The organism is Pseudomonas japonica, from assembly GCF_013522925.1.
GTDB classification, from domain to species: Bacteria; Pseudomonadota; Gammaproteobacteria; order Pseudomonadales; family Pseudomonadaceae; genus Aquipseudomonas; species Aquipseudomonas japonica_A.
Map to the genome: position 1 here is coordinate 1 of NZ_JAAMQU010000009.1, position 57,671 is coordinate 57,671.

The 57,671-nt window shown below is 62.7% G+C and carries 40 protein-coding genes (1 of these 40 running past the window's edge); 23 read left to right on the forward strand and 17 right to left on the reverse strand.

What is annotated here, in order from left to right; all coding sequences use genetic code 11:
• The first annotated feature begins 254 nt into the window (after nucleotides 1–254).
• The gene (rhtA, locus tag G7016_RS15260; protein WP_181115776.1) at nucleotides 255–1,139 is read left to right on the forward strand and encodes a threonine/homoserine exporter RhtA; all 885 of its coding nucleotides are present in this window, start codon (nucleotides 255–257) and stop codon (nucleotides 1,137–1,139) included.
• Between the two features lie 9 nt (nucleotides 1,140–1,148).
• On the opposite strand, the gene G7016_RS15265 is transcribed toward rhtA, so the two are convergent.
• Entirely contained in the window at nucleotides 1,149–2,957 is a 1,809-nt protein-coding gene (locus G7016_RS15265) for an aminopeptidase P family protein (RefSeq protein ID WP_181115778.1), read from the reverse strand.
• Between the two features lie 175 nt (nucleotides 2,958–3,132).
• On the opposite strand from G7016_RS15265, the gene G7016_RS15270 reads away from it, so the two are divergent.
• Genes G7016_RS15270 through G7016_RS15280 form a run of 3 tightly spaced genes read left to right on the forward strand, consistent with a single transcriptional unit; the run spans nucleotide 3,133 to nucleotide 5,388 of the window.
• Nucleotides 3,133–3,510, forward strand: coding sequence for a termination factor Rho (locus tag G7016_RS15270; protein ID WP_181115780.1), 378 nt, complete (start codon nucleotides 3,133–3,135; stop codon nucleotides 3,508–3,510).
• Nucleotides 3,511–3,524: 14 nt separating this feature from the next.
• The gene (locus G7016_RS15275) at nucleotides 3,525–4,634 is read left to right on the forward strand and encodes a DUF3182 family protein (RefSeq protein WP_181115782.1); all 1,110 of its coding nucleotides are present in this window, start codon (nucleotides 3,525–3,527) and stop codon (nucleotides 4,632–4,634) included.
• A complete protein-coding gene (locus tag G7016_RS15280) occupies nucleotides 4,618–5,388 on the forward strand; it encodes an alpha/beta hydrolase family protein (RefSeq protein WP_181115784.1) in 771 nt (256 codons plus the stop codon). Before G7016_RS15275 ends, G7016_RS15280 begins: the two co-directional genes overlap by 17 nt.
• Before the next feature lie 13 nt (nucleotides 5,389–5,401).
• On the opposite strand, the gene G7016_RS15285 is transcribed toward G7016_RS15280, so the two are convergent.
• From G7016_RS15285 to G7016_RS15295, 3 genes are all read right to left on the reverse strand, one after another.
• Nucleotides 5,402–5,656 carry a hypothetical protein gene (locus tag G7016_RS15285; RefSeq protein ID WP_181115785.1) on the reverse strand — a complete coding sequence of 85 codons (255 nt, stop codon included), beginning with the start codon at nucleotides 5,654–5,656 and terminating at the stop codon, nucleotides 5,402–5,404.
• Nucleotides 5,657–5,822: 166 nt separating this feature from the next.
• Entirely contained in the window at nucleotides 5,823–6,836 is a 1,014-nt protein-coding gene (locus G7016_RS15290; protein ID WP_181115787.1) for an ABC transporter substrate-binding protein, read from the reverse strand.
• Between the two features lie 66 nt (nucleotides 6,837–6,902).
• Nucleotides 6,903–7,373, reverse strand: coding sequence for a hypothetical protein (locus tag G7016_RS15295; RefSeq protein ID WP_181115789.1), 471 nt, complete (start codon nucleotides 7,371–7,373; stop codon nucleotides 6,903–6,905).
• A gap of 308 nt (nucleotides 7,374–7,681) precedes the next feature.
• On the opposite strand from G7016_RS15295, the gene G7016_RS15300 reads away from it, so the two are divergent.
• On the forward strand, nucleotides 7,682–7,945 hold the full coding sequence (locus G7016_RS15300; RefSeq protein ID WP_181115791.1) for a DUF2789 family protein: 264 nt from the start codon (nucleotides 7,682–7,684) through the stop codon (nucleotides 7,943–7,945).
• 6 nt (nucleotides 7,946–7,951) lie between these two features.
• On the opposite strand, the gene G7016_RS15305 is transcribed toward G7016_RS15300, so the two are convergent.
• Nucleotides 7,952–9,562, reverse strand: a complete 1,611-nt coding sequence (locus G7016_RS15305) for a methyl-accepting chemotaxis protein (RefSeq protein WP_181115793.1) — start codon at nucleotides 9,560–9,562, stop codon at nucleotides 7,952–7,954.
• Nucleotides 9,563–9,674: 112 nt separating this feature from the next.
• Nucleotides 9,675–10,079 carry a TraR/DksA family transcriptional regulator gene (locus tag G7016_RS15310; RefSeq protein WP_181115795.1) on the reverse strand — a complete coding sequence of 135 codons (405 nt, stop codon included), beginning with the start codon at nucleotides 10,077–10,079 and terminating at the stop codon, nucleotides 9,675–9,677.
• Nucleotides 10,080–10,346: 267 nt separating this feature from the next.
• Here G7016_RS15310 and efeU point away from each other — a divergent pair, with 267 nt between their 5' ends.
• The 7 genes from efeU (at nucleotide 10,347) to G7016_RS15345 (ending at nucleotide 17,459) form a co-directional block, all read left to right on the forward strand.
• Nucleotides 10,347–11,186 carry an iron uptake transporter permease EfeU gene (efeU, locus tag G7016_RS15315; RefSeq protein ID WP_181115797.1) on the forward strand — a complete coding sequence of 280 codons (840 nt, stop codon included), beginning with the start codon at nucleotides 10,347–10,349 and terminating at the stop codon, nucleotides 11,184–11,186.
• Nucleotides 11,187–11,194: 8 nt separating this feature from the next.
• The gene (gene efeO / locus G7016_RS15320) at nucleotides 11,195–12,391 is read left to right on the forward strand and encodes an iron uptake system protein EfeO (RefSeq protein ID WP_181115799.1); all 1,197 of its coding nucleotides are present in this window, start codon (nucleotides 11,195–11,197) and stop codon (nucleotides 12,389–12,391) included.
• Between the two features lie 13 nt (nucleotides 12,392–12,404).
• Nucleotides 12,405–13,709, forward strand: a complete 1,305-nt coding sequence (efeB, locus tag G7016_RS15325) for an iron uptake transporter deferrochelatase/peroxidase subunit (protein WP_181115801.1) — start codon at nucleotides 12,405–12,407, stop codon at nucleotides 13,707–13,709.
• Between the two features lie 16 nt (nucleotides 13,710–13,725).
• On the forward strand, nucleotides 13,726–14,547 hold the full coding sequence (gene efeO / locus G7016_RS15330; protein ID WP_181122548.1) for an iron uptake system protein EfeO: 822 nt from the start codon (nucleotides 13,726–13,728) through the stop codon (nucleotides 14,545–14,547).
• Nucleotides 14,548–14,700: 153 nt separating this feature from the next.
• Nucleotides 14,701–15,768, forward strand: coding sequence for a phosphotransferase family protein (locus G7016_RS15335; RefSeq protein WP_181115806.1), 1,068 nt, complete (start codon nucleotides 14,701–14,703; stop codon nucleotides 15,766–15,768).
• An 11-nt stretch (nucleotides 15,769–15,779) separates the two neighbouring features.
• Nucleotides 15,780–16,544: an SDR family oxidoreductase gene (locus tag G7016_RS15340; protein WP_181115809.1), complete on the forward strand. Its 765-nt coding sequence runs from the start codon at nucleotides 15,780–15,782 to the stop codon at nucleotides 16,542–16,544.
• A 135-nt stretch (nucleotides 16,545–16,679) separates the two neighbouring features.
• Nucleotides 16,680–17,459, forward strand: a complete 780-nt coding sequence (locus G7016_RS15345) for a TSUP family transporter (protein ID WP_181115818.1) — start codon at nucleotides 16,680–16,682, stop codon at nucleotides 17,457–17,459.
• Here the strand turns inward: G7016_RS15345 and nudC are convergent.
• The 5 genes from nudC to gnd all read right to left on the reverse strand — a co-directional run bounded on the left by nudC (nucleotide 17,427) and on the right by gnd (nucleotide 22,557).
• The gene (gene nudC / locus G7016_RS15350; RefSeq protein ID WP_181115821.1) at nucleotides 17,427–18,257 is read right to left on the reverse strand and encodes an NAD(+) diphosphatase; all 831 of its coding nucleotides are present in this window, start codon (nucleotides 18,255–18,257) and stop codon (nucleotides 17,427–17,429) included. The genes G7016_RS15345 and nudC overlap by 33 nt on opposite strands.
• A 28-nt stretch (nucleotides 18,258–18,285) precedes the next feature.
• Nucleotides 18,286–19,098 carry a crotonase/enoyl-CoA hydratase family protein gene (locus tag G7016_RS15355; protein WP_181115823.1) on the reverse strand — a complete coding sequence of 271 codons (813 nt, stop codon included), beginning with the start codon at nucleotides 19,096–19,098 and terminating at the stop codon, nucleotides 18,286–18,288.
• A 54-nt stretch (nucleotides 19,099–19,152) separates the two neighbouring features.
• Nucleotides 19,153–19,968: a Cof-type HAD-IIB family hydrolase gene (locus G7016_RS15360; protein WP_181115825.1), complete on the reverse strand. Its 816-nt coding sequence runs from the start codon at nucleotides 19,966–19,968 to the stop codon at nucleotides 19,153–19,155.
• Complete coding sequence (gene zwf / locus G7016_RS15365; protein ID WP_181115828.1) at nucleotides 19,965–21,476, reverse strand: glucose-6-phosphate dehydrogenase; 1,512 nt, start codon at nucleotides 21,474–21,476, stop codon at nucleotides 19,965–19,967. The genes G7016_RS15360 and zwf overlap by 4 nt, the downstream gene beginning before the upstream one ends.
• A 103-nt stretch (nucleotides 21,477–21,579) precedes the next feature.
• Nucleotides 21,580–22,557, reverse strand: a complete 978-nt coding sequence (gnd, locus tag G7016_RS15370; RefSeq protein WP_181115837.1) for a phosphogluconate dehydrogenase (NAD(+)-dependent, decarboxylating) — start codon at nucleotides 22,555–22,557, stop codon at nucleotides 21,580–21,582.
• A 313-nt stretch (nucleotides 22,558–22,870) separates the two neighbouring features.
• Here gnd and G7016_RS15375 point away from each other — a divergent pair, with 313 nt between their 5' ends.
• Nucleotides 22,871–23,053 (forward strand): DUF6026 family protein, encoded by a 183-nt coding sequence (locus tag G7016_RS15375; RefSeq protein ID WP_181115840.1) that lies wholly within the window; start codon nucleotides 22,871–22,873, stop codon nucleotides 23,051–23,053.
• A 109-nt stretch (nucleotides 23,054–23,162) separates the two neighbouring features.
• Here G7016_RS15375 and G7016_RS15380 read toward each other — a convergent pair whose 3' ends face one another.
• Together G7016_RS15380 and G7016_RS15385 are read right to left on the reverse strand one after the other, a co-directional pair.
• A complete protein-coding gene (locus G7016_RS15380; protein WP_181115843.1) occupies nucleotides 23,163–27,656 on the reverse strand; it encodes a dermonecrotic toxin domain-containing protein in 4,494 nt (1,497 codons plus the stop codon).
• Between the two features lie 91 nt (nucleotides 27,657–27,747).
• Entirely contained in the window at nucleotides 27,748–32,487 is a 4,740-nt protein-coding gene (locus G7016_RS15385; RefSeq protein ID WP_181115846.1) for a dermonecrotic toxin domain-containing protein, read from the reverse strand.
• A 346-nt stretch (nucleotides 32,488–32,833) separates the two neighbouring features.
• Here G7016_RS15385 and glgA point away from each other — a divergent pair, with 346 nt between their 5' ends.
• The 7 genes from glgA (at nucleotide 32,834) to G7016_RS15420 (ending at nucleotide 44,746) form a co-directional block, all read left to right on the forward strand.
• Nucleotides 32,834–34,405, forward strand: a complete 1,572-nt coding sequence (glgA, locus tag G7016_RS15390) for a glycogen synthase GlgA (RefSeq protein WP_181115854.1) — start codon at nucleotides 32,834–32,836, stop codon at nucleotides 34,403–34,405.
• 15 nt (nucleotides 34,406–34,420) lie between these two features.
• Nucleotides 34,421–36,214 (forward strand): malto-oligosyltrehalose trehalohydrolase, encoded by a 1,794-nt coding sequence (treZ, locus tag G7016_RS15395; protein ID WP_181115863.1) that lies wholly within the window; start codon nucleotides 34,421–34,423, stop codon nucleotides 36,212–36,214.
• Complete coding sequence (gene malQ, locus G7016_RS15400) at nucleotides 36,211–38,301, forward strand: 4-alpha-glucanotransferase (protein WP_181115865.1); 2,091 nt, start codon at nucleotides 36,211–36,213, stop codon at nucleotides 38,299–38,301. Before treZ ends, malQ begins: the two co-directional genes overlap by 4 nt.
• Nucleotides 38,298–41,084 (forward strand): malto-oligosyltrehalose synthase, encoded by a 2,787-nt coding sequence (locus tag G7016_RS15405; protein ID WP_181115867.1) that lies wholly within the window; start codon nucleotides 38,298–38,300, stop codon nucleotides 41,082–41,084. Before malQ ends, G7016_RS15405 begins: the two co-directional genes overlap by 4 nt.
• A 14-nt stretch (nucleotides 41,085–41,098) precedes the next feature.
• Nucleotides 41,099–41,440, forward strand: a complete 342-nt coding sequence (locus tag G7016_RS15410; protein WP_181115869.1) for a DUF2934 domain-containing protein — start codon at nucleotides 41,099–41,101, stop codon at nucleotides 41,438–41,440.
• A 155-nt stretch (nucleotides 41,441–41,595) separates the two neighbouring features.
• Entirely contained in the window at nucleotides 41,596–43,785 is a 2,190-nt protein-coding gene (gene glgX / locus G7016_RS15415; RefSeq protein WP_181115871.1) for a glycogen debranching protein GlgX, read from the forward strand.
• Between the two features lie 226 nt (nucleotides 43,786–44,011).
• The gene (locus G7016_RS15420; RefSeq protein ID WP_181116376.1) at nucleotides 44,012–44,746 is read left to right on the forward strand and encodes an endonuclease/exonuclease/phosphatase family protein; all 735 of its coding nucleotides are present in this window, start codon (nucleotides 44,012–44,014) and stop codon (nucleotides 44,744–44,746) included.
• Nucleotides 44,747–44,825: 79 nt separating this feature from the next.
• Here the strand turns inward: G7016_RS15420 and glgB are convergent, their stop codons facing one another.
• Genes glgB through G7016_RS15435 form a run of 3 tightly spaced genes read right to left on the reverse strand, consistent with a single transcriptional unit; the run spans nucleotide 44,826 to nucleotide 52,451 of the window.
• A complete protein-coding gene (gene glgB, locus G7016_RS15425) occupies nucleotides 44,826–47,096 on the reverse strand; it encodes a 1,4-alpha-glucan branching protein GlgB (RefSeq protein WP_181115873.1) in 2,271 nt (756 codons plus the stop codon).
• Nucleotides 47,093–50,413 carry a maltose alpha-D-glucosyltransferase gene (treS, locus tag G7016_RS15430; protein ID WP_181115874.1) on the reverse strand — a complete coding sequence of 1,107 codons (3,321 nt, stop codon included), beginning with the start codon at nucleotides 50,411–50,413 and terminating at the stop codon, nucleotides 47,093–47,095. Before treS ends, glgB begins: the two co-directional genes overlap by 4 nt.
• A gap of 13 nt (nucleotides 50,414–50,426) precedes the next feature.
• Nucleotides 50,427–52,451 carry an alpha-1,4-glucan--maltose-1-phosphate maltosyltransferase gene (locus G7016_RS15435; RefSeq protein WP_181115876.1) on the reverse strand — a complete coding sequence of 675 codons (2,025 nt, stop codon included), beginning with the start codon at nucleotides 52,449–52,451 and terminating at the stop codon, nucleotides 50,427–50,429.
• Between the two features lie 214 nt (nucleotides 52,452–52,665).
• Between G7016_RS15435 and G7016_RS15440 the strand changes: the two genes are divergently transcribed.
• From G7016_RS15440 to G7016_RS15450, 3 genes are all read left to right on the forward strand, one after another.
• Nucleotides 52,666–52,827, forward strand: a complete 162-nt coding sequence (locus tag G7016_RS15440) for a hypothetical protein (RefSeq protein ID WP_181115878.1) — start codon at nucleotides 52,666–52,668, stop codon at nucleotides 52,825–52,827.
• 213 nt (nucleotides 52,828–53,040) lie between these two features.
• Nucleotides 53,041–54,120, forward strand: coding sequence for an enoyl-CoA hydratase/isomerase family protein (locus tag G7016_RS15445; RefSeq protein WP_181115880.1), 1,080 nt, complete (start codon nucleotides 53,041–53,043; stop codon nucleotides 54,118–54,120).
• A 58-nt stretch (nucleotides 54,121–54,178) separates the two neighbouring features.
• On the forward strand, nucleotides 54,179–55,330 hold the full coding sequence (locus G7016_RS15450; protein WP_181115882.1) for an acyl-CoA dehydrogenase family protein: 1,152 nt from the start codon (nucleotides 54,179–54,181) through the stop codon (nucleotides 55,328–55,330).
• 161 nt (nucleotides 55,331–55,491) lie between these two features.
• Here the strand turns inward: G7016_RS15450 and G7016_RS15455 are convergent, their stop codons facing one another.
• Nucleotides 55,492–57,671 carry the 3' portion of an autotransporter outer membrane beta-barrel domain-containing protein gene (locus tag G7016_RS15455; RefSeq protein ID WP_181115883.1) on the reverse strand. The gene runs 787 nt beyond the window's last position, so only the last 2,180 of its 2,967 coding nucleotides appear in the window; the start codon falls outside the window, past its right edge; the stop codon is at nucleotides 55,492–55,494.

Genomic DNA, 57,671 nt, shown 5'->3' on the forward strand with positions numbered 1-57,671 from the left:
GCGTTACCACCTGCTGTCAACCCCCTTTTTCACCGCATCCGATCCGGAGATCGAAGCCACTTCCCGCTTACCCGAACTGCTAACTCGTTGATTCTCAAGAAGTTTGCCGTTCCGTTGTCGCTGGAAGCGGGGCGCATTATAAGGGCTTTCGAGAGGGCGTCAACACTTATTTAACACCTACCGGCAATAAAGCCCGTTGCCGAGGTCGAGGCCTTGCAGGATCATGCACAGCTGCCCTCTGTTTCAGGATTGTCATGCCCTCCCCCGCCTCTCTCCGTACGCTTGCGTTCCCCATTGGCCTTCTCTTGATAGCCATGGCTTCCATACAGTCTGGCGCCTCACTGGCAAAATCGCTGTTCCCGCTGATAGGCGCGCCGGGTACGACCGCCGTTCGCCTGGTATTCGCCGCCGTCATCCTGCTGATCGCCTTGCGCCCTTGGCAAACGAAGATGTCCTTTCACGGGCTTCGCCACGTCTTCGTCTATGGCCTTGCGCTGGGGGGGATGAATCTCCTCTTCTATATGTCGTTGCGCACGGTTCCACTGGGTATTGCCGTTGCGCTGGAGTTCACCGGCCCATTGGCGGTAGCGGTACTGTCGTCCCGGCGCAAAGTGGACTTCTGCTGGGTAGGGTTGGCGCTGGCCGGCCTGCTACTGCTGGTACCAGGTGCTGCCAGCGCCGGGGCGGTAGACCCCACCGGCGCGCTGTTCGCATTGGCCGCCGGTGCATGTTGGGCGCTTTATATAGTGTTCGGGCAGAAAGCCGGGGCCGCCCATGGCATTCAGACCGCCGCGCTTGGGGTTACCCTGGCTGCCATTTGTATCGCGCCGTTCGGTGTTATCTCCGCCGGGGCTGCGCTGCTGAATCCGTCGATCCTCCCCGCCGCCATCGGCGTGGCCATTTTATCGACGGCACTTCCTTATAGCTTGGAGATGGTTGCGCTCACCCGCATGCCTGCGCGTACGTTCGGTATCCTGATGAGCATGGAGCCCGCGATCGGCGCGCTGTCGGGGCTGCTGTTCCTGGGCGAGGCGCTTACCTTGAACCAATGGCTGGCGATTGCTGCCATTATCGCCGCCTCGGCGGGTGCAACGCTCACTCTGCCGCGCCAGCCAACCGCGGTAGCGGCGGCTGACTAGGGCAAGGCCTCACACTGCGGCTGTGCGGCTATTCAACCAAGCCAAGGCATCGCCGTTCACCCTCGGGGCAAGGCGCTCGCGCACCTGGGCGTGATACCGGTTAAGCCACTCGCGCTCATGCGGTGCCAGGCGCTCCGGTAGCAGGCAACGGGTGTCGATGGGGCATAAGGTCAGGGTTTCGAACTGCAGAAACTCACCGAACTCACTCCGCCCAGCCGCCCGGGTCGCTACCAGGTTCTCGATGCGAACACCCCAGCGACCTGGCCGATACGTGCCAGGCTCGATGGAGGTAATCATGCCCTCTCGCATTGCGGTATGAGGCGCGGGCGCGGCCTGATAGGCGATGACTTGAGGGCCTTCATGCACATTGAGGAAGTAGCCCACCCCATGGCCGGTGCCGTGGCCGTAGTTGACGTTGTCTGCCCAAAGCGGCGCCCTCGCGATCGCGTCCAGCAGCGGCGTGAGTATGCCTTCAGGGAAGCGCGCGGCGGACAGTGCCATCATGCCTTGCAGCACGCGAGTACAGTCTGCCTTCTGCTCCTCGGTGGGCGTGCCAACCGGAACCATGCGCGTGATATCGGTGGTACCGCCCAAGTACTGGCCACCTGAATCAATCAGCAGCAGGCCATCACCTTCAATGACTGAATGTGACGATGGCGTGGCGCGATAGTGCGGCAACGCGCCGTTCGGGCCATAGGCCGCGATCGTCGCGAAACTGGGGCATACGTAGCCGGCTTGACGCGCACGTGCGGCAATCAGCTGCTCATCGATGGCCACCTCAGTCACTACTTCGTTACCCAGTGCGCTCTCTAGCCAGGCGAAGAACTCGCAAAGCGCAGCGCCGTCCCGTTCCATCGCCTCCCGTACATGGGACAGCTCCGCTTCGCTCTTGCACGCCTTGAACAAGGTGCTGGGGTTGATCTGCTCAATCAGTCGGACCGAGGTGGGCAGCTTGGCGACCAGACCCGCAGTGACCCTTGCCGGGTCGATCAACAACGACGTCTCAGGGTCCAACCCCGCCAGGTCCGTCATCACCTGCTCGTAATCCCGTACTTCCACTCCATCAGCGGACAGCATGGCCTGCAAAGGGGGAGCGACTGTGCCCTCTCCCACCCACAGCACCGCCTTGTCTTCGCGCACCATCGCGAAGGCAAGGAACACCGGGTTGTAACTGACGTCACTGCCGCGCAGATTGAACAGCCAGGCGATGTCGTCAACAGTGGCGATAAAGTGAGCATTCGCCCCGGCCTCGGCCATCGCCTGGCGTACCCGACGAAGTTTGCTGGCCAAGGCTTCGGTGGCCTCAGGCACCGCATGGGCAACCACGGGCTTGCCGGGCAACGCTGGCCGGTCGGTCCACACCTCGGCGATCCAGTCGCGCCCACCCAGCAATTGAATGCCATTGGGCTCAAGCTTCTGCCTCAGGCTGCGCTCGGCCTGCAACGCCAGCACACGAGCATCCACCGCAACGCTGCCGCCATTGGGTACATGCTCGGCAAGCCAATCCAGTGGGCCGGGGGCACCCGGTTGCAGCTTCATCAGGCTGATGCCGCTACCGTTCAATTCCCGCTCAGCCTGCTCCCAATACCGGCTGTCTGCCCATAGCCCGGCAAACGCACCACTGACCACCAAGGTACCCACGGAGCCTTCGAAGCCGGAGAGCCAGCGGCGCGCCTGCCAATGGCCCGGGAGGTATTCGGACAGGTGAGGGTCGGCCGACGGTACCAGCAAGGCATCCACACGCTCGCGTTCCAGCAGTGCGCGAACGGCGGCAATGCGATCAGGAACCGAGCCGTGAGGGCAAGAAGAGGAAGTCATTGAAGCTCCAGCACCATGAATAAAGAAGCAATCATGCGGCACGCCCGGCCTCAGCAGCAAGTCAGGGCCCAAGCGTTGGCGCTGAACTTCCGGCGGTTGCGCTCTTCATAACTTGAGAGGATGGCCGTTCAAGGCCAGCGTTAGTGTTCCGACTTCGTCAAGCTGGAGGTGCATCATGCCCCGTGGAAGCAAAGACAAATACACCGACAAACAAAAAGACAAGGCTGCAGCCATCGAGAAGCAGTATGAGGCCAAGGGAGTACCCGCCAAGGCAGCCGAAGGGCGTGCCTGGGCCACGGTCAACAAGCAGTCCGGCGGCGGGGAAAAGTCTGGCGGCGGGAAAAGTACCAGCCCCAAGGCTAAATCCCGTGCCCGACACGACAGCGCGGAGCGCGCTGCAGCGAGCCGCAAGGGTGAATCGCGCTCATCCAACGCCTCGCTCGCCACGCAAACCAAAGCGTCGCTGATGACCGAAGCGCGTACCCGGAATATTCCCGGCCGCTCCTCCATGGACAAACAGGCGTTGATCGACGCATTGCACAAAGCCTCCTGACGCGGAAGCCGACCATGAATGCAGTTTCGGCCTATGATGCGGTGAAGCTTCTGGCGGGCGATACGGCCACCCCGCAACACGAACGTGACGTTCACCAGAAGCTCGCCGCAATGTTATGCGACCTGCTGGGCATCCGGCCTGCTCGGGTGCTCCCGACAGATGACGCGCCCGCGCCACACACTTACTACCTGCCTGCGCGCACGCTCACAGGGCAGGCCGCGATGCAGTTGAATGTGCACTCGCAGGCAGATTTCTTCGGCGGGTGGGTAAGTGACCCTTTCATCGCCACTAAGGCAATTTCCCATCCTTTATATCCCGACAGCCAGGCGCCTTCGACTTGGCAGCCCGAATTTGCACGGCTGGCAGGCGATGCGCTGCTGCCGGGCTGGACTGTTTTCAGCAAGGCTGACGCGATACGTGCGGGCCGCTCCATGCTTGAACAGGCGGCATTCCGGCTCAAGCCGGTACGGGCGACGGCGGGCCGAGGACAACAAGTGATCGACTCTCTTGCGGCGCTCGAAAGGGCCTTGGCACCCATGGATGAAAAGGAGCTGAACAACTGGGGCCTGGTGCTTGAAGAAAACCTTACAGACGTCGAAACCTTCAGCGTTGGGCAAGTACGCGTGGGGGGTCAGACAGCCAGCTATTACGGCACCCAACGGCTGACCGAAGACAACCAGGGTGAATGGGTCTACGGCGGCTCCGACCTCAACGTTTACCAGGGCGACTATGACGCCCTGCTGCAAGACAACCTGGCGCCCGCGCTGAAAACAGCGATACGTCAGGCCCGGGCCTATGAACAGGCCGTGGAAAAGAGCTACCCCGGCTTCTTTGCCTCCAGGCGCAACTACGACATTGCGGTGGGTACTACCCATGACGGCCGTCGGCTGAGCGGCGTGCTGGAGCAGTCGTGGCGGGTGGGCGGCGCCAGCAGCGCGGAAATCCTGGCCCTGCTGGCATTCAAGCAGGACCCGACCTTGCACAAGGTGATCGCCTCCACCCACGAAGTGTTCGGCCCTTTCAGTGTGCCCGAAGGCGCCGAGCTGTTTTTCCAGGGCGATGACGCCGCAGTAGGCTTCATCACCAAATACGCACGGATCCGACCTTATGGCCATAGTGAGTGAACCCATCGAACTTCCCGTCGACGATCAAAGCATCGCCGGCACCCTGTTGAGCCCCAGCCCAAAGCTACCTGGCATTCTGTTTGTGCACGGATGGGGCGGCAGCCAGCAGCGCGACCTCGGCCGCGCCAAAGGCATAACGGGCCTGGGCTGTGTATGTCTGACTTTCGACCTGCGTGGCCATGCGCGAACCGAAAGCCAGCGTCAGACCGTGAATCGGGAACAAAACCTTAAGGATGTATTGACCGCGTATGACAGGCTGGTCAGCCACCCGGATGTAGACCCCGATTCCATTGCCGTTGTCGGCAGCAGTTACGGCGGTTACCTGGCCGCCCTGCTCACCGCGCAACGCAAGGTCCGCTGGCTCGCCCTTCGGGTGCCTGCCTTGTATTGGGACAAGGAGTGGGACGTGCCCAAGTCTGCATTGAACCGGGAAGGCCTGGCCCATTACCGTCGTACCGTGCTCACTCCGGCCGACAATCGCGCCTTGGCGGCGTGCGCCGAGTTTGCCGGCGATGTATTGCTGGTGGAGTCAGAGCATGACGACTACGTGCCGCACACCACCCTCATGAGTTATCGCTCTGCCTTCGTCGGCGCTCACTCGCTGACCCATCGTATTGTCGATGGCAGCGATCATGCCCTTACCAGCGAAGCTTGCCAGAAGGCTTACAGCAGCATCCTTACCAACTGGATCAGCGAAATGGTCATAGGCTCTCGGCTGGAAAACTACCCCCACCATTCGGCGGTGTATTCCTGACAAGGCCTGTACCTCAGCTTTCGCGGCCTGCCTGGGTGGCGGGTACGGCATCCTGAGCCAGGCCAGTGGCATTGGCGTTCTGCCCACGGACCAGCTTGGCCCGGGCCTGAACGTATTGATCGAAAGGCAACCCTTGCCTGTTCAGAGCTTCCATGGACAGCTCGAAGCGCTCTTCAGCGGAATACGGGCGGGTTTCAGGGCCAGCGGTGGTGCAACCGGCCAGAACGGCAACGGACATCAGCGGAATCAGCAGCAGCGAGCGTTTCATGGGAACCTCCAGCCCCATCGGGCGGTTACGTTTCGGGAATGAGTTCAGGCTAAGCCCACGCTCGTTCACAGAAAAATCACCGGGTTTGATAGTGGCTATTGCCCAAGCAACGGTATGGCCATGGAACCCCCGCGCCAAGGCGCGCGAGGGCTGCTGAAACAGGGGATCAGAGGGTGCCCTGGACCTTGCTGGCGATGTCTGCGGGTAGCCAGGCTTGAAGCCATTCGGGATGAGCCTTGAGCAGCTCGGCCGCCACCTTGCGCGGCTCGAGGTGTTTTTCGCTCATGGTCGCCAGCGCCTGGTTCAGTGGGGCAATGGGCAGGTCTACCTTGGCAAGGAAGGCGCCGATTTCAGGATGCGCCTGCTCGAACGCAGTGGAAACGCCCACCGACAGCTTCGAGGCCAAAGACCGCGTGGGCCGCGGGTTGGGGTTGCTGGCATCGGTGAGGGTCTTCCAGGCTTCGGCATCGAACGGCGGCTCTTCCAGCTGAATGAAGTCATAACGGCCGAGCAGTGGCGTGGGGCTCCAGTAATAGAACAGCACCGGCTTGCCCCGCTTAACCGAAGAGCTGATTTCGGCGTCGAGGGCCGCGCCCGAGCCTGCCCGGAAGTTGGTGAAGCTGTCGGTCAGGCCATAGGCCTTGAGCTTCTGCCCGTTTACCACTTCGGATGTCCAGCCGGTGGGGCTGTTGAGAAAACGCCCCTTCCCGGGGCTCTCCGGATCCTTGAACACGTCCTTGTACCGGGCAAGGTCCGTTACGCTACGCAGGTCCGGCGCGAGCGGCTTGATACCCCGGGCGGGGTCGCCCTTGATCACGTAGGCCGGCACCCACCAGCCTTCGGTGGCGCCTTTCACGATATCGCCCAGGCCTTTGACCTGGCCCTTGGCTTCGGCGTCGTTCCACACCGGGCTGCGGCCAGCCCACTCCTCGGCGATCACCTGGATGTCGTTCCTGGCAAGGGCCGCTTCCAGGGTAACCGTGGTACCGGGCAGTGTTTCGGTGGGCAGGCCGTAGCCCTTCTCCACTACATAGCGGAGCATTTCAGTAATGAGGCTACCGCTTTCCCAGTTCAGATCAGCGAACCGGACGGTGTCGTTGGCGCTGGCGCTGGCGCTCGACAGATAACCGAACGCAAGCGCGGCGCAGAACCCCGTCAGGGTTCTATGGAGTCGTTTCATGGGTACCTCCTGGGCTGTAGGCAGATGACAGCCACAGCCTAGCCGAGGTTGCACCAAACGCTGCGCTTACTGCTCGCTTGCCTTGAACGTGAGCTCACCGGCTCGCCATTTGGCTGCCTTGGCCACTGCAGCCTTGAGAGGCTTGGTCAGCCCTCCCACAAGTTGCTCGTTGGCCGCGAACACCAGCATTACGCTCTGGCCCTGGCGGAACACCACGCCGTTGCCCATGGGCGTTTGCACGAAGGCGTATTCGCCAAGGCCATAGATGGTGAACTTGAGGTCGCGGAACTTGATCTCGAACTTGCCGCCTTCGCGGCTTGGCAGCACGGCGGCCCGAAAATGATCGCCTACTTTCAACTGCAAGCCCGGCTTGTCATCGACTACAAGAGCGGTTTCGGTATCCACTTCAGCCATGTAGAGGCTGTCCGCGGACTGTTCGGTGATGTACACAAAACGAGATTGAAATAACTTGACCAACTTAGCGCGCAAATCGCCCAGTACAAAAAGAGCGTGCATATCCAGATTGCTGACTGCCAACGAAAGATCCTCAACCCGATGGTAGAACCGGTCGCTCCCGGTTTGTGGCCGGCATGCGCCAACCATGAAAATACGGGGCAAAGCCCTGACATGAACAAATGGCCCGGCAGATGGGCAACGATCGCGAATGGATCATCCCTCTGAAGCGGTTGCCGGTAATCCGGGATTCTCTGCCAAAACCCCCGGTAAAGAAAAGCCCTTTCCGATCATTGTCGAAAACAGTCACGAAAAGGGCGAACTCCGCGCAAGATACGGGGTTCAAATCCAGCGACGTAACCGTGTTTACAGAACCTGAATCGGAGCCCCCAATGGAAGACGTCCATCACGACCTGGAAAGCCTGTTCGCCCAACTCGGCCTGGGTACCAGCGGGCCGGAAATAGACAAGTTCATCGACGAACACCAACTTCCAGCCGACGTAAAGGTGTCAGAGGCCGAATTCTGGAACAACTCCCAGGCCGCCCTGCTGAAGGAGTCGATCATGGCGGATGGAGAAGAAGCCATGTGGGTCGACGAGCTTAATACCCGCCTGCATCACGACGCCAACCAGCAGGCCACTCCCCCGGCTGTTTGACCGCGTTTACCCCCTTGCCGCCTGGGGTTTGTACCCCAGGCGCAACCCTCCCCAATGACGGCCCCGCACTGTGATCGGGACGGAAAGGTCGTGCATCAATTCGCCCGTATCCCGTGTATAGGTCTGCAGCAACAGCGGCTTTTGATGGCTGCCACAGCGGATACCGGTGCGGTCGTCGAACTTGCGCTTGCTGCGTGAATACACCATGTCCTGTTGCGGGTCACCCATTGGCGGCCGGCTGAAGGCCTGATTATGAGTAGGCACATAGCCCTCTGGCGTACAGGCAATGGCGAACACCATCCCCTCGTGACGCTTGAGCAATGGTTCCTGGATCGCAGGCAGGGTGTCATCGGTATAACGATCGAAGCGGGTCTGATACTTGGGCGGCATGGTACCCGGAATCAGCCGGTACTGGCGATCGAACAGGTCATCGAGGCTGATACGGCCGGCGGCAAGGTCCTGCTCGAAGCGCTGCTCGATGGCACGCGCACCTTCCAGCGCCAGGCTGTACACTCGCTGGTGATAGTCATCCAGCCCCACTTCCGCCAGGCGCTCGCTGATCACCTCCGCCTGCCGCTCCATATTTTCCGCAGCCTGCGCCAGCGCTCGGGTTTGTTCGTCGCTGATGGCCAAATCTTCGCGCATGCCGGCGATTGCTTCGAACAAGGCTTCCAGCTGCTGTTGATTCCCGCGCGCACCTTCGGCGATGGTCTGCACCTGCCGCTCCACGCCCTCTGATAGCTCGGCAATCCGTGACAGCTCGCTACCCGTGTGCTCTACCTGTTCCACGCCCTGGCGCAGGTCGTCACTGAGCAAGGCAATCTGCTCCATCACGTCAGCGGTACGCTGCTGAATCTCGCCAACCATCTTGCCCACCTCTTCCGTAGCCGTGGCGGTGCGCCCGGCCAGGCTTCGCACCTCGTCGGCCACCACCGCGAAACCGCGCCCGTGCTCCCCGGCGCGGGCGGCTTCGATGGCGGCATTGAGGGCAAGCAGGTTGGTCTGGCTGGCGATCGACTGAATAACCAGCGCCACGCGCTGGATATCCTCACTGCGCTGGCTGAGCATTTCGATGGATGCGCGGCTGGCCGTCGCCCGTTCGCTGAGCTGGTGCATCCGCTGGATGGATTGTGCCAGCACGCCGCGGCCGCTGGCACTGCTCTGTCGGGCCTGGGAGGACGCCGCCAGGGCTTGCTCGCTAAAGGTACTGGCCAGGTGCTCGGTGCGGATCATGGCCTCGGCGCTGCCAACGATGCGGGCAGCGCCAGCCAGTTGTGATTGCACCCGGCCGGCCAGCAGGCGAACCGACCAGGCGACCCCGGCCGCGGAAAGGGCGTTATGGCTTGTGGCGCGGGAAAGATCGCGCGTAAGGGTGGCCATGGGTGCGGCCGCGACAGGCGTAGCCGGGGCGGACCTGCCGGCTGGCAGCACTGGCAGCCACAGTGCAACCAGCGCCAGCAGCCCGGTGATGGCCGGAGCAAAGCCCGCAAGCTCACTGGCAACGACGGCCATTAGCACCAACAGGCTTTGCAACAGGGCCCGGCGCCATGGCCGGGCCGGGACCGAGGGGCTATCCGGGGTAGACGACAAACCCTGCACTGCTCCGGGAAGGTTCATGCCTGCGACTCCTGCTGGGGCTTATTATTGGCTTTCCCCATCTTGGTCTATCGTCGCGTTGCCAGCCATGCTGCCTTCGTCTCACTCGATGACTGGCACCCAGGCGGCGGGATCAGGCCTGGCGCTGATGCCGGTCGATCTGCTCGTGGCGCTCCTGCGCTTCGATGCAGTATTTAGTGGTAGGGCTGATCAGCAGGCGCTTGAGGCCGATAGGCTCGCCGCTGTCTTCGCACCAGCCGAAGGTATCCTCGGCGATACGCCCCAGGGCCTGCTCCAGTTGCGGCAACAGGCGCTGGTCGCGCTCGATGGCATTTACCAGCCAGTGGCGTTCTTCTTCCACGGAGGCAGCGTCCGCCGGGTCGGCCGGGGAGTCCAGGCTTTCGATCGCAATACGGCTCTCGTCGATACGTGCCTGGGTTTCGACCTTCATGGCTTGCAGCAGCTTGGTGAAATAAGCCTGCTGTTCGGCGTTCATGTAGTCATCGGCCGGCATGGCCAGCAACTTTTCCTTCGTCATTGATATCTCGATAAACCTGCGTGAGACGGATCGTTGGCCGGTCGCGCCAGCGGTGCCGGGCGACGGGTAAAATCAAATAAGGGGCGGGAGTCTACGGGCGTGAGCAGCATGCAGCAATAGCACGGGCCCAATTGCCGGAATACCGAGCGCAGGGCGCCGACCGTCGGTGAACATGACAGCTTCATGAAACATGCTGGAACGCACGTTCAATAATGAGTCTCATTATGTTACAAAACGCAATCTCATTCTTTATTGACGCGGTGCTTAATGCTCGTTCCGTTCCTGATCATGCTGCGCGAAGGCATCGAAGCCGCGCTGATCGTAGGCATCATCGCCAGCTACCTCAAGCAAACGGGCCGGGGCGAATGGATGCCTGCCGTATGGGTGGGTGTATTCCTCGCCGTGGCCGTGGCGTTGCTGGCCGGTGGTGGCCTGGAACTGGCTAGCGCTGAATTTCCGCAAAAGCAGCAAGAGCTGTTCGAAGGCGTGATCGGGCTGCTGGCGGTGGGAATTCTCAGCTCCATGGTGTTCTGGATGCGCAAAGTGGCGCGCTCGATCAAGCACACGCTTCATGCATCGCTCGACACGGCGCTGGCCGGCTCGCGCAATCAGGTTTTTGCGTTGATCGCCATGGTGTTCTTCGCCGTAGCCCGCGAGGGATTGGAAACCGTGTTCTTCCTGTTGGCCGTGTTTCAGCAGAGCGAGGGCACTGGCGCCCCGCTAGGCGCGCTGCTGGGGCTGATGGGTGCGGTGGCCGTGGGGGTCGCCCTGTACCGCGGCAGCCTGAAACTGAACCTGTCGCGGTTCTTCCGCTGGACCGGGCTGTTCATTCTGGTGGTGGCAGCGGGCATCCTGGCGAATTCCGTGCAGGCCTTGCATGAGGCCGGCGTATGGAATGGCTTGCAGCACGTGGTGTTCGACTGGAGCGCGCAACTGCCTGTCGACAGCCCTGCCGGCGCGGTGCTGGCGGGCATGTTCGGCTACCAGGACACGCCCACCGTCAGCACGCTGGGCGCCTGGGCCGGTTACCTGGTGATCGCGCTGGCGCTGTTTTTCGCACCGGTGCGCCCTGCCCGCAACACCGCACCCACTGTAAGCCATTCTTAAGGTTCTTCATGCCCACATCTGCTCCTCGGCCGCCACGCCTCATGCGCGTGGCCGTAGCCGGTTCGGTGATCCTGATGATCGCCGCTGGCGGCCTGTTTTATTACGCCTCGCAAGTAGCCAGCGAAAAACGCAAGGCCCATGCCGGCCAGGAAACCGTTGTCACTATCCACGACCACAGCTGTGAGCCCGCCGCGCTGAGCGTGCCGGCGGGCAAGGCCGCCTTCCGTATCGTGAATGCCTCCGACCGTGCCGTGGAATGGGAAATCCTCGATGGCGTGCTGGTACTCGAGGAGCGGGAAAACATCGCGCCTGGCATGAGCCAACTCATCAATGCCAACCTTGAACCCGGCCACTACGCGATCACCTGCGGCCTGCTCAGCAACCCCCGTGGCACATTGACTGTTACGGCTACCGCAGAGTCCGACGCCCGCGCCAAGGCGCGCCCTTCGCTCACTACCTTTATTGGCCCGCTGTCCGAGTACCGGGTGTACCTCAGCCAGCAGGGCACAGCCTTGGTGGCGGCAGTCACTGCCTTGTCCGCCGCTATCGATGCCGGAGACCTCAGCAAGGCGCGCGAACTGTATGCGCCAGCCAGGGCGGCTTATCAACGCATCGCTGGCGCAGCACAACGCTTCTCCGAATTGAACAATGCCATTGATGCCCGGGCTGACTACTACGAACACCGCGAGCAGGACCCAGCCTTCGCAGGCTTCCATCGGCTGGAGTATGAACTGTTCGATGCCAGCGCCAAGGCTGCCCAGCCGCTGGCACCCATCGCTCGCAAGTTGTTGGCTGATGTAACCCTGCTGAAAACCCAGCTGCTCGCCCAGCCGATTCCGCCCGAGCAACTGGTGGCCATGGTGTCGCGCAACCTGCGCAGCGTGGCCGACCACCGCTTCAACGGCGAGGAAGAGCGCTACAGCCACACCGACCTCAATGGCTTCGCCGCCAACCTGCAGGGGGCGAACAAGGTTGTTTCGCTGATGCGCCCTCTGGTGGAAAAAACCGCTGCTGACGTGCAGCAACGCATTGATAGCGCCAGCGCAGCCCTGAATGACACGTTGCAGGCGGTGCGCAGCGAGGGCCAGTGGCCTGCCTATACCCAACTTACCCAGACGCAGCGCCAGGCAATCGCCGATCGCGCCCGTGATCTGGCCGACGCCCTGGATGGCATCGATCCGGCCCTTGGCCTGTCCGATCTCTGAAGGCATACATGCAATGACCGATACACGCCACCTCCCCTCCCTTGAACGCCGCCGGGTGCTGTTTGGCCTGGGCGCTGCGGGCGCCGCGCTCGCTGGCAGCGGCCTGGGCTGCCCGATGATGGCGCAAGCCAACGAAGGCAAGGTGACCGAGGCGCCGAAAAGCGAACGCACCGAAGACCGCCACCCCTATGAAGGCGTGCACCAGGCCGGGATCGTTACGCCACGCCCTGCCGCGGGCATGGTTGTGGCATTCGACGTGCTTGCCAACGACCGCGCAGACCTTGAGCGCCTGTTCCGTACGCTGGACGAGCGCATTCGGTTCCTCACCCGTGGCGGCCCCGTGGACAATCTGGACCCGAAACTGCCGCCGGCCGATTCCGGGATTCTTGGCCCAGTGGTAAGCCCGGACAACCTCACCATCACGGTGTCCGTGGGCGCTTCGCTGTTCGATGACCGCTACGGGCTAGAGGCGCTCAAACCAAAACGGTTGAGCCGAATGGTGGGCTTTCCCAACGACGCGCTGGAGGAGGATCGCTGCCACGGCGACCTCAGCCTGCAGTTCTGCTCCAACACGCCCGATACCAACATTCATGCCTTGCGGGACGTTATCAAAGCATTGCCAGACCTGCTGTTCGTGCGCTGGAAGCAGGAGGGTTCGGTACCACCCCAGGCGCCGACCAAGCCGGGGGAGCCTGCACAGAACGCGCGTAACTTCCTGGGCTTTCGCGATGGCAGCGCCAACCCGGACTCCACCGATACCCAAGCCATGGATCGCCTGGTGTGGGTACAGCCGGGCGATGACGAGCCTGCCTGGGCTGCCCAAGGCAGCTACCAGGTGGTGCGCGTCATCCGCAACTTCGTGGAGCGCTGGGACCGCACCCCGTTGCAGGAGCAAGAGAGTATCTTCGGCCGCCGCAAGGCCAGCGGCGCGCCCATGCAAGGCGGCGATGAGTTTGCCCTCCCCGACTACAGCACGGACCCGGAAGGCAAGCTCACTCGCCTTGACGCGCATATACGCCTGGCCAACCCACGCACGCCCGGCAGCGAGGCGAACCTGATTCTGCGCCGGCCGTTCAACTATTCCAATGGCGTGAACAAGAACGGCCAGCTCGACATGGGCCTGCTGTTCATCTGCTATCAGGCCGACCTGGAGCAAGGCTTCATCACGGTTCAACGCCGGCTCAACGGCGAGCCGCTGGAGGAATACCTCAAACCCACCGGTGGGGGGTATTTCTTCACCTTGCCGGGGGTGCGCAACGCCGAGGACTTCATCGGCCGCGCGCTGCTCGCTTCGCCTCACAACAACACCACTACTTGACCCTGGGATGCACCACATGAAACGAACCTTGCTCGCGTCCATGATTGCCATGACCGCCCTCGCCGCCCCGGCTTTTGCCGCCACGCCGGCAGGCCTGGACCTGGTGCAGCCGATTTCCGACTACAAGATCTACGTCACCGAAGAAGTGGGCAAGCTGGTCAGTGAAACCCAGACGTTCACCGATGCGGTCAAGGCGGGCGACCTGGCGACGGCGAAAAAGCTCTACGCACCTACGCGCGTGCACTATGAAGCGATCGAACCCATCGCCGAACTGTTCAGCGACCTGGATGCCTCCATCGACTCACGCGTGGACGACCACGAGCAAGGCGTGACGGCGGATGATTTCACCGGCTTCCACCGTATCGAATACGGCCTGTTCGACCAAAACACCACCAAAGGCTACGAAGGCTTCGCCGATCAGCTGGTCAAGGATGTAAAAGACCTTCAGGCCCGCATCGACGGCTTGACCTTCCCGCCGGAAAAAGTAGTGGGTGGCGCCGCGGCGCTGCTTGAAGAAGTGGCCGCCACCAAGGTGACCGGCGAAGAAGATCGCTACAGCCATACCGACCTGTATGACTTCCAGGGCAACGTGGACGGCGCCAAGAAGATCGTTGACCTGTTCCGCCCGCAAATCGAGAAGCAGGACAAGGCGTTCGTTGCCAAGGTGGACAAGAACTTCGCCACAGTGGAAACCATCCTGGCCAAGTACAAGACCAAGGACGGTGGCTTTGAAACCTACGACAAGGTAAAGGAACGTGACCGCAAGGCCATGATCGGCCCGGTAAACACCTTGGCTGAAGACCTTTCCACCCTGCGCGGCAAGCTCGGCCTGAATTAAACCGACACCGCCCGGGGGTGATCGTACCCCCGGGCATCATCTGTGCTGTATGCCCCGCCAACAGCTTCACTGATAACACGCCTGCTAGTCTTGTCCCGGCTACCCTGCGCAATTAGATTGCCCAGCCAAGAGCCATTTATTCAAGGGACCCGCATGGCGCTCACTGATCAGACCATCAGCTTGCGTGAAGGCGAAGCACTCGACGGCGCCACTGTCGATGCCCTTCTCAAGGCGCACCTGCCCAGCCTCAACGGCGCACCCACGATCCGCCAGTTTCCTGGTGGGGCGTCCAACCTTACTTACCTGCTTGCCTACCCGGACCGGGAGCTGGTGCTAAGGCGCCCGCCGTTCGGTCACAAAGCCCGCAGCGCCCACGACATGGCGCGCGAATACCGCATCCTGGATAAGCTCAGCCGTAGTTTCAGCTATTGCCCCAGGCCAGTACTGCTATGCACCGACGAAAGCGTGATCGGCGCGCAGTTTTACGTGATGGAGCGGTTGCGCGGGGTCATCCTGCGTAAAGACCTGCCACCGGAATTGGGCCTGGATGCCGACACTACCACTGCCCTGTGCAAGAGCTTCGTCGACCGCCTGGTAGAGTTGCATCAGGTGGACTACAAAGCCTGTGGCCTGGAAGACCTCGGCCGCCCCGAAGGCTATGTGCAGCGGCAGGTCGAAGGCTGGTGCGAGCGTTACACCAATGCGCTAACACCGGATGCCCCGGTGTGGACGCCAGTGATGGACTGGCTACGTGACAAGCGCCCCGCCGACAGTGGCCGGGCCAGCCTGATCCACAACGACTACCGCTTCGACAACGTGATTCTCGACCCTGCCAACCCCATGCGCATCACGGGCGTACTGGACTGGGAGCTCGCCACCCTGGGCGACCCGCTGATGGACCTGGGCAATTGCCTGGCGTACTGGGTGCAAGCCGACGATCCACACGCGGTGCAACTCACTCGTCGCCAGCCCAGCAACGCCCCCGGCATGCTTACCCGCTCGGAAATGGTCGCGTACTACGCGCAGCGCTCGGGCCTCACCGTGGGCAACTTCGACTTCTACTACGTCCAGGGGCTGTTCCGCCTGGCGGGGATCGTCCAGCAAATCTATTACCGTTATTTCCATGGGCAGACCCGCGATCCGCGGTTCGCTCAATTCGTCGCCATGAACGCCTTGCTTGAGCAGATGAGCCTGCAGGTGATCGGCCGTTCTACCCTTTGAGAGGAGGTTGCATGCCCACCGATCTATTTGATCTTGGCGGCAAAGTCGCTTTTGTTTCTGGTGCCAGCCGCGGCATTGGGGAAGCCATTGCACGGCTGCTGGCGGCCCAAGGCGCCCACGTGATCGTTTCCAGCCGCAAGCTCGAGGGCTGCCAGGCGGTGGCCGACGCGATCGTCGCGCAGGGTGGCCAGGCCACGGCGTTGGCGTGCCATATCGGCGAGCCTGAGCAGATTCAGCAGGCTTTCGAGACCATCCGCTCGCGCTTCGGCCGGCTGGACGTGCTGGTCAACAATGCCGCCACCAACCCACAGTTCTGCCATGTGCTGGACACCGACATCGCGGCGTTCCAGAAAACCGTGGACGTGAACATTCGCGGCTACTTCTTCATGTCGGTGGAAGCGGGCAAGCTGATGCGTACCCATGGCGGCGGCAGCATCATCAACGTAGCGTCGATCAATGGGGTATCGCCTGGTGCGTTCCAGGGGGTGTACTCGATCACCAAGGCCGCAGTGATCAACATGACCAAGGTGTTCGCCAAGGAATGCGCAGCGCTGGGCATTCGTTGCAACGCGCTGCTGCCAGGGCTCACTGACACCAAATTCGCCTCCGCGCTGGTGAGCAACGAGAAGATTCTGGCCCAGGCGCTTACCCACATTCCGCTGGGGCGCGTGGCAGCACCCACGGAAATGGCCGGGGCGGTGCTGTACCTGGCAAGCGCCGCCTCCAGCTACACCACGGGCACAGCGCTCAATGTGGATGGCGGGTATCTGGCCTGAGCAGCCGCGGGTGCTACTCACGGCTGCGGCATAGCTGGCAGCTGTGAAACTTTCTTAGACATTCCCGGGCTCCGCGCCCGGTCCCACGACGATTCAAGCTAGAATGCGCACCCCGTTCCGACGCAGTAGCGCGCCATGCCTTTCGATCTCAGCGTTGCCCCCACCACCCTGGCCATCCTCGCCGGGGTGGCGTTCCTTGCCGGTTTCATCGATGCCATCGCTGGCGGTGGTGGCTTGCTCACCACGCCTGCCCTGCTTACTGCCGGCCTGCCCCCGCACCTGGTGCTCGGCACCAACAAGCTCAGCTCCACGTTCGGTTCAGGCATCGCCAGCTTCACCTATTACCGCCGTAAGTTGTTCCAGCCCCGGCAATGGGTGCACGCGCTGGTATGCACCGGGATAGGCTCACTGCTTGGCGCTGGCGTGGCTCACTACCTGCCGGCCGAGTGGCTGAATAAAATGCTGCCGGTGATCGTGTTCGCCTGTGGCCTCTATCTCTTGTTCGGCGGCACGCCCAAGGCGCCGCTGGACAGCAACGCACCGGTGCGCAAGAAATGGCAAGCGCCGCAGGGGCTCGGGCTCGGGTTCTACGATGGCGTGGCGGGGCCCGGCACCGGTGCGTTCTGGACGGTGAGCAGCCTGTTGCTCTATCCGATCGACCTGGTGAAAGCCAGCGGTGTGGCGCGCAGCATGAACTTCGTCAGCAATGCCGCCGCGCTGGCGGTGTTCATCGCTTCGGGGCAGGTGGACTGGATCATCGGCCTTACCATGGGCACCAGCCTGATGGTGGGTGCGTTCCTGGGCGCCCGCACCGCCATCAACGGCGGCGCGGCCTTCATTCGCCCGGTGTTCATTACCGTGGTGCTGGCGCTGACCGTACGGCTAGCCTGGCAGCACTGGTTCGGGCAAGCCTGACCGGCGCGCAACGTACAGGTCGATCAGATAGCGCGCGATGGAGCGCGACGCCGGCAATGGTGGCAGCGCGTCGATGCGGAACCAGCGGGCGTCCTCGATCTCATCCAGCTGAGGAATGATCTCCCCGCTGGCGTACTCGGCATGGAAGCCCAGCATCATCGAGTGGGGGAATGGCCAACACTGGCTGCCCATGTACTGGATGTTACGCACCTCCAGGCTTACCTCTTCCCGCACTTCGCGGATCACGCATTCCTCGGCGCTTTCGCCCGGCTCGGCGAAACCGGCCAGGGTGCTGTACACGCCGGTGACGAACCGCGGCGACCTTGCCAACAGTATCTCGTCGCCTCGGGTGATCAGCACGATCATGCTGGGCGAAATGCGCGGGTAGGCGCGCAGCTCGCAGCGGTCGCAGTACATGGCCCGCTCGCCGGCCACCTGCACCATGGGCTTGCCACAGCTGCCGCAGAAGCGGTGCTCGCGTGCCCAGGTGCCGATCTGCGCGGCATAGGCCAGCATGCGGTAATGCTCGAAGTCGGTTTGCAGCATGAACTGCCGCAGCCCCTGCCATTGGCAATTGCTCACCGCTACAGGGCCTTCGAACTCCAGCAAGTACACCGGCTGATCGTCCAGGTAACCTATGCCGTGCTCGAACAGTATCGGCAGGCCCAGGCCTTTGAGCCAGTCACGGGCGAACAACACACCCTTGCTGTCGAACATGAAGCCCTCGGGGCTTCGGGCCACGGCCCAGCCCCCGGTGGGTTCGGTATCCAGTACTGCGGTAGTCCAGCGATGCGCCATGGTCAAAAATCCTGGTAATGCCGTGCGGTCAATCCTCGAAGCGCGCGGCCTGTTTGCTCAGGCTCGCAGCCAATGCCACCCTGAGGTCGCTTCCCTGTAGCATGGCCGCGTTCCAGGTGGCCACGTATTCAAGCCCATCCTCCACCGAATGGTCGCGCATGTAGCTCAGCATGCGCTTGGTGCCTGTCACCGCCAGCGGGGACTTCTCCGCGATCTGCTGCGCAACAGCGAACACGCCCTCTTCCAACGCCTGCGCCGTGGCAAATACCTGATTCACCAGGCCCAGCCGCAACGCTTCTTCAGCGCGGACCTCGCGCCCGGTGTACGCCAGCTCGCGCAGCATGCCGTCGCCGATGATGCGCGGCAGGCGTTGCAAGGTGCCCACATCCGCCGCCATCCCCATGTCCACTTCCTTGATCGAGAAGCGGACATCCTCACTGCAGTAACGCATGTCGCACGTGGCGATCAGGTCTACCGCCCCGCCAATGCAGTAGCCCTGGATGGCGGCAAGTACCGGCTTGCTGCAGCGCTCTACTGCGGTCAAGGCGGCCTGTAGCGCGAGGATCTTGCGCCGTAGCAAGCGTGCGTTGCGGCCCACATCCGGGCCCAGCTCGGCAGCGACCTGGGCCAGCATCGCCAGGTCGATACCAGCGCTGAAATGTTCGCCGGCGCCGCTGAGTACCACCGCGCGCACGTCATCGGAGGCATCGAGGGTATCGAATATCTGTTCGATCTCCACCCAGAACGCAGCGTTCATCGCGTTACGCTTTTCCGCCCGGTTGATCACCACATGGGCAACCGCCCCTCGTCGCTCTACACGAAACGCGCTGTACTCGGTCATCGCCAGGTCCTTGTTGTTATGGAGCGCGGACTATAGCAATCGCTACCGGCCGGGTCACCGGAGCACGCGCGGCAGAATGAACCGTTCGATCGCGCTGGCCACCCCGTCCTGCTCGTTACTATCAGTGACTACATCCGCCGCCTCGCGTACGTCGGCACTGGCCTGACCCATCGCAATCGCCAGGCCCGCTACCTCGAACATCGCCACGTCGTTATGCCCATCGCCCAACACCGCGGTTTCCTCCAACGGCACGCCCAGGTGCCGCGCAAGGCGGGCCAACGCTTTGCCTTTGTCTGCTTCCAGTGCGGTGATGTCCAGGTAGTAAAGCTGGGAGCGGGCGGCATGCGCCTGGCCACCGAGCACTGGCTGAATTGCCGCTTCGAGCTGTTCCAGCAGCGCGTGGTTCGCGGTGGTGGCGACGATCTTGTCCACCCGGTCCAGGTAGGGCTCAAAATCGGCCACTTGAACAGCGTCATAGCCCAAGGCATGCCGTTCCGTTTCCAGATGCGCCGCGTCCCGGTTTTTCAGCAGCCAGTCGCCGTCTGCGAACAGCCATACATCCACTGAGTACTCTGCAAAGAAGGCCAACGCCGCCCGCACCGCCTGGGGCGCGATGGTGTGCGCTTCCAGCAAGCGGCCGTCCGGGTAGACCAGGTTGCCCCCGTTGAAGCCGGCGATCGGTGCGGTCACACCCAGCAAGCGGGCCTGTTCGAGCATCGCCCGCGGTGGGCGGCTGCTGGCCAGGGTAAAAGTCGCGCCGGCCGCCTGGAGTTTGCGTACGGCTTCCACCACTGCTGGCGTGAGGCTGTGATCGCGGCGCAGCAAGGTGCCGTCCATGTCGCTGAGGACCAGCCTGATCGGCGCGCTCATCCGAGGGAATGCCAGGTACGGCCTTCACGGGCCAGCAATTGATCCGCGGCCGCCGGGCCATCGCTGCCGGCAGGGTACTCGCTCAAACCGCCCTGCTCGCGCCAGGCGTCCAGAAACGGCTGCACGGCCCGCCACCCGTTCTCGATGTTGTCCGCACGCTGGAACAACGTCTGGTCGCCAATGAAGCAGTCGTATAGCAACGTTTCGTAGCCGGTCGAGGGTTGCATCTGGAAGAAGTCCTTGTAGGCGAAGCCCAGCTTCACGTTGTCGATTATCAGGGCCGGGCCTGGGCGCTTGGCCTGCAGGTCGAACCACATGCCTTCGTCAGGCTGGATCTGCATATGCAGGAAGTTGGGCTTGATGTAGTCCACGTTGGTATCGCGGAACTGCGCATAAGGCGCCGGCTTGAAGCAGATGGCGATCTCGGTGTCCCGCACGCTCAGCCGCTTGCCGGTACGCAGGTAGAAGGGCACACCCATCCAGCGCCAGTTATCGATCATCACCTTGAGGGCCACGTAGGTTTCGGTGCGGCTGTCGGGCGCTACCCGGTCCTCTTCACGGTAACCCTTCATGCCCTTGTCCCCGGCCGCATACTGCGCACGCACGGAATTGGCTAGCGCTTCCTCGGTCGTCCAGGGCCGGATGGCACCGATCACCTTGGCCTTTTCGCCGCGCACGGCGTCCGCCCCGAACGCAGCCGGGGGTTCCATCGCAACCATGGCGAGCAACTGGAACAGGTGGTTGGGGACCATGTCCCGTAGCGCACCAATGCTGTCATAGAACCCACCGCGGGTTTCCACCCCCACGGCTTCGGCCGCAGTGATCTGTACGTGATCGATGTAATGGTTGTTCCAGAAGGCCTCGAAGATACCGTTGGAGAAGCGGTTGACCATGATGTTCTGCACGGTCTCCTTCCCCAGGTAATGGTCGATTCGGTAGATCTGGGACTCGCTCATCACGTCCAGCAGCTGGGTATTGAGCGCCTGGGCGGTTTCAAGGTCGGAGCCGAACGGTTTCTCCACCACCACACGCCGGTAGGCATTGGGCTGTTCATAGAGCAGGCCGGCACGCGCCAGGCGCTGTGAAACTTCGGTGAAAAACCGCGGCGACGTCGCCAGGTAAAACACCGCATTGCCCGTGGCGGTGGCCTGAAGGGTGCGACCCAGGGTCTGGTAGGTTTCGTCGTTGGTGAAGTCCCCGGTCACGTAACTGATGCGCTTGGCCAAGGGCTCCCACACAGCAGGATCGATGATGGTGTCTTCGGCTTGCTCAGGGTGGCGGGCACGGGCCTGATCGATGATGAAAGACTTGAGACGTTCGGCGAACTCGGTATCGCTGACTTCGTTGTGGTCAACGCCCACGATATGCAGGTGGGGGTCCAGCAGCCCATCACGGGCCAGGTTGTACACCGCCGGCATCAGCAGGCGTTTTACCAGGTCGCCATGGGCGCCAAAGAGAAACAGGGTAGCCGAGGGTGCCGGCTCGGCCGTGGTTTTGCCTCGCTTCATACAGCTGTCTCCAGCGCTGATGGGCATACGCTGCACGGCCAGTGGCGCGAGCAACGGCAAGTCACCCGGGCTGTGGCGCGCCGCCAGAGCCCGGGTGTTGGAACTACTTCTTCACTTCGATGTGACCACCGAAGCCAAAACGCATGGCCGACAGCATCTTGTCGCCATAGGTGGCTTCCTGGCGGGAGCGGAAGCGCGCGAACAACGAACTGGCCAGCACCGGGACCGGAACGGCCTGTTCCACGGCTGCGTCGATGGTCCAACGGCCTTCGCCGCTGTCGGACACCGAGCCCGAGTAACCGGCAAGTTCAGGGTCCGACACCAACGCGTCAGCGGTGAGGTCCAGCAACCAGGAGGACACCACACTGCCCCGGCGCCATACCTCGGCGATGTCGGCCAGGTTCAGGTCGTAGCGCTGGTCTTCCGGCAGCTGGGTCGAATTCTTGGTCTTGAGAATGTCGAAGCCTTCGGCGAAGGCCTGCATCATGCCGTACTCGATGCCGTTGTGAATCATCTTCACAAAGTGGCCAGCGCCAGCAGGGCCTGCGTGGATGTACCCCTTCTCGGCACGAATGTGGTCGGCCTCGCGGCCCTTGGTACGCGGGATTTCACCCACGCCCGGCGCGAGCGTTTCGAACAGCGGTTCGAGGCGTTCGAAAACAGCCGTCTCGGCGCCGATCATCATGCAGTAGCCGCGGTCCAGCCCCCACACGCCACCCGAGGTGCCGACGTCCACGTAGTGCAGTTGTTTCTCCAGCAAGGCCTTGGCGCGGCGGGCGTCGTCCTTGTAGAAGGTGTTGCCACCGTCGATGATCACGTCGTCCGGCTCGAGCAGGCCGGCCAGTTCATTGATGGTGTCTTCGGTCGGCGCGCCGGCGGGCAGCATTACCCATACCGCGCGAGGCCGCTCGAGGTTGGCGACGAGGTCTTCCAGGCTGTGCGCCCCCTTGGCGCCTTCCGGCTCGAGCGCTTGCACGGCTTGCGCGTTGCGGTCGTATACCACCGTGTGATGGCCGTTACGCATGAGGCGTCGTGAAATATTCCCACCCATGCGACCCAGTCCCACGATTCCCAATTGCATGCCGGTAACTCCAGAAAATGTAAGAAAAGCCGTAACAGCTTATAGCAGCCCGCCGCTGAAGGTTAGTCCGAAGCGCCTGCGGAAGGTTTCAGCCCTCTGCGTAAAAGTTCCCGACAAGCGGTAAACCGTCTCAAACCCGCGCGCGACGTGGCTTTGGCGTCATTTACCTGCCGGAAGCCGCGACAACGTTGAAATAAAAAGTTCCCAAGCGGCCCTAAAGAAATCAGAATCGGAGCCGATCAAGGACATAACCCGGCGGGGAACACCCCACGAGGTCAGCCCTTAACGTAGTGATCCGCCATCGAGGTGTGCAATGGGTAACGTAGTCGTAGCCAAACAACCCCAAACGCTGTACGTCACAATCCGTCGTGACGAGTTGCACGACCTCAAGGCCGAGCGCGACCAGCTCAAGCGTAAAGTCGCCCAGTTGAGCGCCATGCTCTCCCAGGCTACCCACGGCGCTCTCGACTTCGTGCCCACCGCGCGTATCGCCTGATGCCGCGAAGCCGGCACGGCATCTACTGCCGTGCCGGACGCTCGCCAGTCAGGGGCGGTTCAGAAACAACTCCCTTGCCGCTACAGGATCGATTCGGCTTCGATAGATCTTAAGCACGTCTGCATCCGAGGCCGCTTGCGCCAGCTGGGCTTGTAGCCCGGTAAAACGCTGGCTCACCGTTTTCAAATGCGCCCGCCACATATTGGCTATCCGCTGCATCAAGGCTGGCATAGTGGAAATGCGCATACCACAGCACAGTGCCGTTCGGCTCCCGTATGGCGTATTCCTGCACAAGGTCTTTCCGCTTGCCCTGCCCCTTGAGCGCAACCCGGCTACCTGATCGTTCCACCCGCGCTTCTCTTTCCTGCACCAGGTAGCGCACTCGTTCTGCCGTTGGCAGGGCCGCCTTGGTAAGCCGGATCCGCAAGGTCCGTCCCTGGCTGATCAACCGCGCCGCCATGTCACGAAGCGCCCGAGCCTTGCGTTCGGCACTACCCCAGGCTTCGACCGCCACATCGGTTTCATTGCGATGGGTGAGCCCGCCCTCGATCCTGTCGGCAAGATCCGCCAGGTTTCGAGCAGAGCCAGTCAATAGCTCTTCCAGTTCCAGCGGGATGCGGGTAACCCGGGCCAATCTTGGCGCCTGCTGCAGTTGTCGGGTGGCGCCTTCGAGCTGGCGATCAGCCTCCTCGGCGAGGCGCTCCAGGTCGTCATGCGGCCCTCGATTGGAGGGTGACGCTGCGGCAGGCGGCTGCTCGACCCAATCACCGTGGGCCGGGTCTTGTTCAAAGCGGGCAACCACCGTGTTATCCAGCGGGGACACCACCTCCGCGATTTCCTCGGCAGGCTTTTCAGGCTTGGCACGCACCCTGGCGACCACGGCGCCCCGCGTGCGGGTGCGGATCACCCTGCGCCCTCCATGGGCCGCCCCGGCAGAAGGGTGGGCCGGCGCCGGAGTGGGCGCGGTGGCCTCCCGAAGCAGGCGTCCAAGCCAGGCTTCAGCGTCTGCTTGCAGAGCCGCGAGCATCTCGGACAGCCTATCCAATGCTGAAGAAACATATTCGGGGCGCAGGGTCTGCCGCAGCCATTGCAGGGTGTCTTCCGCCGCCTGATAGGTATGGATCACCCCATCGAGAAGCTCCAGGGCAGCGCCGCGCGCAAGCGCGGTATCAAGCGTCATTTCCTTGTGGGTGTTCAGCCCCAGCGTCAGCGGCTTCATGGCCTCGTGAACACTTCGCCGAACGCTGTCATCCCCCACCATCGGTTCTTCCATCAGGCTCAATTCGGTGTATACGCTCAAAGCCCTGTATTCGATAAGCTGCCGAAACGTCGCCATCTTCGGTTCCAGTGCTGCCAGGGCGGCTCGACCGGCCACCGGTATTTCACCCAGCTTGCGCATCCGTTCATCCAGCCGCATGCGCCAGCGAACACCTGCATCGGCAACGTCCTGGTATTCATGAAGAAACGCAAACCAGGCCGTAACCTCGGCCGGCTGCATGACCTCATCCCCCTGGAACGCCGGCGCGCTCACTTGAGCTGCGTTCAGCTGGTCCATCAACAGGTCGCGGTTAAGGCTAAGGTAGTAAGCACACAGGTTGGCTTCGGCAGTGAGAGCGACAGTCAGTTCCTTGCCGCGCTCCGGCATGGCGACCTCGGCACTGATACCCTCATACTCTTCTCGCAGGCCGGCGCACGTATCCAGTGCCTGCGACACGCGGGCTGCTTCTTCGAGCCGGCGAGCGTGGGCGGCACCGGTGTTGCCGGCACTGATCGCAGCGCTGATGGCCTTATCACCCTCCACTCCCGCTGCACGCACCACGCGATAGGTCCGTTCAATTTCGCTGAGGCATTGCCTCGCGCGCTCACGCCTTTGTCGATTGAGTTCACGCTGCTGCTCGATCCTGCGCTTGGGGGCTCCGCCCCGTAGCCGGAGCCGCAGGTCCAGGCGCCAACGCCCCGCTTCGTCGCGACGCAGCCAAGGGCCATTTGCCTCCCCTGACACTGGGTCCAGCACAACGGCTTCGCCATTCCCGGGTGCCACCTCGAACAACGCGCCATCGATCCAGGCAAGCCAACGGCGATCATCCTGCAACAATCCTTTCAGCGGGCCGGCAGGCACCTGTGGCGGGAGGTCTGTGGGGCGAGGCGTGGCCAGCTGGTGCAGGCGCTGCCGCAGCGCCGCGTTCAATGCCATGGTCGCCGTACCCCAGCCTGCTTCAAGCACCACGCGTTCCGGCAAAGCAGTGGGGGACGCATGGCCAGTTACCATTTCAACATTGCCCGTCGAGGAAGGGGTTCCGAGGGTTCGGGTTGACGCTTCGCTGACGAGGGCCAGGGCAATATCAAACAGCAATTCATCCACACCGGAATCCGGCGGAGTGTCGACGGTGCCAACCCCATTGAAATGCTCATCCAGTGCATGCCCTATCTGTATCAGCCAGCCAGCCGTGGCGGCGGGGCCGCTGAGAAAAGGCGTGACTTGATTAAACATAAGCCAACCCACCTCTCGGGCGGAAATCCAGAAGCTTTCCTGGTTCGACACGGTCTGCCGGTCGGCGGCCAGCGTGAGTGCGTCCACTACCCCTTCATAAAACGCATCCAGCGGATTGCCTTGCACCGGCACCGGCGTCACCGTGGCGGGCGTGATAGTGGGCATCGGGGAAAATTCATCGCCCTGGCCAAAGCGCAGCCAGTGTGGGGCACGCAACCCGCCGTTGCGATAACGCGTCTGGGCCATTTCGCTCAGCCAGCTCAGAACCATTTGACGAAGTTGCGGTTCGTCCATGATGGCCTCCATGAGCTTTCCACGGCTTTGAAACTGCCTCAGCGGTTGCGAAGCCAGTGGAGCGTAAAGCACGACGGTATCGCTGGCTTCGGGCTGGTGCAGTAAAAACATCCCGGTAGCGATGTCCGGAGGGAGGCCGATAGCAGCTTCAAGCCCTAACCTGGCAACTTTTGGGCGAGGTAGTTCGTTGTCAGGCACGAAACTGCGACGCACCAACGCGACACCCTGCTCGTCGAAGCCACATTCCTGCTTGAGCCGAAGCTCCAGCGCCAGCAACGGCACTTGCGCCGCGACCATTGCCTTGAAGGTGTGCCGCCGCCGAGCCGCCTCCTCGCCAGTTGTCAGCGCCCCGTGCAGCAACTTCAGATAGGCGCCTCCCACATCCACGGCCTTGACCAGGGCTATCGCGCTATCGTCGTCCAGCCAGGCAGGAATTGTCTTACCCTCCCGAGGGCTGATCGCCATCCACCCCGCAGGGCGCCCGCCAGTGTTCAGCAAGCTGAGATCCACCAGGCTGATCTGCTGCTCACTCAAATGAATACTGCCGCCGCCCCCGGCAATGGAAAGGAGGTCATCGTCGGTGCGGGTGAAGATGCGCACCACCACGTCGTCCGGGTCGGCCAATGGCGCAAGGGGATGCTCTCTTGCAGCCTGCTCGATCAACCGCTGTCGGGCGTACTGCGCCGCCGTCGGAATGCCCGAGAGGAAGCCGTCATCGCCGGTGGTACGCCGGGCAGCGAGCAGCGCATCAAGGCCAAGGGCATAGCGTAGGCGGTCGCTCTTGCTGGCCTCGGTCAGCCAGCGCGGCAGTTGATGCTTCAGGGTATTGCGGCGGGCAAGCCGATGCCCGTTGTCGAGCGTCCACCCGGGAATGGTAGCCTCCATCGTTGCAGAGAACGTGTCTGCGTCGAGGCTGGATTCACGCAACGCTTCGGCTTTGTCGAGCGCACACGCCAGATAATCCTCCAGTATCACGACGGCCCAGGCGGAAAACGGGTCTCCCGCTACAATGGCTTCGCCTACCACTGGCAAGGGATCGCCGAAATAGCGAGTAGCCGCCGCCGCGTCAGGGAAACGCCGAAATCCGGTGTCCGCACTAAAGGCTATGCATGCCGATGCAGTGGCCGGGCCCGACACTAGCAGCGTCGGCGCCGATTCACCAACAGTACGCAGTAACCGTACCTGGCCCCGCTCCGGTTCGGCGGCTGGGGCTGCCGAAGGCGGCAGGCCGAGCGACACGCGAACCATGGCCCGCTCCGAAGCCGACAGCAGGCCCGCAGCTTCGCTATCGCCCATGGCCTGATTCACCCGTTCCTTCAGGTACGCAGCCATCCAGGCCCAAGGGCTTTCGCCGTTTTCGTCGGGAGCTTGCCAATATTCCATCCAACGTTCGCACCAGGCGTCCACAACGAAGGGGCTGACAAGATCGATTTCCTCGATGACCCTGTTCATGTCACCGGCTAACCGAGCGGGGTATTCACTGCCCCGCTCCAGGGTGAGAAAGGTTTCCTCGGCGGACAGCGGAAGAGGTGCGCCGGCGATGAAGCGGTCCAGAATGGCCGCCGCCAGCGGCTGAATCTGATAGCGCACGAACGCCAGCTGTCGCTGTTCCTGGCGCCACAGGCTGTGCCCGAGCGCCAGGGTATCGGGTAGCGTGTGGTTAGCGCCTTGTGCGGGCAAGGCCGCTGCGAGCGCGGGACCCAGCAGGTCCATTGCGGCATTTTCGAGGGTCGGCCCATCCGCCAGTCGGCGGGCTACCGGGCCGGGTAGCCAGTGAAGTGGAACGGAACGAGAGACGGCAGTATACGGATCGGGCATGGTGAGGCTCCTGATGGCAAAGGAGCACGGAGTGTCGCTGCGTTCCAGCAGGCGGGGGCGATACAGGAATACCGCCCCGGCCAGGCCCTTGTCAGGGCAGAGAGAGGAACAGCCGTCGGGCCGCCGTCAGGTCGATCCTGCTGCGGTAGATCCCGATGACTTCCTCATTGTCACGGGCTTGCTGGAGTTGTTTCTGATACCCGTCGAACCGCTGGGTCACGGTTTTGAGGTGAGCGGCAGTAAACCGTTCCGCTGACGAGGTCGTGGTGTCGTAGTGAAAGTGAGCGTACCAAAGCGGATGCCGCTGGCGGTCCTGAATCTCGTACTCCTGAACAAAGTCACGCCGCCCGCCGCGCCCTAGAGGCGTGCGCCCGCCGAGCTTGCGGATGGTGACCTCCCCTTGCTCCACCAGGAAATCGAGCCGCGCGACCGTAGGCAACAGGCTCTTGCTGATCTCCACGCGTGCGTGTGTCCCCGTGCGCCGGGCAATGCCCGCCAGGTCCCGAAGTTCGTGAGCCTTGCGCTCGGCCGACCCACGCTGTTGTATTGCCGCATCGGTTTCGTTGAGCTGGGTGAGTGCTTCTTCGATGTCCTCGGCCGCCGCCTCCAGTCGTCGTGCGCTGCCGTGATACAGATCCTCGATCTCGACCGGCACCCGGGTGGCCAGCTTGAACCGTGCCAGCGTACTCACTTCTTCTCGTACCTGGCGCATCGCTTTATCTGCTTCGGCGACCAGGCTGTCGAGGCGTGCGCCCAATCCTTGCGCCGGCTGGCGCACGGGCACCGCTGGCTTGTTCCACGCGCCCGTGGTGGAGTCCTGGCGCCAGGTCGCCAATACCCGGCCATTGGAAATAACCTGCGCCACCTTTTGTTGCGTCCGGTGATCGGTATGGGTATGAGCCATCACCGACTCCCCTTCAGCGGTAACAATGACCTCCGTGGCGACAGGCTGTGGCGTGCTTGAGGCAGGGCGCGGAACGCTCGTTGCGGAGGCCGGCCGCGGACGGGGCCGACGCGGCGCATTCCGGCGGGCGCTTGCGCTGGACACTACAGGCGTTACGGCACTGCGCACCAGCTCTCCCATGCGGGCCTCAGCATCCTCTCGCATCGCCACGGCTATGCGCTCGAAGCGCTCCAGGGCCGGCATCACCCCTTCGGCGGCGAGCAGTTCCTTGAACACACGCAGCGCATCTTCCACGCGCTGATAGTGATGAAGGGCGGTATCAAGAACTTCCATCGTTTGCTGGGGTGTAGCTGAGGGGTCGGCGATCAGGTCGGCATGGGATGTACCGTGGACCAACAGCGGCTCCAGCGCTCGGTGCACCTGCTCGGCCAGTGCCGGATTGCCACGAAGCGGCTCCATCACCAGGCCCAGTTCACAATAGGCCAGGGAGGATCGCAACTCCATTGGCGAGTGGAAGGTGTCCACGGCCCGGGCATTGTGTTCCAGTGTACGAGCGCCGAGCCGTGGAATCGCTTCGATCTGCCGGACCGTATCATGATGCAACTGAACATAGATCAGGGATTGCTCGGTCAGGTCCCGGTAGCGCTCGATGAAATTGACCCACCCTGCAGGATCACGAAGCACCAGCTCGTTCAGCGCCTTTTCGCTGACTTTCAGATAAGGCGAGTCCTGAACGCACAAACGCGAGAGCTGGGAAAGGTTGTCCGTGATGGTCCGGCTGATGTGCAATTGCCTGGCAAGCACTTCGCAGATCCGCTCGGCGTAATCGGTAAGGGGCGTGGCCTTGTTCAACCCTTCGTAGGCCGAAATGAGCTGGGCGCCGTGTTCGTGCCCCTCTCGCAGTAGCTTATCCAGGGCCTCCCTGTCGTCCATGGCCGGCTCGTCGTGCTGTGAGGCATGCTCGACTCGCTCAGCAACGCTGTTTGCGCGTGTGCGCAGGGATTCGTAGTAGCCTACGATCTCAGCGTAAAGGCGTTCGCCCTGCTGGCGATCCACTTCGTTCTGGTGTCGACGCGCCTCGATCCGCCGCTTTGGCCCGCCCCCGCGCAGCCGTAGCCGCAGATCAAGGGCCCAGCGCCCGGCCTCGTCCCGGCGGATAAACGGCCCCTCCTGGCCTTCAGGGCCAACGATCCTGAGGTCGACGTCTTCGACGCTGACCGCGTAGTAATTGTGCTGCCACTTCATCAACCATTGCCGATCGTCCAGATAAAGCCCTTGATACGGCCCATGGGGGATGGGGCTCAGCGGCTCGCTGGGCGGGCTGGCGCGCAGCGCGGCCAACGCTTGTGTCTGGGTTGGCGAAGGCACCAGGCTGACGGCGGACCAACTCAGGTCCAGGTCAAGCGGCCGGCTCACGGCTTTCGCTTCCGCGACCGCCGTTTCAGCCCAGCCCAGCATAGCCACCGGCCTGGGAGGCTGCGGAGCTGGCGCCTCTGGCGGCTCGGATGCCTCGTCGACCGCACCGTCGCCGATCGCTCCACCTGGGCTGGGCTCAGGTTCCTGCAGGCGCTCGGGTTCATCCACCGGCCAATGGACAGCTTCGCTCAGAAGCAGCATTGCAACGCTGAACAACAGGTTGGTTCGGGCCGCTGCCGATGCGCTTTGCGACTGATCGAGGGTGTTGAGGTAAACGTTGAAGGCATCGCTGAGTTGAACCAGCCAACCCGCGGTCGCCAGCGGGCCGTTCAGCACGGGCATCAAGCCGGTAAATAGCGTTTGCGCAAGGTGGCCAAGCGAAACCCAGCGGTCTTCGGCATTTGAAACCGAGCGCCGCTCGGCCATATCAATCAGGGCCTTCACCACCTGCTCATAGAGTGTGTGCAATCGCGGAGCAGCCAGCGGCACCAGTACCGGGCGGGCCGGCGACGGAACCTGTAACGGCGCGAACTCATCACCCTGGCCAAAACGCGCGACGCGTGGCTCCCGCAGGCCTCCCCGGCTATAGCGCGAACGACCCAGGTCGGTCATCCAGAGCAGTGCGCTCTCTTGAAGCTCGCCAGGGGCGCACAGCTCATCCCATAACGCATCAAGTGAGCTGAACTGGCGAAGCGGCTTGGCGTGCAAGGGCCGGTACAGTACGCAGGGCGCGGAAGGATCGGTATCCCGGGTAAAAAGGTAGGTGCCAGCGATAATATCGACACCGTACTGCGCGCCGGCGGTCACACCCAATCCCACAAGATGGGCGGGCTCTGGTGTGGGTAGCGCCCCAAGGCCCTCCTCCACCAATTGATAACCGTCGCGGTCCATGGCGCATTCGCCTCGCAGCATCAACTCCCAGGCCAGCAGGGGTAGCTGAAGGGTAACCTGATGGCCGAACAGGGTTTGCCGGGCTTGTGATTCAGGCCCTTCTACCAGCCGCCTTCGAAGCATCGCGGGGTACTGCTCACCAACGTCGATAGCGCGGACCAGGGCCTTTAGTTCATCCTCATTCAACCAGGCGGGCACGGTTGTACCGGGGCGGGCCGCGATATCCAACCAGGCTGCTTCATGGGCAGTCAGGTTATCGATGGCCAGCGCGGTCACGCTTAGTGCTTCCTTCAAGAAGTGCGGCTCCGACGGCCCCCCTGTGACTGCAATCGGATCGGGTACCACAGAAACAAGCGTCAGTACGAGGTGCTCCGGCACCAATGCCGGCCCTTCCGGGTGCAACCGGGCGGCCTCGTCGCGAAGGCGCTGGTATACGTAGGCTTCAAGGGTGGGAATGTCATGGAGAAACCAGCTCCCCGTCACTTGTGGCCAGCTCAGAGCAAGCTGTGCAAGTGCGCCCGCGAAATGCCAGCGGTCGACCGCCGGCGCCCGACGCAGCCAGTCGGGCAGCGCTCGTTGCAAGTCGCGAGCATTGCGCTCCTGCCTTCTGGCATCGATCTGAAAGAAACCGGTGACCACATCGCTCGACGCTTTCAAAAGTGAGGTCGCTGACAAGGACTCTGTCATACGAACCCAGCCTGTTACTCCGCTAAGCTGGATCAATTGAGTTTGCAACAGGCTGCGGGCCAGCGCGCAGAACACATCACCGGTCGCCTCCACCCGTTGCAGGGTCGCATCCTCAGCCCCGTCCCAACGGCTCAGCATCGCGTCGATGGCGTCCCGCAATGCCCGGGTGGAGGGAAAATACCGCAGCCCTCCATTCTGCGAAAACAGCAGGTGGTCATCGCCCTGGCCGTCCCCGGTAAAGCTGACCAATAATTGCGGATCGAGCCTCGCATCGAACGGCAATGCCGTATCGCCTTCCTGTATCTGCAGCAGGTATACCCTGACCGGATCGGCAGGTCGCTGCCCAAGGATGGCTTCGTTTTTGCGCCATGTGGCAACCGTCAGGCCTGCTTCATAGGCGTGCATCGGCAAGGTTTCAGCGCTGCGCCCGCTATGCAAGCCCTCGATAAAGCTGGCTCGCGCATAGTCAGCCATCCATCTCCAGTGGGTCTCGCCCTGGGAATCCGTTTCGCTCCAGAACAGGGCAAGGGCCTCCTCGAACGATTCGATCAGGGTCGGCCGCACCGCGTCCAGTTCTTGAGCCATGCATTGCAGGTCGACTGCAAGCTCCGTCCATTGGGCACCCTGCTTCTGGATCAAGGTTTGATAACCGGGCACTACCGTGAGCGCCGTCTCACGTACGAAGAGGTCAATGAGCAGTTCGGGCAGCACCACATAGTTCAACTCCCCCTCTGCCCCGCCGGTTAGAGGCCACGCCAGAGCAAGGCTGCCGGGGTCAGCCTCGACAGGTGGCTGCAACCGCAAGAGCGCCTGCCCGACCAGGCGCGAAGCGGTAGATAACAAGCTCGGTTGGCGGCGAAAACGTTTAACTGCGGCCCCGGCGACCGGGGAGTAACGGGTGATAACACTGGGAAGGCTTAGAGGCACAGGCATTGCAGGCTCCTGGTGGGTTGGGAGGCCACCATGCAACCGTAGACGGGGGCAGGTTGTGTGGTACGCAAGTACCGCTTCGCTTCAACCCAGCGGGTTGCTGATTCACGCCTACACTCATTGGGGCAAGTCCGTAGTGCCAATGCAAAGAAATCCGAAACTTCTGAGTGCCGCCCGGGTCAGGTAAACAGTGAGTGATGCGCGGTTTTGAGCGTGCCCTTACCCACCCCTCCAGGAGCGATTCATACCGCGTGTTTCACCCGCGGGCCGGCCATACGAGCGGCATTGGGGTCGGATTAGAAAAACCATAGATCTGCCAGAAGTCATTTACGCTACGGGAGAGAGTTTGATGATCAGTGCCGCTGTCGAAACCCATGGAGAGCGTTTCAATCAGCAGGTCAGCGAGGTTGCCTCGCTGCCGGCTATCACTTCGACCAGCAGGGTGCTGCAACCGGACCACACGGCGAATCCGAACCGCAAGAAAGTGCTGTTCGTGACATCGGAAATGGCGGATCTGATCAAGGCCGGGGGCCTGGGCGACGTGTCGGCGGCATTGCCCCGCGCGATGAGCCACCTGCACGACGTGCGCGTGCTTATCCCCGGCTACCCTCAAGTGCTGGAAAGCGACAACCCTATCCACATCGTGGGCGAACTGGGCGGCCACGCCGCCTTGCCACCTTGCAAGGTCGGGCGTATGGACACTGCCGATGGGCTGGTGATCTACGTGCTGATCTGTCCCGAACTGTATGAGCGCGACGGCAACCCCTACGGCGCCGTCAACGGCCGGGACTGGCCCGATAACCACATCCGCTTCGCCCGCCTCGGCCTGGCCGCCTGCGACATCGCCGCCGGCCACGGCATGGTGCACTGGAAACCCGACCTGGTTCACGCCCACGACTGGCCGAGCGGCCTGGCCCCGGCCTACATGCACTGGCGCGGCGTGAACGTCCCCACCCTGTTTACCATCCACAACCTGGCCTACCAGGGCGTCGTGAGCCTGGCCTGCTGCCCGGAGCTGGGTATTCCCGAGCACGCCCTGCAGCAGGAAGGCATGGAGTTTTACGGCAAGCTGTCGTTCCTCAAGGCCGGCATGGCCTACTCCAGCCATATCACCACGGTGAGTGCTACCTACGCCGAAGAGATCACCACGCCGGAGTTCGGCTGCGGGCTGGACGGCTTCCTCACCAGCAAGGCGCATCAGGGCTTGCTCAGCGGTATCCCTAACGGCATCGACGCCAGCTGGGATTCGGCCACCGACCCTCACCTGGTTTGCCCCTTCAGCCTGAACGATTGGGACGGCAAGGCGGTGAACGCCGAGCATGTGCGCAACCTGTTCGGCCTGGAGCCTTCCACTGGCCCGCTGTTCGCGGTGGTGTCGCGCCTGGTGTACCAGAAAGGCCTGGACCTCACCGAAGGGGTGACTGACTACATCGTACGCAACGGCGGCCAGATCGCGATCATCGGCCGAGGCGAGCCTGAAGAAGAACAGGCCATGCGCGACCTGGCCAAGCGCTATCCGGGGCAGGTGTCAGCCCGTATCGGCTTCAACGAAACCGATGCCCGGCGCATGTTCGCTGGCAGCGACTTCTTGCTGATGCCTTCCCGCTACGAACCTTGCGGCCTGAGCCAGATGTACGCCCAGCGATTCGGTTCGCTGCCCGTGGCACGCAAAACGGGCGGCCTGGCCGACACCATCGAAGACGGTGTGACCGGTTTCCTGTTCGACGAACCTTCGGTGGCGGCCTACGAAGAGGCCCTGAAGCGCGCCTTCTACGCCTTCAGCAAGCCGGACCTGCTGAACGCCATGCGCTGCCGCGCCATGACCCAACCGTTCAACTGGTCGCAGGCCGTTGAACCCTACGCCGAACTTTATACAAAGCTGGTCAACCGCTCACATGGGCGGGCCGGGCGGCATTACTGATCGAGGAGCGCCGACATGGCTGACCTGCAACCTGTTACCTGGGCACACGGGGCCACCCGTGTGGGCGATAATCTAACCCGCTTTGCGCTCTGGGCCCCTGACGCGGAAAACGTCAGGGTGGTGTTCGATGACGGTGAACAGCTCGTCATGATCAGCCAAGCCGAGGGCTGGTTCACCGCTGAAGCTGCCTGCGACGCAGGTACGACCTACCGCTACCAGATCAATAACGACCTTACCGTGCCCGACCCTGCCTCGCGGGCGCAGCAGAGTGATGTTCATTCCGCCAGCGTAGTGGTCGATCATGCCACGTACCCCTGGCGCCACGCCCAATGGCAGGGCCGCCCGTGGCATGAAGCAGTTATCTATGAGGTGCATGTTGGCCTGATGGGTGGTTTCGAAGGCGTGGCCAGGCAACTGCCACGGCTGGCGGCGCTGGGCATCACCGCGATCGAACTGATGCCCATCGCCGAATTCCCCGGCGACCGCAATTGGGGCTATGACGGCGTGCTGCCCTATGCACCCGAGCACTCCTATGGCACCCCCGACCAGCTCAAGGCACTGATCGATACCGCTCATGAGCACGGCCTGATGGTGATTCTGGACGTGGTGTACAACCACTTCGGGCCGGACGGCAATTTCCTTAACAGCTACGCCAAGGGCTTCTTCCGCGAAGACAAACACACTCCCTGGGGCGCGGCGATCGACTTCCGCCGCCCGCAAGTACGGGATTTCTTCATCGACAATGCCCTGATGTGGCTGCTCGATTACCGCTTCGACGGCCTGCGCTTCGACGCCGTGCACGCCATTGAAGACCCCGATTTTCTCCAGGAGATGGCCCGGCGCATCCGCAAAGCCATCCCGGCCGGCCGTCACGTGTGGCTTAACCTGGAAAACGAACATAACCAGGCTCACCTGCTCCAGGAAGGCTACGACGCCCAATGGAACGATGACGGCCACAATGCGCTGCACGTGCTGCTTACTGGCGAAGCCGAGGCCTATTACGAAGACTACGCCCAGGACACTACGGCCAAGCTGGCGCGATGCCTGGGCGAAGGCTTTGTGTACCAGGGCCATACCAACCGCCACGGCGTAGCGCGGGGTGAGCCCAGCGGGCACTTGAACCCCACCTCGTTCGTGCTGTTCTTGCAGAACCACGACCAGATCGGTAACCGCGCGTTTGGCGAACGCTTGTCTCAGCTGGCGCCGGAACCTGCCCTGCGCGCCGCCACTACCCTGCTGCTGGCCTCGCCGATGATCCCCCTGATGTTCATGGGCGACGAGTGGGGCGCGGCCGAGCCGTTCCAGTTCTTCACCAGCTTCCACGGGGAACTGGCCGAGGCCGTACGCAACGGCCGCCGTTCTGAATTCAAGTCCTTCAGCGCCTTCCAGGACCCGGAGCGCCGCGACAAGATTCCAGACCCGAATGCGGAGTCCACGTTCAAACACTCGCGGCCCGCCTTCGATGACTTCGAGAAACACCAGCGCGGCCCTTGGGTGGAGTTGTACGTTCACCTGCTGAGCATGCGCCGCCGCGACCTGATGCCACGGCTGCCAGGCAGCCGCTCGCTCGGGGTGACCATTCTGGCCGACAAGGCCGTCTCGGCGCGCTGGCAGTTGGGCGATGGCTCGACCTGGCAGATCGACTTGAACTTTAGCGACCAGGCAGTGGCGGCAGAGCTGCCCTTCGACCGCTACTGGCTGTTCGATAGCCGCGGCCCGAACGCGCGCTTCGATGAAGCCGGCGAGCTCCCGGCGTACACCGCGTTGGTCAGCCTTATCCCCCGCGACCCGCTGGAGGCCATTTCATGAGTGACCAAGCGCTCAGAAGCCTCGCCGAAAAAGTCGGTATCGCGGTGGAATGGACCGACGCCAACAACCGCCCGCAAACCGTAAGCCCTGACGTGCTGCGCAACGTGCTGAGCGCGTTGGGCCACCCGGCGAACAGCGACGAGGATGTGACCGAAAGCCTGCGCGTGATGCAGGCAGAAGAAGACAATCACCGCCTTCCTCCCTTGCTCACTGCCGATTATGGCAAGCCTCTGCCGTTGAGCCGCTGGTTGGCACCGGGAGCAGCCTGCACGGTGCATCTGGAAGACGGCGGCGAACTCGAGCTCAAGCTCGACGCCCAGGCGGCACTGCCTGGCATGCTCCCGGTGGGTTATCAGCAGGTTCGGGTGGGCGATCAGCACTTCACCGTTGCCGTGGCTCCGGCCCGTTGTTACAACGTGGCCGATGCGCTGGGTGTCGATGCGCCTCGCGCCTGGGGGCTGGGCGTGCAGTTATATTCACTGCGTCGCCCGCATGACGGCGGCTTTGGCGACACGCAAGCGCTGGAAGAGATGGTACGCGCCGCCGGCGAGCGAGGTGCCGACGCCCTGGCGATAAGCCCCATGCATGCCATGTTCAGCAGCGATACCACCCGCTACAGTCCGTACTCCCCGTCCAGCCGTTTGTTCCTCAATGCCTTGTATGCCGCACCCGGCGCGGTATTGGGTGAGCACACGGTGCGTGCCGCCATTGAGCACCTGAACCTTGAGGGCACGCTGGCAGAACTTGAAAAGCTCGAACTGGTGGATTGGCCCAGGGCCGCCGAGGCCAAGCTGAGGTTGCTGCGCGCGCTCCACGAAGATTTCACCCGTGCTGCGCACCCTATGCAGGAAGACTTCGCCAGTTTCCGCCAGAAAGGCGGCGAAGCCCTGGCCGACCATTGCTGCTTTGAAGCCCTGCAAGCTGAATGCGCCCGCAAGGGCGAAAGCCAGGACTGGCGGCAGTGGCCCGAAGCCTGGCGCCACCCACGCAGCCCGGGGGTGGCCGAATTTGCCAAGGCCCACGAGCAGGAAATCGAATTCTATGCCTTTGGCCAGTGGCTGATCGCCCGCAGCCTTGAGCGCGCCCAAACCGCCGCCAAAGCCAGCGGCATGCGCATCGGCCTTATCGCAGACCTGGCCGTGGGCGCGGACGGTGCCGGCAGCCAGGCCTGGAGCCGGCAGGATGAACTGCTGGCAGCAGTGACCGTAGGCGCTCCGCCGGACATCCTCAACCGCTCGGGCCAAAGCTGGGGCATCTCGGCTTTTTCTCCTGAGGGCCTCAAACGCAATGGCTTCCGGGCCTTCATCGAGATGCTGCGGGCCAATTTCGCCCACGCCGGCGGGCTGCGGATCGACCACGTGCTGGGCTTGAATCGCCTGTGGGTCATCCCGCAGGGCGAGAAGCCTACCGAAGGCGCTTATTTGCATTTCCCGCTGGACGACCTGTTGCGCCTGCTGGCGCTGGAATCCCATCGCCACCAAGCCATCGTGCTGGGCGAAGACCTCGGCACTGTGCCGGATGGGCTGCGGGAAAAACTCGCGGCCCGGGACATCCTCGGCATGCGGGTGCTGCTGTTTGAGCAAAACCACCCGGGTGATTTCAAGCAGCTGCTGGAGTGGCCCGACAATGCCCTGGCCACCACCAGCACCCACGACCTGCCGCCACTCAAGGGTTGGTGGCACACCAATGAAATCGGCTGGACCCGTCGCCTGGCGCTGATCGACGAGAAAACCGAACGGGAATGGCGGGAAACCCGAGTGAAGGAAAAGCGTGGCCTGGAGCACATTCTCAAGCAGGACCCGCAGAACTTCGTTGAAGAGCGCCAGGACCCGGACATTGCCGACCAGGTCATCGATGGCAGCGTTCGTTTCGTGGGCCATACCCGGGCCCCCCTGGTGCTGCTGCCCATCGAAGACGCCCTGGGGCTGGTGGAACAGCCCAACCTGCCCGGCACCATTGACGAACACCCCAACTGGCGTCGGCGCCTGGAGGCGACCGGTGCTGCCCTGCTAGACCTGCCCGACCCGGCGCGCCGCCTGGAACTCCTTGCCGTAGCCCGCCGACAAGCTCATGAGCGTGACCGATGAAGCCATTTACCGCGAGTATTCGCCTGCAATTCCACAAAGATTTCACCCTCGATGACGCTGTTGCGCTGGTGCCGTATTTCGAGCAACTGGGCGTAAGTCACGTCTATGCCTCCCCCTTGCTCAAAGCCCGCGCTGGCTCCATGCATGGTTATGACGTGGTCGATCCCACCGTGGTGAACCCCGAGCTGGGTGGCGAACCTGCCCTGCGCAGGCTCGTTGCCGCGCTGCGGGAACGGCAAATGGGGCTGGTACTGGATATTGTGTCCAACCACATGGCGGTGGGTGGCGCCAGTAACCCTTGGTGGCTGGACCTTCTGGAGTGGGGCCGTCGCAGCCCCTATGCGAATTTCTTCGATATCCAGTGGCATTCGCCCGACCCCCTGCTCGAGGGCCAGCTGCTGATTCCATTCCTGGGCAGCGACTACGGAACCGCCCTGCAACAGGGTGATATCCCCCTGCGCTTCGACGCTGAAGCTGGCAGCTTCTATGTGGAGCACTATGAGCACCGCTTCCCCATCTGCCCGCCTGATTACGCAAGCATTCTGAGCATTGCAGTGGACAACCGGCTGGAGGCCATAGGTGAACGCTTCGGCGCGCTGGCACATGACGCCGATGCCTATGCGCAGGCACCGGCACTGCGCCAGGAGCTGGCTAACCTGGCAGCCGAGGGTGCAGTGTTCCGGGCATTGGAAACCGTCCTCAAGCTGTACGACTCCACTACGCCAGAAGGTTTCGATCGCCTGCACCGCCTGCTGGAACGGCAGCACTACCGCCTCGCCAGCTGGCGCACCGCCGCAGACGACATCAACTGGCGGCGCTTCTTCGACATCAACGAACTGGGCGGGCTGCGCGTGGAGCGCGGCGAGGTGTTCGAGGCTACCCACGCCAAGATCTTCCAGATGGTAGAGGAAGGCCTTGTGGACGGTCTGCGTATCGACCACGTGGACGGCCTGGCGAACCCTCGCGCCTACTGCCGCAAACTGCGCCGCCGCGTAGAGCGGCTGCTGCCAAAGCGCCCCGCTGAAGCCAAGGTGGAGCACTTCCCGATTTTCGTGGAAAAGATCCTCGGCAATGGCGAGCAGCTACACCGCGACTGGAACGTGGACGGCACCACCGGCTATGAATTCATGAACCAGGTATCTCTGGTGCAGCACGACCCGCGTGGCGAGCAGCACCTCAGTGACCTGTGGGTACGGATGAGCGGACGCAGTGCCGACTTCATGGAAGAGGTGCGTGCCGGCCGCCGGTTCGTGCTCCACGGCACCTTGGCGGGCGATTTCGAATCCGTGGCCCAGGCCCTGTTGCAAGTGGCCCGCAGTGACCTGATGAGCCGGGATTTCACCTTGGGCAGCATCCGCCGGGCGCTCGAAGGGTTGATCGTGCATTACACCGTTTACCGTACCTACATCACGCCCTGTGGCCGGCCCGCCGAGGACGAGCCTTTCTTCGCCCAAGCGGTGGAAGGCGCCCGCGCCGACCTCAGCGAGGGCGACTGGCCGGTGTTGGACTTCCTCGTGCGTTGGTTGGGCGGCGAGCCGTGGCGCAGCCTGCCGGTGGGGCGTCGCAGGCAAACGCTGCGCCACGCCTGCGTGCGATTCCAGCAACTCAGCTCCCCTACAGCCGCCAAGGCCATGGAAGACACAGCTTTCTACCGGAGCGCCAGATTGATCTCGCGCAACGACGTGGGCTTCGATCCTGAAGTATTCAGCGCGCCCCCGGAAGCTTTCCATGAAGCGTGCCAGATGCGAGCCGCGGCGTTCCCGCGCAACCTGCTGGCAACGGCGACCCACGACCATAAGCGAGGTGAAGACACGCGCGCACGGCTGGCGGTGATCAGCGAACGTAGTACCTGGTACGGTGCGCTGATCACCCACTGGCAGGCGCTGGCGAGCAGCCTGCGCGGCGAATATGCCGATGGCCCCGCCCCGTCCGGTGGCGATGAAGCCATGCTGTATCAGGCGCTGCTGGGTAGCTGGCCGCTCGACCTGCAAGCCGACGACGCCGCAGGCCTCGCGGCCTACGCCGAACGTATGCAGCAATGGCAACAAAAGGCGCTGCGCGAAGCCAAGCTGGTCAGTAGCTGGAGCGCACCGAACGAAGCGTATGAGAGTGCCTGCCGGGACTTCCTGCAGAACCTGCTCACGGCCGATAGTACATTAGCGCTGCGCCAGTCCATCGTTTCGGCAGTACACGTACTTGCACCGGCAGGTGCGCTGAACGGGCTTGTACAAGCCACTCTGAAAGCCACTGTGCCAGGCATCCCGGACTTGTATCAGGGCGCCGAATTCTGGGATTTCAGCCTGGTCGATCCGGATAACCGCCGACCCGTGGACTACACTGCCCGGAGCGAAGCGTTGGCCACCGCCACCGACCCGCTCGCGCTGCTCGAAAACTGGAGCGACGGGCATGTGAAGCAAGCACTGATCGCCGCCTTGCTGAATATCCGGGCCGAGGAACCGGCCCTGTTCCTGCAAGGCGACTATCTGCCGCTGGAGGTTCATGGCGAACAGGCGAGTCGAGTGCTGGCGTTTGCCCGCCACCACCAGGGCCGCCATGCGATCGTGATCGTGCCGCGCCTGTGCAGCGAATTGCTGGCCGAGGGCAAGTTGCTCGTTTCGGACGAAAAATGGGGGGATACGTGTGTCCGGCTTCCTGAAAACCTTTCGCGGCTTGAATTTAAGGGACTTTTTTCATCTCAGGCAGTCACATTGGACAAGGACTTGCGGATGAGCACGGCGCTGAAGGCATTCCCCGTCAACCTCTATCTACAAAGTGACTCGTGATCAGGAGCATGGCTATGAGTGTTAGCGATAAACGCGTTGAAGAGTTTGCCTACTACATCTGGGAATCGGAAGGCCGCCCGGAAGGCCATGCGCAGCGGCACTGGGAAATGGCGCGCAAGCTGGCCGAGGCTGAAGACAAGGCCCCTGCAAAGCTGCCCCGCAAGGCCCCGAAAAAGCCCAAGGATGAGGTGACCACGGAGGCAGCTAAACCTGCCGCCGCGACCAAAGCCAAGGCTGCACCGAAGGCCGCGCCCAAGGCTGCGGCCAGCAAGCCTGCCGAGGCACCGAAGCCTGCCGCCAAGGCAGCAAGCGCCGAGAAAAAACCTCGCAGCGCCAAGAAGCCCGCAGCGAGCTGACCCCCACCCCCGCCCGGCCAGCTTCCCGCCGCCGGGCTTGCAGCAACTCTACCCAGGCCGCCAGCGCGGCCCTTCCGGGTAGCGTGCGTAGTTAGCGGTCCAGCCGCCTCGACATCTCTTTTTTATTAAAGCGTTTGAAACGTGAAGGACTCCCCATGAGCCGGCAAAAGAAAACCGAACCCGCTGAAGCGGCCGCCACCCCTGATATTCCAGAATCGCCCATTGATCCGTCCCGTATCCGCGAAGGCCTGCCCTTCCCACTCGGCGCAACCTGGGATGGCCTTGGCGTTAACTTCGCGCTGTTCTCGGCCCATGCCACCAAGGTGGAGCTGTGCCTGTTCGATCCCAGTGGCGAACATGAAATCGCCCGTATCGAGCTGCCGGAATACACCGACGAGATTTATCACGGCTATCTTCCGGACGCACATCCCGGGTTGATCTACGGCTACCGGGTGTACGGCCCGTACGATCCGAAGAACGGCCACCGCTTCAACCACAACAAACTGCTGATCGACCCCTATGCCAAGCAGTTGGTGGGCGAGCTCAAGTGGTCCGAAGCCCTGTTCGGCTACACCATCGGCCACCCCGATGATGACCTGAGCTTCGACGAACGTGACAGCGCGCCCTTCGTGCCCAAGTGCAAGGTGATCGACCCGGCCTACACCTGGGGCCAGGATCAGCCAGTGCGGGTGCCATGGGACAAGACGGTCATCTACGAAGCCCATGTACGCGGGCTGACCATGCGCCATCCTTCGGTGGCCGAGTCGGTACGCGGCACATTCGCGGGCATGAGCAACCCCGACGTCCTGGACCACCTCAAGAAACTGGGGGTGTCGTCTGTAGAGCTGTTGCCAATTCATGGCTTCCTCAATGACCAACACCTGCTTGAGAAAGGGCTGAACAATTATTGGGGCTATAACTCCATTGCGTTCTTCGCGCCGCATTCCAAATACCTGGCCAGCGGCAAGATCGCCGAGTTCAAGGAAATGGTCGCCCACCTGCATGAAGCAGGCTTGGAGGTCATTCTGGACGTGGTGTACAACCACACCGCCGAAGGCAACGAGCGCGGTCCCACGCTTTCCATGCGCGGTATCGACAACGCCTCGTACTATCGCCTGATGCCCGACGACAAACGCTACTACATCAACGATTCCGGTACCGGCAACACGCTGGACCTCAGCCACCCTTGCGTGCTGCAAATGGTTACGGACTCGCTGCGCTACTGGGCCAGCGAAATGCACGTGGACGGCTTCCGCTTTGACCTGGCAACGATACTGGGTCGTTACCACGACGGCTTCAGTGAGCGTCACAGCTTCCTCGTGGCCTGCCGGCAAGACCCGGTACTGCGCTCGGTAAAACTGATCGCCGAGCCTTGGGACTGCGGCCCGGGCGGTTATCAGGTAGGGAACTTTGCGCCAGGCTGGGCGGAATGGAACGACAAGTTCCGCGACACTGTGCGTTCGTTCTGGAAAGGGGACGAAGGCAAGCTGGCAGCATTCGCCTCGCACATGACCGGCTCCGGCGATCTGTTCAACCATCGCGGGCGTCGGCCGTTCAGCTCCGTGAATTTCGTTACCGCCCACGATGGCTTCACCCTCAAGGACCTGGTGTCCTACAACGAGAAGCACAACGAAGAGAACGACGAGAACAACCAGGACGGTACCAGCAACAACATGTCCTGGAACCACGGTGTGGAAGGCCCCACCGATGATCGCAATATCATCGAGCTGCGCCTGCGCCAGATGCGTAACTTCTTCGCCACGCTGCTGTTCTCTCAGGGCACGCCCATGATGGTGGCCGGCGACGAGTTCGCCCGTACCCAGAACGGCAACAACAACGCCTACTGCCAGGACAGCGAGATCGGCTGGATCAACTGGGAGCTGGACGAGGACGGCAAGCAGTTGATGAAGTTCGTGCGCCGGCTCACCAAGCTGCGCCTGACCTACCCGATGCTGCGGCGCAATCGGTTCCTGGTAGGGACCTACAACGAGGAGCTGGGGGTCAAGGACGTGACCTGGCTGGACCCGCACGGCAACGAGATGACGCCGGAGCAGTGGCAGGATAACAATGGCCGCGCGCTTGGGATGCTGCTGGACGGCCGCGCACAGCCCACGGGTATCCGCAAACGCGGGGACGATGCCACCCTGCTGATCATCGTCAACGCCCACCACGATGTGGTGAACTTCACGCTGCCGGAAGTGCCTCAGGGCACCCATTGGAACTGCCTGGTGGACACCAATCGCCCTACCCTTCGCGACCCAGAAGCGCTGGACTTCGGCACAGAGTTCATGGTGACTGGCCGTTCGTTCCTGCTGTTCGAAGCGCACCACGAAGTAGACGACTGAGCCGGCCTGTAAGGCGCATTCCGAGGTTCGCCCGGCCCTGTGATACAGAGGGGCCGGCTTTGCGCTGAAACCCGGGAACAGGCGCCTACCTTCGGAACTGCTATAGCCTGTGGCCGGTCTGAAGCTGTGACCGTTTTCGAATCAAGGAGCCACCGTGTACGCCGAGCCAGCCGAGGGTGCCAGCAACCCGCATGGGGGCGAGAAACGCGACCGTGAGGTTCACCGCATACGTGTCCTCACGGTCAATACGCACAAAGGCTTCACTGCGTTCAACCGCCGATTCATCCTGCCAGAGCTGCGTGAAGCGGTACGCAGCACCAGCGCGGATATCGTGTTCCTGCAGGAAGTGCTGGGGGGCCATGACCGCCATGCCTCCCGCTTCGCCAACTGGCCGCAGGTGTCCCAATACGAATTTCTGGCCGACAGCATGTGGCCCGAATTCGCTTATGGCCGCAATGCTGTCTACCCCGATGGCCATCACGGCAACGCCCTGCTGTCCAAATACCCCATCCTTCATTACCGCAACCTGGATGTGTCCATCACAGGGCCGGAGCGGCGCGGGTTCCTGCATTGCATCCTGCAGGTGCCTGGGCACGAAGACGGCGTCCATGCCATCTGCGTTCATTTGTCGTTGATGGAGCACCACCGTCAGCAGCAGCTACGGCTGCTACGCCAACTGCTGGACTCGCTGCCACCGCATGCACCGGTGATCATCGCCGGGGATTTCAACGACTGGCAGCTCAAGGGCAATGCAACCCTGGCGCAATATGGCGACCTCCACGAGGCATTCGAGCGCAACCTGGGCCAGTTACCTAAAACCTACCCTGCCCGCTTCCCCATGCTGCGCCTGGACCGCATCTACCTGCGCAACGCCACCAGCCACCAACCCAGGATCCTCGGCACCCGGCCATGGACGCACCTGTCGGATCACCTGCCGCTGGCGGTAGAAATCCACCTTTAAATGCCCACGTTTAACCTGTGGGAGCTTGCGGAGCCTGCGAATTACCCGACTCCGACAGCCCCTACAGATTCAAAGGCGCTCACCCGTGGGGTGCATCCGACCCCAAAGACCTCGCTTGCTTGACTACCTGAGGCTGCAGGATCAACACGCCAAGAGGTGGCAGTTTGAGGTTCAGCGAATGGACCTGCCCGTGGCTTTCGATCTCCTCGCTCGCCACCGCGCCGCCGTTGCCGTAGTTGGAACCGGCATAGGTTTCCGCGTCGCTGTTGAACACCTCGTCCCACAAGCCCGCCACCGGCACGCCAATGCGGTAGCCATCACGCGGCACGGGGGTAAAGTTCGCCACCACCAGCAGCGGCTCACCGTGGCGGCTCCAGCGCAGGTAGGCGTACACGCTGTTCACTGCATCATCGCCAATCACCCACTGGAAGCCCTGCGGCTTGCAGTCCTGTTCATGCAGCGCCGGCTCCTCGCGGTACAACCGATTCAGGTCGCTGATGGCCTGCTGCACGCCCTTATGCTCTGAATACTGGGTGAGGTACCAGTCCAGCTGGTGGTCATGGTTCCACTCGCGGAACTGACCGAATTCGCAGCCCATGAACAGCAACTTCTTGCCGGGGTGGGTCCACATGAAGGCCAGGTAGGCCCGCAGGTTGGCAAACTTCTGCCAGCGGTCTCCCGGCATCTTGTCTATCAGCGAATGCTTGCCATGCACCACTTCATCGTGAGAAATCGGCAGCACAAAGTGCTCCGAGAACGCATACATCAGGCCAAAGCTCAGTTCGTTATGGTGATGCTGGCGATGGATAGGGTCGTTTTGAATGTAATGCAGCGTGTCGTGCATCCAGCCCATGTTCCACTTGTACGCGAAGCCCAGCCCGCCTTGCTGGGTGCCTTGGCTCACACCTGGCCAGGCCGTGGACTCCTCGGCGATCACCAGCGCGCCAGGGGTTTCCTGGGCCACCACGTCGTTGAGGTGGCGGAGGAATTCGATCGCCTCGATGTTTTCACGGCCGCCATACTGGTTGGGTACCCACTCGCCGGCCTTGCGCGAGTAGTCGCGGTAGAGCATCGACGCCACAGCGTCTACTCGCAAGCCGTCAATGTGGTAATGCTTGAGCCAGTGCAACGCCGAGGCAATCATGAACCCGTGCACTTCGGTGCGCCCGAGGTTGTAGATCAGGGTGTTCCAGTCCTGATGGAAGCCTTCCAGCGGGTTGTCGTATTCGTACAGCGCAGTGCCGTCGAACCGGGCCAGGCCATGTTCATCGGTGGGGAAGTGCGCCGGCACCCAGTCCAGGATCACCCCGATATTCGCCTGGTGGCAGGCGTCTACAAACGCCGCGAACTCATCCGGTTCGCCGAATCGGGCCGAAGGCGCGAACTGGCTCAGGGGTTGATAGCCCCACGACCCACCGAACGGGTGTTCCATCACCGGCATCAGCTCAATGTGGGTAAAGCCAAGCTGCTGGATGTAGGGGATAAGCCGATCGGCCAGCTCGCTCCAGCTGTAGTGCCGGCTGAATTCACCCGCCTCGTCGGTCTCCACCATCCAGGAGCCGGCGTGCAGCTCATAGATGGACAGCGGCTTGTCCGCACCCGCCGCTGCCTGCCGCCCTTCCATCCAGGCCTGGTCACCCCATTGATGGCGCAAGCGCGTAGCTACTCGCGAGCCGGTGGCGGGCGGCAATTCGGTCCAACGCGCCAACGGGTCTGCCTTGAGCGGCAAGACGCCGTGCTGCCCTAGTACTTCGTACTTGTAGATTTCACCTGCGCTGAGCGCGGGAATGAAAATCTCCCAGACGCCGCTAGGATGGCGCTGGCGCATGGGGTGGCGACGGCCGTCCCAGCCGTTGAAATGGCCTACCACGGAGACACGCCGGGCGTTGGGCGCCCACACCGAGAACCGTACGCCTTCCACGCCGTGAACGTTGATCACCTGCGAGCCCATGGCGTCGCTGAGGTTGCGATGGTTACCCTCCGCGAACAGGTAAAGGTCCATTTCGCCAAGCTGTTCACCGAAGCTGTAGGGATCGTGAGCGATCTGTACCCCGGTGGCCCAATGAATCCTGAGCCGATAGTCGCGGGTACCCTCAAGGCGCCCGGCAAAAAAGCCGGGTACCGATGAGTGCTCTTCGAGGTGCCCGATCGTGTCTTCACCGTGGATGCTTACCAGCTCCACCCGCATGGCGTGAGGCAGATACGCCCGTACGTACAGGCCATCCGCTCCATCTCCGTGCGGCCCCAATACCGCGAACGGGTCGGGGTGCTCTGCACGCACCAATGCCTGTATGTCCGCGTCTGGCGGAAATACGCCCTGGGCGCGGCCCTGTCCCTGTTGCGCACTCATGTGTTGTCTCCGTTGATAGCCAGCAGCCCGAAGAGGCCATGCAAGGGCACGGCCAACCAGCTCGGGCGATTCTCGGCTTCGTAAGCGATTTCGTAGGCAGCCTTTTCCAGGCTGAAGAGTTCGAGCGCGGCACGCTCGCCTTCGGGGTCTTCCCAGGCATGAGCCAAGGTGGCGCTGGCCAGGCCATACGCCTCGATAAAGGCCTGACGCGCTTCCGCCAGGTAGCGGTCGGCTACACGCTGGCGAGCATCGGCGGCCTCCGAGGAGCTGTCCACAGCCTGGGCACTGCGCACCGCCATGGCCGCGGCATAGTCGAATGAACGCAGCACACCGCTCACGTCCTTGTACGGGCTGTACTTGCCACGGCGCTCTTCCAGCGGCCGTGCCGGCTCACCTTCGAAGTCGATCAGGTAAGCATCGCCCTGCACCACCAGTACCTGGCCCAGATGAAGGTCGCCATGAACCCGCATCACCAGGCCACCCACGGCGGTACGGGCAAGCCGTTCCACGTGGGAAAGCAAGGCTTCGCGCCGGCCCAGCAGCTCTGCCACCTTGGGTTTGGCGTCATCCGTGAAGGTGTCCTTGTGTTGTTCGAGTAAGTGCAACGCGCGTTCGACCTGCGCCGTTACGCTTTTGCTCCATGCCTGGGCATCTTTTTCATCACTCACCCGGGCGGCGAAGTCCGGATTGTCGGTGTCCCCTGCCAGTGCAACGTGCATTTCACCCAGGCGTTGGCCGAGCATGCCCGCGAACGCCTTCAGTTCTTCGAGCGCGTTGTAGTGCTGCTCCTGCTCGGACCGCGCGGCGTCCAGCTCATCGCGAACGGCCCGCTCGAGGTTGTTCTGGGTCCATTCCCAGGCGTCGCCCTGGTTGTTCAGGTAGCCCTGGGCAATCATCAACAGGTGCGGCACGCCGGCTTCGTCCACGCGCACCACCGAGCCCAACAACGGCGAAATGTTCTGATAGCCTGCCTCGGTGAGGAAGGCGCCCATTTCGAGCTCCGGATGGACGCCACCGCTTACCTTGCGGATCATCTTGAGCACCATGCTGCCGTCGATCACCACCGAACTGTTGGATTGCTCGGCGGACAAGTAGCGGATCGGCGGCTCGTCCGCCACGTTCAAGGCGTCCATTTGAGCGGTATGGGTGAAGCGCAACTGGCCCTCGGCGCACGGCAATACGCTGTCCGCCTTCAGCCCACGCACTACGGCGCGGATAAAGCTTTCGAGCACGAAGGCGTCGGTCAGCAAGCCTACCTTGTTATTGCGGCGCACCCGGGTGAGCGCCAGTTGCTGGGGCAAGGCGCTGCTGATCAGGTCTTCCGGGACGAACCCGAACGGGAACTGATACCGGCTGAGTACGCCCCCGCTGCTCACTTCGATTTCGCTGAGCAGTACGGGCACCGGCAATTGGCTGAAGCGCACGCCATAGGCCACGCGAATACTGTCGATGGCATTGCCCTTGCCACCGAACCAGCGGCGCTTGGGCAAGTACTGAGGCAAGGTGGTGTGCTCGATGGTGTGACGGGCCGGGCCGTCGAGCAATTCTTCCAGGCGCTTCTTGAGCACCAGCGTTTCCAGATCAGGCATAGGTTGTGCGGCCTCCACGTGCCAGCTAGGCATCTGGTTTTCCGGGGCAAGCAGGAACCAGTAAAACCCATAAGGGGGCAAGGTCAGCAGGAACGGCAACTGACCGATGGGGGGAAAGGCATTTCCGCCGAGCATTTCCACCGGCACCATGCCGGCATACGGCGACAGTTCCAGCTCGGCGGCCTGGGCGGCCCTGGACACGTTCGCCACGCACAGGATGTGCTCGGTGCGGCCCTCGGCATCGGTGTACTCGCGCAGGTACGCAAGAATTCGCCGGTTGCTGGGGGTCAGCATCTTCAGCGAGCCGCGGCCGAACGCTTGTTGCTGCTTGCGTACCGCCAGCAGGCGCCGGGTCCAGTTCAGCAACGAATGCGGGTCGCTGGCCTGGGTTTCCACGTTCACCGCCTGGTAGCCGTACAACGGATCCTGGATCGGCGGCAGCACCAGGCTTGCGGGGTTGGCGCGGGAGAAGCCACCATTGCGGTCCACCGACCATTGCATCGGCGTGCGTACCCCGTCGCGGTCGCCCAGGTAAATGTTGTCGCCCATGCCGATCTCGTCCCCGTAATACAGGGTAGGCGTCCCCGGCATGGACAGCAGCAAGCTGTTGAGCAGTTCGATACGGCGGCGGTCACGCTCCAGCAAAGGGGCCAGGCGGCGACGAATGCCCAGGTTGATCCGCGCCCTGCGATCGGCCGCATAGTGATTCCACAGATAATCCCGTTCGCGGTCGGTCACCATCTCCAGCGTCAATTCATCGTGGTTGCGCAGGAAGATTGCCCATTGGCAATTCGGCGGGATCTCCGGCGTCTGGCGCAAGATGTCGGTGATGGGGAAGCGGTCCTCCTGAGCCAGCGCCATGTACATGCGCGGCATCAGCGGGAAGTGGAATGCCATGTGGCACTCGTCGCCGTTATCGCCCTTGCGGTCGCCGAAGTACAGCTGGGTATCCTCAGGCCACTGGTTGGCTTCGGCCAGCAGCATCCGGTCCGGGTAGTTGGCGTCGATTTCGGCGCGGATCTCCTTGAGTACCTTGTGTGTTTCAGGGAGGTTTTCGTTGTTGGTGCCGTTGCGCTCGATCAGGTACGGGATGGCATCCAGGCGCAAGCCGTCGATACCCAGGTCCAGCCAGTAGCGCATCACTGCAATAACGGCTTTCATCACCTGCGGGTTGTCGAAGTTCAGGTCGGGCTGGTGAGAGTAGAACCGGTGCCAGAAGTACTGCCCGGCCACCGGGTCCCAGGTCCAGTTCGACTTTTCGGTGTCCAGGAAGATGATCCGGGTGCCGTCGTACTTCTTGTCGTCATCGGACCATACATAGAAGTCCCGCGCCCGTGACCCCTTCTTCGCTCGCCGCGCCCGCTGGAACCACGGGTGCTGGTCGGACGTGTGATTGATCACCAGCTCGGTAATGATCCGCAGGTTGCGCTTGTGCGCCTCGGCGATGAACCGGCGTACATCGGCCATGGTGCCGTAGTCCGGGTGCACGGCCTTGTACTCGGAAATGTCATAGCCGTCATCGCGCCGGGGCGAAGGATAGAACGGCAACAGCCAGATGGTGTTTACGCCAAGCTCGGCGATGTAGTCGAGCTTGGCGATAAGGCCAGGGAAGTCCCCTATGCCGTCATTGTTGGAATCGTGAAACGACTTTACGTGTACCTGGTATATCACCGCATCCTTGTACCAGAGCGGGTCATTCAAGAACGCCTCGCGCGATTTCTTGGCCATTTATACGCATCCGTCAGAAGGCAACTTTTTCCATTCGCCAGATACCGAACGGCATATGCGGCTCCAGGCGGGTCCATTGTGTTTTGCCATGCCACGTCCAGCGGTGCCCGGTCATCAAGTCTTCGCCGTTCACCGAAGCATCGTCGTCCAACCCCAGTTCCCACAGCGGCAGTTCGAACTGCGCTTCCTGAGCGTTGTACGGGTCCAGGTTGATCGCTACCAGGATGAAGTTCTTTTTGTCCGGGGTGCGTTTACCGAAATACAGGATGTTGTCGTTCCACGCATTGTAGAAGGCGAACCCGAGGTGGGTTTGCAGCGCGGGGTTCTGTCGGCGAATGCGGTTGAGCTGGGCGATCTCGGCGATGATGTTCCCCGGCTGGGTAAAGTCCCGCACGCGGATCTCGTACTTCTCCGAATCCAGGTACTCTTCCTTGCCGGGAATGGGCGCCGACTCGCACAGTTCAAAGCCCGAATACATCCCCCACAGCCCCGACCCCATGGTGGCCAGCGCGGCGCGGATCAGGAACCCGGGGCGCCCGCTTTCATGCAGGAAGAACGGGTTGATGTCCGGCGTGTTCACAAAGAAGTTCGGGCGGTAGCACAGCGACCATGGCGGCTGGTTGAGTTCGGTCAAGTACTTCTCCAGCTCGGCCTTGGTGTTGCGCCAGGTGAAGTAGGTGTAGCTCTGGCTGTAACCGACCTTGCCCAGGCGGGCCATCATCGCCGGCTTGGTGAAGGCTTCGGCGAGGAACATCACATCCGGGTCACGGCTGCGGATTTCCTCGATCATCCACTGCCAGAACGGCAGCGGCTTGGTGTGTGGGTTATCCACGCGGAAGATCTTCACCCCTTCCTGTACCCAGCCCCACACCACCTCGCACAGCTCGGTCCAGAGAGAAGGCACTGCATCGGCGGCGTAGAAGTCGACGTTGACAATGTCCTGATACTTCTTCGGCGGGTTTTCGGCGTAACGGATAGTCCCGTCCGGGCGCCAGGAGAACCACCCCGGGTGCTGCTTGAGCCACGGGTGGTCCTGGGAGCACTGGATGGCGAAGTCGAGGGCGATCTCCAGGCCATGCTCGGCTGCGGCTTTCACCAAACGGCGGAAGTCTTCACGGGTACCCAATTGTGGGTGAATGGCCTCGTGGCCACCTTCAGGGCTACCGATGGCGTAAGGGCTGCCGACGTCATCCGGGCCGGCTTCCAGCGAGTTGTTGCGGCCCTTGCGGTGCGCACGGCCGATGGGGTGGATGGGCGTGAAGTAGAGTACGTCGAAGCCCATGTCGCGGATCATCGGCAACCGGGTGTGCACGTCGTTGAACGTGCCATGGCGGTTGGGATCGTCGGTGATGGACCGGGGGAACAGCTCATACCAGCTGGCGAACTCCGCCAGCTTGCGCTCCACCTCCACCGGGTACTCAGGGCTGCGACTGAGGAACGGGCGGTTGTCGGCCTCACGCATCGCCTGGGCGGTGGCCGATTCCAGCAGCAAAGCAACGCGGTGATCCTGATCGAGTCCCTCCAGACGGTCATGGACAGCCTGCAGGCGGTCGCGCAGTTCACCCTCGCTGCGGCCTATGGCGTGCACCAGGTGCAGCCGCCCCTCCTCCAGTTCCAGGTCGATGTTCACCCCGGCGCCGTATTTCTTTTCCAGCTCATAGCGGTAGCTGGCGAAATCATCGCGCCAGGCTTCGATCATGAAACTGTGACGGGCCACTTCGTCGAAGCTGATCTCAGCCTGCCAGCTGTCGTTGCCCAGGTCCTGCATGGGCGTGCTGTGCCATTGGCCGTCGCCCACCTTGTGCCAGCGCAGCAGCACCGCCAGCTTCTCGTGCCCGTCAGTGAATACCTTGGCGTCCACGGTAAGCGTGCGCCCGGGCAAGGACTTGATCGGCCAGGCCCCATCGTCAAGCACCGGGGTTACGTCTTCGATCGCTATGCGCGGCAACAACAGCGCCTCGGACACACTCAAACGGTGCTCCGGATGCTCACCGTGAGGGGCCCCCGGGCCCGTTTCAAAGGTTTGTTCCACCGTCATCGAGTTTCGCTCCCTACGCCCCGTGGACGCGTTGCGTTCGCTGTATGCCTTGCCGAAGCCGGGCGGCCACGACCTTTGAATTCGGAGGCTGGCCCTAAATGAAAGTTCAAGCAGCCTGCTTTGCGCGCTATATGCAACCTCCTGGCGGCTCGGTTGAGCCTTAAGGGCTACGCTGAGGTCACGATGTGAAACCCAGCGCCAAAGGAGCATAGCCATGTCACTGCCATTGCCTGAACCGCTTGACGTACCCGACCCGAATATTGATGAGCCAGCATTGCCACCGCCCGTGGACGACCCCGACAATTCGCCGCCGTTACCTGGTAGCCAGCCGGGCGTCGGCGACCCACCATCAGAGGCCCCGCCCGCTCAGCTGTAACCCGCGTAGCCACGCCTTTTCAGGCGCCTGCACCACAGCCGAACCAAGGGGCGTGGATCCGGTCTGAATCTGGTGGTCAGCCACGTGCAAATACGCACGCCGTGGCTGCGCCAATGCCCGTTGAAGCGCGCGAAGGTGGCTGTCAGGATGCTTGCCATCCCGGCAACACGCGCGCCCTCGGGCCCGCCTAAACAATAAGCAGGGACCTCGCTAATGTCTGCACAGGCTATTTCCGCCAACGGCCAGGAGGCTGGCGTCACCGATGACACCGTTTTGATCGAGGTGCGCAATCATGTGGGCTATCTCACACTCAACCGTCCCTCGGGCATCAACGCCCTGACGCTGGAGATGGTCCGTACCCTTCGTGCCCGCCTGGCCGAATGGGCGGATGACCCGGAGGTGTTCGCCGTGGTGTTGCGCGGTGCCGGGAGCAAGGGCTTCTGCGCGGGTGGCGATGTACGTGCCCTGTGTAAAAGCTACGAACACCACGACACCGTGCATCAAGCGTTCTTCGCCGAAGAATACGAACTCGACCTGGCCCTGCATCAGTTCCGCAAGCCGGTGGTCGCGATCATGGACGGTTTCACATTGGGTGGCGGCATGGGCCTGGCGCAAGCCGCCGAACTGCGCATCGTGACCGAGCGCAGCTGGCTGGGCATGCCGGAAACCGCCATCGGTTTCTTCCCCGACGTGGGCGCCAGCTATTTCCTGTCCCGGCTGCCAGGTGCCATCGGGCTGTATCTGGGCATCACCGGCGCCCGTATCCAGGCCGCCGATGCCTTGTACTGCGGGCTGGCCGACTGGTTCGTGGAACACGACCGGCTGGCGCAGTTCGAGGAGCGGCTGGGCCAGGCGGACTGGTCGCCGATGCCGCTCAAGGATATCCAGAACATATTGGCCAAGCTTGGCGTGCAAGCACTGCCCGAACCTCCGCTGGATCGCCTGCGGCCTGCCATCGATCATTTCTTCAACCAACCGGAGGTGCCCAGCATCATTGAACAGCTTCGCCAGGTGAATGTGGCCGACAGCCGCGACTGGGCCTTGCGCACCGCCGATGAAATGGCCCTGCGTTCGCCCCTGGCCATGGCGGTCACGCGTGAGATGCTGGTATTCGGCCGGCAGCTGAGCCTGGAGAGTTGCTTTGCCATGGAGCTGCACCTGGCGGCTCAGTGGTTCGAGCGCGGCGACCTGTTGGAGGGCGTTCGCGCGGTATTGATTGACAAGGACAACCGGCCCCGGTGGAAACCCGCACCCGGGCAACGACAATTACAAGAACTATTCGAAGGCCTCTGACCCTACAGGCCCGCGCTGCGGGCGATAGGGGCGTAGCAGGCCGCGCAGGGAGTGACACATGCAAGACCTCGAGTTTACCGAAGAGCAGGTCATGTTCCGGGATATGGCCCGGCAGTTTGCCCAGGCGCAGATCGCGCCCCACGCCCAGGCCTGGGAAAAGGCGGGCTGGATCGACGACCAGGTCGTTGCGCAAATGGGCGAGCTGGGCTTGCTCGGCATGGTGGTTCCCGAGCAATGGGGCGGCAGCTACCTCGACTACGTGGCCTATGCCTTGGCCGTGGAAGAAATTTCCGCCGCCGACGGTGCTGTTGGCACCCTCATGAGCGTGCACAACTCGGTCGGGTGCGGGCCGATCCTCAAGTTCGGTACGGCCGCCCAACAGGATACCTGGCTGCCACGGTTGGCCAGCGGGCAGGCGATTGGTTGCTTCTGCCTGACCGAGCCCCACGCCGGCTCCGAGGCCCACAACCTGCGCACCCGCGCCGAGCGCCAGGGTGACGAGTGGGTGCTCAACGGGGCCAAACAGTTCGTGACCAACGGCCGCCGCGCCGAGCTGGCCATCGTGTTCGCGGTTACCGACCCCGAGCTGGGGAAAAAAGGCCTGTCGGCGTTTCTGGTGCCCACCTCCACGCCCGGGTTTATCGTGGACCGCAGCGAGCACAAGCTGGGGATCAAGGCCTCGGACACCTGCGCCATTACCCTCAGCGACTGCCGCATACCCGCCGAGAACCTGCTTGGGGAACGTGGCAAGGGGCTGAGCATCGCGTTGTCGAACCTGGAAGGCGGGCGGATCGGCATCGGCGCGCAAGCGGTCGGCATCGCCCGGGCGGCGCTGGAAGCAGCGCTGCGCTATGGCACCGAGCGGGTGCAGTTCGGCCAGCCCATCGTGGAGCACCAGAGCGTCGCCAACCTGCTGGCCGACATGCACACCCGGGTAAACGCCGCCCGGCTGCTGGTGCTGCATGCTGCCCGGCTGCGCTCGGCCGGGCTGCCCTGCTTGTCCGAAGCCTCCCAGGCCAAGCTGTTCGCCTCGGAAATGGCCGAATGGGTATGCTCCAAGGCGCTACAGATCCATGGCGGCTACGGCTATCTGGAAGACTACCCGGTGGAAAAATACTACCGCGATGCGCGCATCACCCAGATCTACGAGGGCTCCAGCGAAATCCAGCGGCTATTGATCGCCCGCGAGCTGGTGCGCAACGGGGTGTAACTGCCGCGCTCTACCGCGAGCCCTTGTGGGAAGCAACTGTCTTGCGCGGTTTCCCTAAGCCCTTATTCGCGAGCTCCGCCCGTCTCCCACAGGGTCCATCCTGACACCCCGCGGGGCTCGCTCACCTGTGGGAAGCGGCCGGGCCCCGTTCCCACAGGCTTTCAAAACGGTACATTCACCCGCAGCGATGCACTCTGATCGGTGTAATCGCTGCGGCTTTGAGCGTCGTAAGTGAGCGACACCTCAGTGCCACCGCGCAGCATGCTCACTACCCCTGCCCCGCCTCGCAACAGCCAAGGGCTGGGCTGTTCGCCGGTGACGGTGAAGCTGTCGTTGGGGGCGCCGGCAAAGGCGGCGGTGCGAGTGCCTGGATCATTGATCAGGTCATACCCCATGCCCAGGTTCAACCGCAGCCGGGTTGCAGGCCCCATGTCCTGCTCCAGCCGGGCGTCGAAGCCTGCAATCAGCTGCCCGGTGTCCCGGGCCGTCACGTTCAGCAGCAGCGGTTGCAGGCCTGCCGGGCCCCGCTCTTGATAACGCCCCTCGTGCACATGGTTGTAATCCAGCCGCAGCGACGGCATCAGCCGCGTGCGCTCGCCGAGGTCGTAGCGCTGCGCCAGGCTGCTGCCCAGTGTCGCCACTGCGCTGTCATAGCGGGCATGTGCCGCGCCGGCCAACAGTTCCCGCTGCCCGTCCACCTGGAGGCTACCCGCGCCGCCGTACAGCATCCATTCCGTTCGCGCATCCAACGCATGGGCGCTGTAGCCGAGGAATTGCCACAGGTCGAGTTCGTTTTGTTGCGGCCCACCCGATACACCCCCGGCGGTGCCGCCACTGGCGTAGGCAAACGCTACCCCTACGCGGTGCGTGGCGGAAACCGCAGTGTCCAGGCCGATCACGGTGCCACCGGCACTGTCGACGCCGCTGTCGCGGTTGCCACTGTAACTGAACGGTTGGCTCCACAGCTCACTAGCGCCGCTGTCACCAGCCCGGCTCAGGCCCAAGGCGCCGGTACTCATGCGCCCTTGCACCGCCTGGCCAATGGAAGCCAAGGCTGCCTGGCTGGTGCGCAACGCCGCGTTATCCATCGGCAGCGCCTGGGCTAGCGTGGCCGCCACCTGGGTGTTGCTGCTGGCGCCCACGAAGTAACCGGTCAGCGGGCTTGCAGCGCCTTTGGCCAATTGCCGGTCAACCACCGCCGCGGCGCCTGCCGCCCCGCGTAACCCGGCTTGGCGAACAGCGCTGGCGACGCCGTCAGAGGCCTTGGGCGAAAGTGTAAGGTCCACGGTGTTGCCATCCTTCACCGCGCCGAAGTTGAACAAGGCTGAAGTGCTGGTCACGTCAAACGTGCCATCGGACACAAGCCGCCCAGCGCTGATCACGTCCGCCAGGCTGCTGACGTTAAAGGGGGTATCTGCGCTGTACAGGCCGACGTCCAGGCGGGCATTGCTGGGCAGCGTTGCCGTGCCGCTGACCTTCAACTGACCATAACTCTGGGCACTGGCGACCCATGTCTGTAGTACGGCAGTACCGGCCTGGGTGTAGTCACCGTCGATCCGCGCGGGGTTCAGCCCGGTGATCGGGGTGTTTACCGCCAACGTACCTCGGTTCACGAAGCGCTCTACCTCGAACACGCTGCCGCCTTCCATCATGTAAGCAGCGTTGCTGTAAAGGTACGCGCGGGTGCCCGGGGCATGCACGGGCGCGTCGAACCAGGTGATGTAGCGGCCGGCGATGGTCAGCGTATCCAGGCGGCTGTCGTCATCCACATAGAGGGCATAGTCGGCGCCGGACAGCGTGCCGTACGCCGACAGGGTTTGCACATGAGCACCCTCGCCTATCCGCAAGCCAATCGCCTCACCCGCCAACGCGCCGCGGTTTTCCAGCGTATCCACAGTGGTGGTTCCCAACAGGGCCATCGCGGTCTGGCCGCGTACGGTCCCGCTGTTCACCACCTTGCCACCAATGCGCACATTTTCCAGCCGAATGCCCTGGTCGTAGCCCAGGATGGTGCCGCTGTTGCGCAAGTCTGCGCCAATGTCACCGCCAGTGACCCGCAGCCCTACGCCCTGTTGGTCGTCCTCGGCCACATTACCAACGATGCGCCCGGTGTTTATCAGGCTGCCGATGATATGGCTGCTGTTAAGTCGCACGCCTGTGCGCCCCTGGATCAACCCCTGATTGCGCAGGTCACCCACAATTACCGCGCCTTGGTCGGCATTGAGCGCAGGGGCGAAGTGGCCGCCGTCCAGGGTGCCGCGGTTGATCAAACTGCCGCCAATCATCCCACCGTACAGCGACAGCCCGGCGTAGCCCGTCTGCCCGGTGGAAATGGTGCCGC

Excerpts from the sequence above, each read along its gene's own strand:
- rhtA (WP_181115776.1), top strand. The coding sequence starts at position 255 with ATGCCCTCCCCCGCCTCTCTCCGTACGCTTGCGTTCCCCATTGGCCTT.
- G7016_RS15265 (WP_181115778.1), bottom strand. The coding sequence starts at position 2,957 with ATGACTTCCTCTTCTTGCCCTCACGGCTCGGTTCCTGATCGCATTGCC.
- G7016_RS15270 (WP_181115780.1), top strand. The coding sequence starts at position 3,133 with ATGCCCCGTGGAAGCAAAGACAAATACACCGACAAACAAAAAGACAAG.
- G7016_RS15275 (WP_181115782.1), top strand. The coding sequence starts at position 3,525 with ATGAATGCAGTTTCGGCCTATGATGCGGTGAAGCTTCTGGCGGGCGAT.
- G7016_RS15280 (WP_181115784.1), top strand. The coding sequence starts at position 4,618 with ATGGCCATAGTGAGTGAACCCATCGAACTTCCCGTCGACGATCAAAGC.
- G7016_RS15285 (WP_181115785.1), bottom strand. The coding sequence starts at position 5,656 with ATGAAACGCTCGCTGCTGCTGATTCCGCTGATGTCCGTTGCCGTTCTG.
- G7016_RS15290 (WP_181115787.1), bottom strand. The coding sequence starts at position 6,836 with ATGAAACGACTCCATAGAACCCTGACGGGGTTCTGCGCCGCGCTTGCG.
- G7016_RS15300 (WP_181115791.1), top strand. The coding sequence starts at position 7,682 with ATGGAAGACGTCCATCACGACCTGGAAAGCCTGTTCGCCCAACTCGGC.
- G7016_RS15305 (WP_181115793.1), bottom strand. The coding sequence starts at position 9,562 with ATGAACCTTCCCGGAGCAGTGCAGGGTTTGTCGTCTACCCCGGATAGC.
- G7016_RS15310 (WP_181115795.1), bottom strand. The coding sequence starts at position 10,079 with ATGACGAAGGAAAAGTTGCTGGCCATGCCGGCCGATGACTACATGAAC.
- efeU (WP_181115797.1), top strand. The coding sequence starts at position 10,347 with ATGCTCGTTCCGTTCCTGATCATGCTGCGCGAAGGCATCGAAGCCGCG.
- efeO (WP_181115799.1), top strand. The coding sequence starts at position 11,195 with ATGCCCACATCTGCTCCTCGGCCGCCACGCCTCATGCGCGTGGCCGTA.
- efeB (WP_181115801.1), top strand. The coding sequence starts at position 12,405 with ATGACCGATACACGCCACCTCCCCTCCCTTGAACGCCGCCGGGTGCTG.
- efeO (WP_181122548.1), top strand. The coding sequence starts at position 13,726 with ATGAAACGAACCTTGCTCGCGTCCATGATTGCCATGACCGCCCTCGCC.
- G7016_RS15335 (WP_181115806.1), top strand. The coding sequence starts at position 14,701 with ATGGCGCTCACTGATCAGACCATCAGCTTGCGTGAAGGCGAAGCACTC.
- G7016_RS15340 (WP_181115809.1), top strand. The coding sequence starts at position 15,780 with ATGCCCACCGATCTATTTGATCTTGGCGGCAAAGTCGCTTTTGTTTCT.
- G7016_RS15345 (WP_181115818.1), top strand. The coding sequence starts at position 16,680 with ATGCCTTTCGATCTCAGCGTTGCCCCCACCACCCTGGCCATCCTCGCC.
- nudC (WP_181115821.1), bottom strand. The coding sequence starts at position 18,257 with ATGGCGCATCGCTGGACTACCGCAGTACTGGATACCGAACCCACCGGG.
- G7016_RS15355 (WP_181115823.1), bottom strand. The coding sequence starts at position 19,098 with ATGACCGAGTACAGCGCGTTTCGTGTAGAGCGACGAGGGGCGGTTGCC.
- G7016_RS15360 (WP_181115825.1), bottom strand. The coding sequence starts at position 19,968 with ATGAGCGCGCCGATCAGGCTGGTCCTCAGCGACATGGACGGCACCTTG.
- zwf (WP_181115828.1), bottom strand. The coding sequence starts at position 21,476 with ATGAAGCGAGGCAAAACCACGGCCGAGCCGGCACCCTCGGCTACCCTG.
- gnd (WP_181115837.1), bottom strand. The coding sequence starts at position 22,557 with ATGCAATTGGGAATCGTGGGACTGGGTCGCATGGGTGGGAATATTTCA.
- G7016_RS15375 (WP_181115840.1), top strand. The coding sequence starts at position 22,871 with ATGGGTAACGTAGTCGTAGCCAAACAACCCCAAACGCTGTACGTCACA.
- G7016_RS15380 (WP_181115843.1), bottom strand. The coding sequence starts at position 27,656 with ATGCCCGATCCGTATACTGCCGTCTCTCGTTCCGTTCCACTTCACTGG.
- G7016_RS15385 (WP_181115846.1), bottom strand. The coding sequence starts at position 32,487 with ATGCCTGTGCCTCTAAGCCTTCCCAGTGTTATCACCCGTTACTCCCCG.
- glgA (WP_181115854.1), top strand. The coding sequence starts at position 32,834 with ATGATCAGTGCCGCTGTCGAAACCCATGGAGAGCGTTTCAATCAGCAG.
- treZ (WP_181115863.1), top strand. The coding sequence starts at position 34,421 with ATGGCTGACCTGCAACCTGTTACCTGGGCACACGGGGCCACCCGTGTG.
- malQ (WP_181115865.1), top strand. The coding sequence starts at position 36,211 with ATGAGTGACCAAGCGCTCAGAAGCCTCGCCGAAAAAGTCGGTATCGCG.
- G7016_RS15405 (WP_181115867.1), top strand. The coding sequence starts at position 38,298 with ATGAAGCCATTTACCGCGAGTATTCGCCTGCAATTCCACAAAGATTTC.
- G7016_RS15410 (WP_181115869.1), top strand. The coding sequence starts at position 41,099 with ATGAGTGTTAGCGATAAACGCGTTGAAGAGTTTGCCTACTACATCTGG.
- glgX (WP_181115871.1), top strand. The coding sequence starts at position 41,596 with ATGAGCCGGCAAAAGAAAACCGAACCCGCTGAAGCGGCCGCCACCCCT.
- glgB (WP_181115873.1), bottom strand. The coding sequence starts at position 47,096 with ATGAGTGCGCAACAGGGACAGGGCCGCGCCCAGGGCGTATTTCCGCCA.
- treS (WP_181115874.1), bottom strand. The coding sequence starts at position 50,413 with ATGGCCAAGAAATCGCGCGAGGCGTTCTTGAATGACCCGCTCTGGTAC.
- G7016_RS15435 (WP_181115876.1), bottom strand. The coding sequence starts at position 52,451 with ATGACGGTGGAACAAACCTTTGAAACGGGCCCGGGGGCCCCTCACGGT.
- G7016_RS15440 (WP_181115878.1), top strand. The coding sequence starts at position 52,666 with ATGTCACTGCCATTGCCTGAACCGCTTGACGTACCCGACCCGAATATT.
- G7016_RS15445 (WP_181115880.1), top strand. The coding sequence starts at position 53,041 with ATGTCTGCACAGGCTATTTCCGCCAACGGCCAGGAGGCTGGCGTCACC.
- G7016_RS15450 (WP_181115882.1), top strand. The coding sequence starts at position 54,179 with ATGCAAGACCTCGAGTTTACCGAAGAGCAGGTCATGTTCCGGGATATG.